48 protein-coding genes, 17 tRNA genes, 2 rRNA genes and 1 other annotated feature are annotated in these 56342 nt (G+C 39.5%); of the genes, 8 read left to right on the top strand and 59 right to left on the bottom strand.

Going from position 1 to position 56342, the window contains the following annotated elements; genetic code table 11:
- From ACE198_RS24395 to ACE198_RS24345, 11 genes are all read right to left on the bottom strand, one after another.
- Positions 1 to 82 (bottom strand): 16S ribosomal RNA (locus ACE198_RS24395); the annotation flags it as partial.
- Positions 83 to 194: 112 nt separating this feature from the next.
- Positions 195 to 268, bottom strand: a tRNA-Gly gene (locus ACE198_RS24390).
- Positions 269 to 281: 13 nt separating this feature from the next.
- Positions 282 to 358, bottom strand: a tRNA-Pro gene (locus tag ACE198_RS24385).
- 6 nt (positions 359 to 364) lie between these two features.
- Positions 365 to 441: transfer RNA gene (locus ACE198_RS24380), tRNA-Arg, on the bottom strand.
- 61 nt (positions 442 to 502) lie between these two features.
- Positions 503 to 588: transfer RNA gene (locus tag ACE198_RS24375), tRNA-Leu, on the bottom strand.
- Positions 589 to 649: 61 nt separating this feature from the next.
- A tRNA-Leu gene (locus ACE198_RS24370) sits at positions 650 to 734 on the bottom strand.
- A gap of 30 nt (positions 735 to 764) precedes the next feature.
- Positions 765 to 839: transfer RNA gene (locus ACE198_RS24365), tRNA-Gln, on the bottom strand.
- A 60-nt stretch (positions 840 to 899) separates the two neighbouring features.
- Positions 900 to 971, bottom strand: a tRNA-Glu gene (locus ACE198_RS24360).
- 11 nt (positions 972 to 982) lie between these two features.
- A tRNA-Ser gene (locus ACE198_RS24355) sits at positions 983 to 1073 on the bottom strand.
- A 3-nt stretch (positions 1074 to 1076) separates the two neighbouring features.
- A tRNA-Asn gene (locus ACE198_RS24350) sits at positions 1077 to 1151 on the bottom strand.
- Positions 1152 to 1257: 106 nt separating this feature from the next.
- Entirely contained in the window at positions 1258 to 1731 is a 474-nt protein-coding gene (locus tag ACE198_RS24345; RefSeq protein ID WP_098576633.1) for a SprT family protein, read from the bottom strand.
- A gap of 87 nt (positions 1732 to 1818) precedes the next feature.
- Between ACE198_RS24345 and cmpA the strand changes: the two genes are divergently transcribed.
- Complete coding sequence (gene cmpA / locus ACE198_RS24340) at positions 1819 to 1932, top strand: cortex morphogenetic protein CmpA (protein ID WP_088085061.1); 114 nt, start codon at positions 1819 to 1821, stop codon at positions 1930 to 1932.
- A gap of 212 nt (positions 1933 to 2144) precedes the next feature.
- On the opposite strand, the gene ACE198_RS24335 is transcribed toward cmpA, so the two are convergent.
- The 6 genes from ACE198_RS24335 to acpS form a co-directional block, all read right to left on the bottom strand.
- Positions 2145 to 4319, bottom strand: a complete 2175-nt coding sequence (locus ACE198_RS24335; RefSeq protein ID WP_375377353.1) for a Tex family protein — start codon at positions 4317 to 4319, stop codon at positions 2145 to 2147.
- A gap of 182 nt (positions 4320 to 4501) precedes the next feature.
- Positions 4502 to 4852, bottom strand: coding sequence for a type II toxin-antitoxin system endoribonuclease NdoA (gene ndoA / locus ACE198_RS24330; protein WP_007083556.1), 351 nt, complete (start codon positions 4850 to 4852; stop codon positions 4502 to 4504).
- A gap of 4 nt (positions 4853 to 4856) precedes the next feature.
- Complete coding sequence (locus ACE198_RS24325) at positions 4857 to 5138, bottom strand: CopG family ribbon-helix-helix protein (protein WP_007083557.1); 282 nt, start codon at positions 5136 to 5138, stop codon at positions 4857 to 4859.
- A gap of 272 nt (positions 5139 to 5410) precedes the next feature.
- Entirely contained in the window at positions 5411 to 6574 is a 1164-nt protein-coding gene (gene alr / locus ACE198_RS24320; protein WP_375377352.1) for an alanine racemase, read from the bottom strand.
- Positions 6575 to 6734: 160 nt separating this feature from the next.
- Positions 6735 to 7748 carry a LolA family protein gene (locus ACE198_RS24315; protein ID WP_098576636.1) on the bottom strand — a complete coding sequence of 338 codons (1014 nt, stop codon included), beginning with the start codon at positions 7746 to 7748 and terminating at the stop codon, positions 6735 to 6737.
- A 194-nt stretch (positions 7749 to 7942) separates the two neighbouring features.
- Positions 7943 to 8293 carry a holo-ACP synthase gene (gene acpS, locus ACE198_RS24310; RefSeq protein ID WP_375377351.1) on the bottom strand — a complete coding sequence of 117 codons (351 nt, stop codon included), beginning with the start codon at positions 8291 to 8293 and terminating at the stop codon, positions 7943 to 7945.
- Positions 8294 to 8392: 99 nt separating this feature from the next.
- Between acpS and ACE198_RS24305 the strand changes: the two genes are divergently transcribed.
- Positions 8393 to 9121 (top strand): rhomboid family intramembrane serine protease, encoded by a 729-nt coding sequence (locus ACE198_RS24305; RefSeq protein ID WP_375377350.1) that lies wholly within the window; start codon positions 8393 to 8395, stop codon positions 9119 to 9121.
- A 69-nt stretch (positions 9122 to 9190) separates the two neighbouring features.
- On the opposite strand, the gene uvsE is transcribed toward ACE198_RS24305, so the two are convergent.
- From uvsE to ACE198_RS24280, 5 genes are all read right to left on the bottom strand, one after another.
- Positions 9191 to 10156 (bottom strand): UV DNA damage repair endonuclease UvsE, encoded by a 966-nt coding sequence (gene uvsE / locus ACE198_RS24300; protein WP_375377349.1) that lies wholly within the window; start codon positions 10154 to 10156, stop codon positions 9191 to 9193.
- A gap of 91 nt (positions 10157 to 10247) precedes the next feature.
- Entirely contained in the window at positions 10248 to 11747 is a 1500-nt protein-coding gene (gene cshA, locus ACE198_RS24295; RefSeq protein WP_098576640.1) for a degradosome RNA helicase CshA, read from the bottom strand.
- Positions 11748 to 12325: 578 nt separating this feature from the next.
- Positions 12326 to 13705 (bottom strand): UDP-N-acetylmuramoyl-tripeptide--D-alanyl-D-alanine ligase, encoded by a 1380-nt coding sequence (locus ACE198_RS24290; RefSeq protein ID WP_375377348.1) that lies wholly within the window; start codon positions 13703 to 13705, stop codon positions 12326 to 12328.
- 14 nt (positions 13706 to 13719) lie between these two features.
- Positions 13720 to 13923, bottom strand: coding sequence for a hypothetical protein (locus tag ACE198_RS24285; protein ID WP_375377347.1), 204 nt, complete (start codon positions 13921 to 13923; stop codon positions 13720 to 13722).
- 52 nt (positions 13924 to 13975) lie between these two features.
- Entirely contained in the window at positions 13976 to 15049 is a 1074-nt protein-coding gene (locus ACE198_RS24280) for a D-alanine--D-alanine ligase (RefSeq protein ID WP_098576642.1), read from the bottom strand.
- Between the two features lie 216 nt (positions 15050 to 15265).
- Here ACE198_RS24280 and ACE198_RS24275 point away from each other — a divergent pair, with 216 nt between their 5' ends.
- Positions 15266 to 15928, top strand: coding sequence for a sulfite exporter TauE/SafE family protein (locus tag ACE198_RS24275; RefSeq protein WP_375377346.1), 663 nt, complete (start codon positions 15266 to 15268; stop codon positions 15926 to 15928).
- Between the two features lie 50 nt (positions 15929 to 15978).
- On the opposite strand, the gene ACE198_RS24270 is transcribed toward ACE198_RS24275, so the two are convergent.
- Positions 15979 to 16755, bottom strand: a complete 777-nt coding sequence (locus ACE198_RS24270; protein ID WP_375377345.1) for a hypothetical protein — start codon at positions 16753 to 16755, stop codon at positions 15979 to 15981.
- Between the two features lie 228 nt (positions 16756 to 16983).
- On the opposite strand from ACE198_RS24270, the gene mgtE reads away from it, so the two are divergent.
- Positions 16984 to 18342, top strand: a complete 1359-nt coding sequence (gene mgtE / locus ACE198_RS24265; protein ID WP_375377344.1) for a magnesium transporter — start codon at positions 16984 to 16986, stop codon at positions 18340 to 18342.
- Positions 18343 to 18475: 133 nt separating this feature from the next.
- A complete protein-coding gene (gene uptA, locus ACE198_RS24260; RefSeq protein ID WP_375377343.1) occupies positions 18476 to 19069 on the top strand; it encodes an undecaprenyl phosphate transporter UptA in 594 nt (197 codons plus the stop codon).
- Positions 19070 to 19090: 21 nt separating this feature from the next.
- On the opposite strand, the gene ACE198_RS24255 is transcribed toward uptA, so the two are convergent.
- The 4 genes from ACE198_RS24255 to argS form a co-directional block, all read right to left on the bottom strand.
- Entirely contained in the window at positions 19091 to 19300 is a 210-nt protein-coding gene (locus tag ACE198_RS24255; protein WP_375377342.1) for a hypothetical protein, read from the bottom strand.
- A 9-nt stretch (positions 19301 to 19309) separates the two neighbouring features.
- Positions 19310 to 21136 carry an APC family permease gene (locus ACE198_RS24250; protein WP_375377341.1) on the bottom strand — a complete coding sequence of 609 codons (1827 nt, stop codon included), beginning with the start codon at positions 21134 to 21136 and terminating at the stop codon, positions 19310 to 19312.
- Positions 21137 to 21361: 225 nt separating this feature from the next.
- Entirely contained in the window at positions 21362 to 21826 is a 465-nt protein-coding gene (locus ACE198_RS24245) for a DinB family protein (protein WP_375377340.1), read from the bottom strand.
- A 49-nt stretch (positions 21827 to 21875) separates the two neighbouring features.
- Positions 21876 to 23570: an arginine--tRNA ligase gene (gene argS / locus ACE198_RS24240; RefSeq protein ID WP_375377339.1), complete on the bottom strand. Its 1695-nt coding sequence runs from the start codon at positions 23568 to 23570 to the stop codon at positions 21876 to 21878.
- A gap of 52 nt (positions 23571 to 23622) precedes the next feature.
- Positions 23623 to 23838 (bottom strand) — a binding site (T-box leader).
- A 103-nt stretch (positions 23839 to 23941) separates the two neighbouring features.
- On the opposite strand from argS, the gene ACE198_RS24235 reads away from it, so the two are divergent.
- Positions 23942 to 24196 carry an alpha/beta-type small acid-soluble spore protein gene (locus ACE198_RS24235; RefSeq protein WP_098576651.1) on the top strand — a complete coding sequence of 85 codons (255 nt, stop codon included), beginning with the start codon at positions 23942 to 23944 and terminating at the stop codon, positions 24194 to 24196.
- A 145-nt stretch (positions 24197 to 24341) separates the two neighbouring features.
- On the top strand, positions 24342 to 24617 hold the full coding sequence (locus tag ACE198_RS24230) for a hypothetical protein (RefSeq protein WP_375377338.1): 276 nt from the start codon (positions 24342 to 24344) through the stop codon (positions 24615 to 24617).
- Positions 24618 to 24684: 67 nt separating this feature from the next.
- Here ACE198_RS24230 and ACE198_RS24225 read toward each other — a convergent pair whose 3' ends face one another.
- From ACE198_RS24225 to ACE198_RS24165, 13 genes are all read right to left on the bottom strand, one after another.
- Positions 24685 to 25257 (bottom strand): TetR/AcrR family transcriptional regulator, encoded by a 573-nt coding sequence (locus ACE198_RS24225; protein WP_375377355.1) that lies wholly within the window; start codon positions 25255 to 25257, stop codon positions 24685 to 24687.
- Between the two features lie 221 nt (positions 25258 to 25478).
- A complete protein-coding gene (locus ACE198_RS24220) occupies positions 25479 to 27383 on the bottom strand; it encodes an ABC transporter permease (protein WP_375377337.1) in 1905 nt (634 codons plus the stop codon).
- Positions 27358 to 28128 (bottom strand): ABC transporter ATP-binding protein, encoded by a 771-nt coding sequence (locus ACE198_RS24215; RefSeq protein WP_375377336.1) that lies wholly within the window; start codon positions 28126 to 28128, stop codon positions 27358 to 27360. The genes ACE198_RS24220 and ACE198_RS24215 overlap by 26 nt, the downstream gene beginning before the upstream one ends.
- A 256-nt stretch (positions 28129 to 28384) precedes the next feature.
- A complete protein-coding gene (locus ACE198_RS24210) occupies positions 28385 to 29356 on the bottom strand; it encodes an ATP-binding protein (RefSeq protein ID WP_375377335.1) in 972 nt (323 codons plus the stop codon).
- A complete protein-coding gene (locus ACE198_RS24205) occupies positions 29356 to 30054 on the bottom strand; it encodes a response regulator transcription factor (protein ID WP_375377334.1) in 699 nt (232 codons plus the stop codon). The genes ACE198_RS24210 and ACE198_RS24205 overlap by 1 nt, the downstream gene beginning before the upstream one ends.
- 114 nt (positions 30055 to 30168) lie before the next feature.
- Positions 30169 to 31086 (bottom strand): class I SAM-dependent methyltransferase, encoded by a 918-nt coding sequence (locus ACE198_RS24200; protein ID WP_375377333.1) that lies wholly within the window; start codon positions 31084 to 31086, stop codon positions 30169 to 30171.
- Between the two features lie 206 nt (positions 31087 to 31292).
- Entirely contained in the window at positions 31293 to 31778 is a 486-nt protein-coding gene (locus ACE198_RS24195) for a CBO0543 family protein (protein ID WP_251462712.1), read from the bottom strand.
- A 234-nt stretch (positions 31779 to 32012) separates the two neighbouring features.
- On the bottom strand, positions 32013 to 33284 hold the full coding sequence (locus tag ACE198_RS24190) for an SLC13 family permease (RefSeq protein ID WP_375377354.1): 1272 nt from the start codon (positions 33282 to 33284) through the stop codon (positions 32013 to 32015).
- A 100-nt stretch (positions 33285 to 33384) separates the two neighbouring features.
- A complete protein-coding gene (locus ACE198_RS24185) occupies positions 33385 to 34551 on the bottom strand; it encodes a sialidase family protein (protein ID WP_375377332.1) in 1167 nt (388 codons plus the stop codon).
- 29 nt (positions 34552 to 34580) lie between these two features.
- The gene (gene pdxA / locus ACE198_RS24180; protein ID WP_375377331.1) at positions 34581 to 35627 is read right to left on the bottom strand and encodes a 4-hydroxythreonine-4-phosphate dehydrogenase PdxA; all 1047 of its coding nucleotides are present in this window, start codon (positions 35625 to 35627) and stop codon (positions 34581 to 34583) included.
- Between the two features lie 13 nt (positions 35628 to 35640).
- Positions 35641 to 36540, bottom strand: a complete 900-nt coding sequence (gene dapA, locus ACE198_RS24175; protein WP_375377330.1) for a 4-hydroxy-tetrahydrodipicolinate synthase — start codon at positions 36538 to 36540, stop codon at positions 35641 to 35643.
- Between the two features lie 11 nt (positions 36541 to 36551).
- A complete protein-coding gene (locus ACE198_RS24170; RefSeq protein WP_375377329.1) occupies positions 36552 to 37709 on the bottom strand; it encodes an iron-containing alcohol dehydrogenase in 1158 nt (385 codons plus the stop codon).
- The gene (locus ACE198_RS24165) at positions 37699 to 38943 is read right to left on the bottom strand and encodes a four-carbon acid sugar kinase family protein (RefSeq protein ID WP_375377328.1); all 1245 of its coding nucleotides are present in this window, start codon (positions 38941 to 38943) and stop codon (positions 37699 to 37701) included. The genes ACE198_RS24170 and ACE198_RS24165 overlap by 11 nt, the downstream gene beginning before the upstream one ends.
- Before the next feature lie 167 nt (positions 38944 to 39110).
- On the opposite strand from ACE198_RS24165, the gene ACE198_RS24160 reads away from it, so the two are divergent.
- Positions 39111 to 40898: a PrpR N-terminal domain-containing protein gene (locus ACE198_RS24160; RefSeq protein ID WP_375377327.1), complete on the top strand. Its 1788-nt coding sequence runs from the start codon at positions 39111 to 39113 to the stop codon at positions 40896 to 40898.
- Positions 40899 to 41350: 452 nt separating this feature from the next.
- On the opposite strand, the gene ACE198_RS24155 is transcribed toward ACE198_RS24160, so the two are convergent.
- The 19 genes from ACE198_RS24155 to rrf all read right to left on the bottom strand — a co-directional run bounded on the left by ACE198_RS24155 (position 41351) and on the right by rrf (position 56338).
- Positions 41351 to 42487, bottom strand: a complete 1137-nt coding sequence (locus tag ACE198_RS24155; protein ID WP_375377326.1) for a mannitol-1-phosphate 5-dehydrogenase — start codon at positions 42485 to 42487, stop codon at positions 41351 to 41353.
- A 5-nt stretch (positions 42488 to 42492) separates the two neighbouring features.
- Positions 42493 to 44586 carry a PRD domain-containing protein gene (locus ACE198_RS24150; RefSeq protein ID WP_375377325.1) on the bottom strand — a complete coding sequence of 698 codons (2094 nt, stop codon included), beginning with the start codon at positions 44584 to 44586 and terminating at the stop codon, positions 42493 to 42495.
- 96 nt (positions 44587 to 44682) lie between these two features.
- Positions 44683 to 46587: a PTS mannitol transporter subunit IICBA gene (locus tag ACE198_RS24145; protein WP_375377324.1), complete on the bottom strand. Its 1905-nt coding sequence runs from the start codon at positions 46585 to 46587 to the stop codon at positions 44683 to 44685.
- 277 nt (positions 46588 to 46864) lie between these two features.
- Positions 46865 to 48667 (bottom strand): glutamine--fructose-6-phosphate transaminase (isomerizing), encoded by a 1803-nt coding sequence (glmS, locus tag ACE198_RS24140; protein WP_375377323.1) that lies wholly within the window; start codon positions 48665 to 48667, stop codon positions 46865 to 46867.
- 465 nt (positions 48668 to 49132) lie between these two features.
- Positions 49133 to 50485: a phosphoglucosamine mutase gene (gene glmM, locus ACE198_RS24135; protein ID WP_375377322.1), complete on the bottom strand. Its 1353-nt coding sequence runs from the start codon at positions 50483 to 50485 to the stop codon at positions 49133 to 49135.
- 38 nt (positions 50486 to 50523) lie between these two features.
- On the bottom strand, positions 50524 to 51753 hold the full coding sequence (locus ACE198_RS24130) for a CdaR family protein (protein ID WP_251462774.1): 1230 nt from the start codon (positions 51751 to 51753) through the stop codon (positions 50524 to 50526).
- On the bottom strand, positions 51746 to 52573 hold the full coding sequence (gene cdaA, locus ACE198_RS24125; RefSeq protein WP_375377321.1) for a diadenylate cyclase CdaA: 828 nt from the start codon (positions 52571 to 52573) through the stop codon (positions 51746 to 51748). Before cdaA ends, ACE198_RS24130 begins: the two co-directional genes overlap by 8 nt.
- A 129-nt stretch (positions 52574 to 52702) precedes the next feature.
- Positions 52703 to 53329, bottom strand: coding sequence for an anti-sigma factor family protein (locus tag ACE198_RS24120; protein ID WP_098576655.1), 627 nt, complete (start codon positions 53327 to 53329; stop codon positions 52703 to 52705).
- Between the two features lie 18 nt (positions 53330 to 53347).
- Positions 53348 to 53911, bottom strand: a complete 564-nt coding sequence (gene sigW, locus ACE198_RS24115) for an RNA polymerase sigma factor SigW (RefSeq protein ID WP_098576654.1) — start codon at positions 53909 to 53911, stop codon at positions 53348 to 53350.
- Positions 53912 to 54383: 472 nt separating this feature from the next.
- Positions 54384 to 55280: an arginase gene (gene rocF, locus ACE198_RS24110; RefSeq protein WP_251462782.1), complete on the bottom strand. Its 897-nt coding sequence runs from the start codon at positions 55278 to 55280 to the stop codon at positions 54384 to 54386.
- A gap of 142 nt (positions 55281 to 55422) precedes the next feature.
- Positions 55423 to 55495: transfer RNA gene (locus tag ACE198_RS24105), tRNA-Lys, on the bottom strand.
- A 2-nt stretch (positions 55496 to 55497) separates the two neighbouring features.
- Positions 55498 to 55572: transfer RNA gene (locus tag ACE198_RS24100), tRNA-Gln, on the bottom strand.
- Positions 55573 to 55620: 48 nt separating this feature from the next.
- Positions 55621 to 55705, bottom strand: a tRNA-Tyr gene (locus ACE198_RS24095).
- An 18-nt stretch (positions 55706 to 55723) separates the two neighbouring features.
- A tRNA-Thr gene (locus ACE198_RS24090) sits at positions 55724 to 55799 on the bottom strand.
- Between the two features lie 23 nt (positions 55800 to 55822).
- Positions 55823 to 55898 (bottom strand) — tRNA-Val (locus ACE198_RS24085).
- Positions 55899 to 55937: 39 nt separating this feature from the next.
- A tRNA-Glu gene (locus tag ACE198_RS24080) sits at positions 55938 to 56012 on the bottom strand.
- Positions 56013 to 56033: 21 nt separating this feature from the next.
- Positions 56034 to 56106, bottom strand: a tRNA-Thr gene (locus ACE198_RS24075).
- Between the two features lie 26 nt (positions 56107 to 56132).
- Positions 56133 to 56207 (bottom strand) — tRNA-Asn (locus ACE198_RS24070).
- A gap of 14 nt (positions 56208 to 56221) precedes the next feature.
- Positions 56222 to 56338, bottom strand: a 5S ribosomal RNA gene (gene rrf / locus ACE198_RS24065).
- Between the last annotated feature and the right edge of the window lie 4 nt (positions 56339 to 56342).

Genomic DNA, 56342 nt, shown 5'->3' with positions numbered 1-56342 from the left:
ACTCCGAAGAGTCTCGCTCGACTTGCATGTATTAGGCACGCCGCCAGCGTTCGTCCTGAGCCAGGATCAAACTCTCCAAGAAAGTTGATTAGCTCATTTGTTACGTTGGCTTAGCTTCTTAAAAGAAGCTAAAATTTATTGTTTGTTTGCACGATTTGTTTGTTTAGTTTTCAAAGAACAATTATTAGTAATTTTGGAGCGGGTGATGGGAATCGAACCCACTACATCAGCTTGGAAGGCTGAGGTTTTACCAGTAAACTACACCCGCATATTAATTTAAATGGTCGGGAAGACAGGATTCGAACCTGCGACCCCTTGGTCCCAAACCAAGTGCTCTACCAAGCTGAGCTACTTCCCGTATATATGGCGCGCCCGGAAGAAGTCGAATCCACAACCTTCTGATCCGTAGTCAGACGCTCTATCCAATTGAGCTACGGGCGCATTAATTAAAAGTCAACTTTTAAAGTATAACACACTCGGTATTGTCTGTCAAGAATTTATTTGGTGCGGCCGAGAGGACTTGAACCTCCACGGGGTTGCCCCCACTAGGCCCTCAACCTAGCGCGTCTGCCATTCCGCCACGACCGCATGATAATTAGCGACAAAATTAATCTTATCACATCAATTAATCAAATTCAAGCAAAACATTTGGTGCGGGTGAAGGGAGTCGAACCCCCACGCCTTGCGGCGCCAGATCCTAAGTCTGGTGCGTCTGCCAATTCCGCCACACCCGCATGGATATTTATTGATTTTTTAAAAAAAGATGGCTGGGCTAGCTGGATTTGAACCAACGCATGTCGCAGTCAAAGTGCGATGCCTTACCGCTTGGCTATAGCCCAATAATCATTTCATTAAGAATAAGAAACAGGAAATGAATCAAGGTCACTCCCCGTCCCAAATGACCCCTACGGGACTCGAACCCGTGTTACCTCCGTGAAAGGGAGGTGTCTTAACCGCTTGACCAAGGGGCCTAAAATTCCTATGGCGGAGAAGGAGGGATTTGAACCCTCGCGCCGGTCACCCGACCTACACCCTTAGCAGGGGCGCCTCTTCAGCCTCTTGAGTACTTCCCCATATGGCTCCGCAGGTAGGACTCGAACCTACGACCGATCGGTTAACAGCCGATAGCTCTACCACTGAGCTACTGCGGAATAACTTCTTTCAACAAGTCGATTACCTTATCGACTCTTTACATTATAATGACGATACAATAGAAAGTCAACAAAATTATGAAGAAATTTTTTTCGTATTTCTACTCTACCCTAAGGTTATTTCTTTTACTTTCATCAATTTCCCTTTGCACTTTCCACACACATATCTACTAGTATCAATGCTTCTTTTCCGTCTGTATAATTGCTGACATTTCGTACATTGATACAGAAGGATCTTATTAGATTTTCGTGTTACTTTCATATCTGGAAGTTGTGCACAAAATCGCGGTGCACCAACCATTTTTAATAATTGCTTAAAGTCTTGGTCCTTATGCTGATACCCCTTCCCCTCCAGGTGAAGGTGATAATGACAAAGTTCATGTTTAATAATCCCTACCAGTTCTTTTTCGCCAAGCTGGTCGTAGTACTTTCTATTGATTTCAATATTATGTGTGCTAAGAAGGTATCGGCCGCCCGTTGATCTTAGTCTTGGATTGAAGAATGCCTGATGCAAAAACAGCTTCCCAAATGACTCAACAGATATCTTTTCAACCAGTAATTGAAGTTGTTGTTGTTCCATTTTGGGTCCCTCTCTTTCTATGCGAACATGACAACCTATTATAGCATATATTGTATATAGCTTTAGTACTTTTCGGGAGGTTTTATTATGCCAACTTGGTTGCAAAACCAAATGAAAAGAGCTTTCTATGAGAAGGATCGCTATCAGATCAAGATGCTAAACCAGTGCTGGTTCTTTTACAGAAAAAAACACTTCTCTTAAGATATGTAGAAAGATTTAAAGTGCAGAGCAGCCTTTGGTTTTGCGCTTTTTTGTTTTTTGCTCTGTTAAAACTAAATGTTGATTTCACTGTGTTTGGAAAATAAAGAAAGCTTTTTCACCCTACTAAAATTAAAGACCAAATCGCTAGGCGAGATGGTCTTCTATCAGCCATGATATTCCTCTTTGGTCAGTAATAAACCTGGTACCTACTACTATTTCGATGGCGCCAGCATCGTTAACGCAACCCGGCCTTTTTTCATATCAACTGAATCTACCCATACGGTGACAACATCCCCTACTGATACAATGTCCAAAGGATGCTTTACAAAACGATTGCTAAGTTTAGAAATATGAACAAGCCCATCCTGCTTCACACCGATATCGACAAACGCACCGAAATCAACCACATTCCGAACTGTACCTTGCAATTCCATTCCAGCGCTAAGGTCCTCAAGTTTTAAAACATCTTTTTTCAATAGAGGGCGAGGTAATTCATCACGTGGGTCACGTTCCGGTCTTACCAAAGCATCTATAATGTCTTTTAGGGTCAACTGACCAATAGCAAGTTCCTCTGAAACAGATGTTAAATCGAGTCCATTTAGGGCTGTTTTCAGCTCTTCCGAACCAAGGTCATCGGTTGTAAATCCAAGACTCGCTAATAGTTTCTTTACTTCATCATAATTTTCCGGATGAATCCCTGTCCGATCAAGCGGCTGTTTTCCATCTAATACACGCAAGAAGCCAATCGCCTGCTCATAGGTTTTCGCCCCAAGACGCGGAACTTTCTTTAATTGAACCCTGCTCGTAAATTTCCCTTCCTCTTCTCGCTTTTTAACAATATTATTTGCGGCTGTTTTGTTCAGTCCAGCTACATATTGTAAAAGTGATGGAGAGGCGGTATTAACATTCACACCGACCTGGTTAACTGCCGTTTCCACAACAAAGTGTAACGATTCTGATAATCGTTTCTGGGAAACATCGTGCTGGTATTGACCAACGCCAACAGATTTCGGATCGATTTTCACTAATTCTGCTAATGGATCCTGCAAACGACGAGCAATGGATGCCGCACTTCTTTCTTCTACCTGCAGATTCGGAAACTCTTCTCTAGCTAGTTCAGATGCAGAGTATACACTTGCTCCCGCTTCATTGACAATTAAGTAGAAAATCTCCTCATCCATTTCTTTTAAAATATCGGCAACAAACTGTTCTGTTTCCCTTGAAGCCGTCCCATTTCCGATCGCAGCCATTTCTACTTTATAGTCACGGAGGATGTTAATAAATTTTTCTCGGGCTTCTTTTGTTTTTGAAACAGGTGGATGTGGATAGATCACATCAATTTTCAAAACTTTGCCTGTTTCATCCACCACTGCTAGTTTACAGCCCGTCCGATAAGCAGGATCAACCCCAATAACCACTTTACCTTTTAACGGCGGCTGCAATAGTAAGTTCCGAAGATTTTCAGAGAATATATGTATGGCTTGCTCTTCACCTTTATCCGTTAATTCATTCCTAATTTCGCGCTCAATCGAAGGTTGAATCAGTCGTTTGTAACTATCTTCCAGTGCCTCTAGTACAACAGGTGCTGCCGGTGAGTGCTGGGCACGAATCCACTTTCTCGACAAATATGTTAGAATTAAATCGGCATTCATCTTTAACGATACTCGCAAAATATCTTCCTTTTCCCCGCGGTTTAGGGCGAGAGTCCGGTGTGGGACAATTTTATTGATTGGTTCCTCATATTCATAGTACATTTCATAGACGTTTTTCTCGTCTTTTTCAGCATCTTTCACTACCGATACAACAGAACCAGACTTAAACGTTTCCTTACGAATCCATTTACGGCTTTCAGCATCATCCGAAACCCGTTCAGCAATAATATCTTTCGCTCCTGAAAGGGCATCCTCAAAAGTAGAAACCTCTTTTTCCTCTGATAAGAATTGTTTTGCTTTTTCCTCAATCGATTCTTTTGAGCATGTCAGCAGCCATTCAGCCAATGGTTCAAGCCCTTTTTCCTTTGCAATCGTTGCTTTAGTCCGTCTTTTTTGTTTATAAGGTCTGTATAAATCTTCAACCTCTTGAAGCTTCTCAGCCTTAGTGATGGCAGCGCTTAGTTCGTCAGTTAATTTTCCTTGCTCTGAAATAATGCGGATAACCTCTTCTTTTCTTTGCTCGAGGTTTTGGACATATTGCCAGCGATCTAAAATATTTCTAATTTGGACTTCATCAAGTGCTCCTGTCATTTCTTTACGATAGCGAGCTATAAAAGGAACTGTATTGCCTTCATCTAATAATGAAATAACACTCTTTACTTGTTTAAAAGATACCGCTAACTCAGCAGCAATTTTCTTTAACAACTGATCATCTTTTACGATTGTATCATTCACAAAACTTGCCCTCCATTCCTTTTATTCTATTGTAGCAGATTAAACTTTCCGTTTCATTAAACGGCCATCCGCACATTTTTTTCAAAAAAAATAGGCAAGCGTAATGCTTGCCTTAGCAAATTTAAGAATGAGGACAGGATATGTATGAAAAAACGCTCTTTCTAAAAAGAGCGTGCTTTAAATTAAAATTCGATGAGACCCAGGCTTACCTGCAAGGCTTCATCCACTTTCTCCATCATTTCGTCATCGAGATGGGTGATTTTATCGGTTAACCGCTGCTTATCAATTGTGCGAATTTGCTCTAACAGAATGACCGAATCTCGTTCAAATCCGTAGCGCTTCGCATCAATTTCTACATGAGTAGGAAGCTTGGCTTTTTGAATTTGAGCTGTAATCGCTGCAACAATCACTGTGGGACTAAACCGATTCCCGATGTCGTTTTGGATGACAAGTACAGGTCGGACGCCGCCTTGTTCAGAACCAACAACTGGGGATAGGTCCGCGAAATAAACGTCACCACGTTTGACTATCAAAGGATTATCCTCCGCTTACAAGACGTTCAACTGTGTGTTCTGCCTCATATTCTGCTAAAAATGCTTCTGATGCAATCCCTAGATTAATCTTCGCCATTTCCATGTATCCACGTCTCATCGACTCGCGAATTTGTCTCTTTTTACGTTCGCGTAAATACATTTTTGTTGCCTGGTAGATAAACTCGCTGCGGTTTACATTCTCTTGTTTCACAAAACCATCTAATTCAGTTAAAAGATGTTGCGGTAACTTCACTAAGATTTCCGTAGTTGCGCCGGATTCAGACACAAACATACACCTCCACCATCACTACACACCATTTTTATCTAACCAGAATTCCTTCTGATGCATAAACGCCACTACACATGATGAATCGCCTTTTTGGCCTGTTTCACACAGTGAGTTTCATTTATTATCTGTACCATATTTAATAATAACATTAATCGAACCTATTGCATAGACTAATTATAATACTACTGTATTATAATCCAATAAAAGACCCTTTTATGCACAAATCACCGCAATATCATAAATATGATGTAAAAACTTTATTTAGGCCTTTAATTTTCGAGAAGATAATTTTTTAAATCGACAACTTTCCCTCCCTTTTTATAAAGACGCGGAACCCGACTGGCAATGATGCAGGGGACCTCATAATTAATGGTTTCTAGTTTTTTAGCAATTTCATTGATTGAAATAAACTGGTTCTCCTGAGCGCCTATTAATGTGACAGGTGTCCCAATTGGAACATGATATGGCAGGCGGACCATACATTGATCCATACAAATTCTACCGACAATTGGTGTCCTTTTCCCTTCTACAAGCACTTCTTGCCCTTGCAGTTTGCGTATCCAGCCGTCCGCATACCCAATTGGGATTGTCCCAATCCACTCTTCATCATCAGTTTCATAGGTTGCCCCGTAACTCAATTTTTCACCCTTTGGCATTTTCTTAACATGAACAAGTCGAGTTCGAATGGAAAAGGCCTCCTTTAGCTGGAAGGGAATTTTATCTTCCATCTCCAATGAAGGGGTTAATCCATACATCGCAATCCCAACCCGGACTGCATTAAAATATGTCTTTGGAAAGCGCAAAGTTGCTGCACTATTGCTAGAATGAACATATTTTGGTTTTTGTTTGAGTGCGGAAACCATACTTTCGAATAAAGCTAATTGCTGGTACATATAAGTTTCATCTAGTTCATCCGCCGTCGCAAAATGAGTAAAAATCCCTTCTAGATGAAATGGGCTATGTTCAGAAATCATTTGTTCGACGGCAATTAATTCCGATACACTCCGCACGCCTATTCTCCCCATGCCTGTATCTACTTTGATATGAAATGAAATTCGATCTTCCGCCTTTACATATTTCAATGCCTTTTCTAGCCATTCCTTCTGAAAAACAGTAAGGGTGATATCAAATTTCGCTGCCACTTGGATATCTTCAGGACGAGATGCCCCCAAAACGAGGATAGGGGCTGTTATTCCTTTATTCCTTAGAGCGATTGCCTCATCCATAAATGCAACAGCAAGATAGGCAGCCCCTGCTTCTAGTGCTGTTTTTGCCACCTGAACATCACCATGCCCGTATGCATTAGCTTTCACAACTGCAATCACCTTTACTTGTTGAGGCAATTGTTTCTTAATGGAGGTAACATTGGCAGATATACAATCTAAATCTACTTCAGCCCATGTATCACGATAGAAAAAACCTTGTTCTTCCATGTTCCCACTTCCTAATAGCTTAATTAATTATTTCCTTATTATCACAAAATTATCATACTACTGTTGTGAAGTACAAACAAATAAGAAAGGCGCAAGCGCCCTGGCGCTGGAGCTAGACATCAAAAAAACAGGCCCAATAAAGGCCTGCTAGCTAAATGATTTATTTTACGGCTTCACCTTGGACAGATGCAGCCACCTCAATTAACTCTTCTTTCGTTAAGTTCTTTGAAGCAATCATGTAATCTACACCATTATGCGACCATGAGATCGAGTGGTCCGAAACAGCCCCAATCGTCATCCCTAAGTCGACTATATCTCCTTCAACATAGGTTGGATTGGCGGAAGCCGCTTTGGCTGTAACTTTTTCCTGAACAAGGGTAAATGACTTTTTACCATCGTAGGTAAGGACTACTCTTTTCCCATCTTCAAGCGATACATCTTTTTCCTCAATTAATTTCGTTCCTTTTAATTCCACGGTTGGATACATAACTGTAAAGGCATCATCGCCGCCGTCCGCCATGGCTGGCAAATTGAGCTGTGCACGTGTCATATTCTTCTTCATATCAAAATCGTCCTTGTCAAAGCTCGCATTAAATTTCACTTTAGAAAACTCTACCGTTACAAGGGCATTTCGATCCGGATCCATTACTTTTACCACCGCAGGAGATAAGTCACTTTTATTTAGTTTAATCTCTTGGAAAGGCAGCATTGTATTATTTTGATAACGGGTTTTCGTTTCAAATACATAATATTGTTTTGTGGTAGTGAATTTTGCGCTTTTATCGGCAACAATGTCCTTAATCAGTGATTCATACAAGTAGGCCTGGCTGCTGTTTTGCGGCCAATCGCTTTGGAAACGGAAGCTCTTATTCAGTGCAGGTGTCAGAACAAATACGCCTTGATTATTCCTTAGTATCATCTGACTTTGGTCCTTTTGGGCATTTTTCAAATTCACTCGATAAAAGGTAGGATCCTTGTGCCAAATTTCCACTTTATAAACTTGTGAATCTGAACCCATTTTCAATGTCATTTTTGCATTTACTTTGTAGCCACTTAAGTCATCCAGTTTCCCAGTTAGCTCTTTGACTACATCACCTTGTGATTTAGAGCCACAGGCAGCTAGTACAAAAATGACCATTAGCCCCGTAATTAGCAGCAACAACTTTTTCCTCATTCCTTCAACCCCTTCTTGTCTCATTTCATATGATTATGGAGAAGAGAAAGGCAGGGGTCAGGCACTGGAGTTTGCTTATCCAAAATGACCATGGCTGACCTTGTCTCTCCTGTTTCCCTATGAATATATGAGACAACCTTTGGGTTTATGATAAGGAAGTTGCCGAGCTATTTATTTTCACGAAAAATTAATTCCTACTCTTCTTCAATTGTTACTTGCGCTACGGCATATTCTTTACTATGTGAAATGGATAGATGGGCCAGGACTTCAGGCTTTGCAATATATGGTTTTCCTGAGCTGTCATTGTCAATTTCAATATCTTGAAAGGATAATTCCTCACCAATCCCCGTTCCGTTTGCTTTTGAAAAGGCTTCTTTTGCGGCAAATCGCCCTGCTAAAAATTCTACCTTCCTTACAGCCGATAACTCCTCAAATTTCTGCTTTTCTTTTGGGGTCAACACGCGGTCGACAAACTTCGTTTGCCGCATAAGGATGGTCTGAATCCTAGAAAGTTCAATTATATCGATTCCAATCCCTTTAATCATTCTTCATCTTCCTTCTATTTGTTATATGATTAGCATAAGTAATAGTGTACAAGAATGGAAATTCGTCAATAAATAGTATGAACTCAGGAGGTGTAAGTGATGTTTACGAGAACGGAGAGCTTTCGCGATTTTATCCGCCTTTACCCAATTGTTTCTATTATTGTTACCATTCATTTAGGATTATATCTGTTAACTAGTTTACCAATCTTCCCAAACAATTGGTTCTTTGAACATCTTTCTGGAGTAAATCTTTACATTATGGAAGGAGAATATTGGCGGCTGATTACACCGACCTTTATGCATAGCGGGTTCTCCCACACGCTTTTTAACAGCTTTTCACTCATACTCTTTGGACCAGCACTTGAGCGCATGCTTGGCAGCGGGCGATTTTTATTTATTTATCTTCTCTCAGGATTCATTGCCAATGCTGCTACATTACTGCTCGAGCCGCTCACTTACACACATGTTGGCTCAAGTGGAGCCATTTTTGGACTGTTTGGCTATTATCTCGCGATTATTATGTTCCGGAAACATATGCTTTCCAAACAGAATTCACAAATTATTCTTACCCTTTGTGTTGTTAGTTTGATAATGACCTTCCTGCAGCCGAACATTAATATTACCGCCCACCTATTTGGCTTACTTGGCGGCTTCTTACTAGGAGCCATTCCCTATTTTAATAAAAAGGAGCTTTCAAATTCGATTAAAGGTACCGCAAACTGGGCCAGCAACAGGAAGAAAAGCATTTCTTACCAATCTCCTTGGAAGGTTCTCATCTGGGCCGCCATTATTATCATTGCCATTATTGGTTTACTTGCGCAAAAATAACAGGGATTTGCAGTCGAATGATCTTTCACTGCGATCCCTTTTTCTTTGCCCAACTTCCCTGCCGACCCTTTATTCGATCATAAAACTCGATTGATCAATCCACATAATTCCGTCTCTCCCTTGTAAATCCTCTGCAAGTTGGAAAAGCGCCGCATCTTTTTGCTTCGCCTCAATCATACAGTGAATTTCAGGAACTGTCCCTTTAATTTGCCGTAAAAACCTCAGAAACATTTGGGAGTCAATTGTATCCGCATGTGCTCGAAAATCCTTTTCGGAGCGCGGACTGGAAATATGCATCTTGATTGGCAGCGGAGACTGGGTCCAGGTTGCAACAATCCTTCCCCAGTCCGCCGCCCATTCTTCTTCCTCATGGTGTGCAAGGTGATGATGGTAATCAAACACCATTGGAATGCCTAACTTTTCACATAGATAAAGGGTGTCTCTCACCGTAAACGTCGTGTCATCGTTTTCGAGCATAATCATCTGCTGGATGGATGGGGAAATATAGGCCCAATTATGAATAAACTGCTCGAGAGCTTTCTCCTTATCGTTATAACCACCACCAACATGAAGTACACACCGATGTTCGGGATCAATCTCCATTCCTTTTAGCAAGGCTTTATGCACGGCGAGCGTTTTTAAGGAATTTTTTAATATATCCTTATCCGGTGTATTAAGAACGACGAAATGGTCCGGATGGAAATCAATGCGAGCTGGGTGTTCCTTTATATAAACGGCTAGCTTCTTGAGTGTATCCTTTAAAGGACTGATATAGTCCCAATCCAGTAATCCCTCATGATTAGCAAGCGGAATGAGTCGTGAGCTGAACCTAAAAAAGTGAATTTGATTGCCTGCATTATGTTTTAAAAGACGCAGACAATTTTCTAAGTTTGAAATCGCAATTCTCTCTAATTTACGAATTGCTGCGTCCCGGTCTTTTATTTTTTCAAATTGAGCAAATGTCATCGTTTGCGAAGGGGAAGCATTCTGAAGCTCCACACTCATTGCCACATAACCGAGTCGTACCAACGTCATCATCATCACTCCAGCGGATTGTGTTTATGCTTACTATTCCCTTTTAAGCATAGAAAAAAGCATGAACGAAATCGTTCATGCTTCACGTTTTTTAGTGATTAAATGTTCTTGGCTTTGATGATGGTTTACCGCCGCCGCCAGTTCTTTTTTCACCACTGCGTGGTCTTGCAGGCGCTTTTTTGCGATTATTATCGCCACGGTATGAACCTGAACCTCTAGAATCATCTCTTCTTCTACGGTCACGGTCGTTATACGGCTTTCTTTCTCTTCTTTGTGGAAGCTGTTCTTCTGTTAACTTAATTGGTGTTGTATCCGGCTCTTTCGTTAACATTTTCAATACAGCTGCGATAACGGTTGATGCATCATTTTCTTCCAGCAATTCTTGCGCTGCCGCTTTATAATAATGTAAATTGTTTGATTCAATCGTTTGGACGATCTTTTCTACAACCGCTTTTTGTTGGCCTTCTAACGCCTCATCAAGGGTAGGAGCCTTCATTTTATCCATTTTGCGTTTTGTAGTTTTTTCCACAACCGCAAGATAGGATTTTTCACGTGGTGTAATAAAAGTCATCGCTACACCTGTTTTACCAGCACGGCCCGTACGTCCGATACGGTGAACATAGCTTTCTGGATCCTGTGGAATATCAAAGTTGTATACATGGGTAACTCCAGAAATATCTAGACCCCTTGCAGCCACGTCAGTAGCAACAAGAACATCAATCGTACCTTCTTTAAATTTGCGAAGGACAGAAATCCGTTTTGCCTGACTTAAATCTCCATGAATACCTTCCGCTGTATAACCTCTTAAAGTTAAAGCTTCTGATAGTTCATCGACACGGCGCTTTGTCCGGCCAAACACAATCGCAAGTTCTGGTGATTGGATATCTAAAAGTCTTGTTAACACATCAAATTTATTTCTTTCTTGAACCTCAAGGTAATATTGTTCAATGGATGGTACAGTCATTTCTTTTGTTTTCACACGAACAATTTGCGGTTCCTTCATGAACTTTTCAGCCATTCTTTGAATTGGCCCAGGCATGGTTGCTGAGAAAAGTAAAGTTTGGCGTTCTTCTGGTGTTGCAGCAAGGATGGATTCAATGTCTTCAATGAATCCCATGTTTAACATTTCATCCGCTTCATCAAGGATGACGGTGTTAACTGTATCAAGACGCATGGTTTTTCTGTTGATATGATCCAATACACGACCTGGAGTACCAACAATGATATGTGGTGCTTTCTTTAATGAGCGGATCTGGCGGCTGATATCTTGCCCGCCATAAATTGGCAGTACACGCACCCGTTTGCCCGAACCAAGTTTATAAAGTTCTTCAGATACTTGAATCGCAAGTTCACGAGTCGGTGCAATAATAATCCCTTGAATCGCATCTGCTTTAGTATCAATTTTTTCAACCAATGGAATTCCAAATGCAGCTGTTTTCCCTGTTCCTGTTTGAGCTTGCCCGATCAAATCAATTCCTTTTAGCCCCAACGGAATAGTTTCCGATTGAATTGGTGTTGCTTCCTCAAAACCCATTTTAAGGACAGCTTGTAAAGTAGCCTGACTTAGGCCTAATTCTTCAAACTTTGTCAATGTTTTCATTCTCCTTCATCTATGTGAAAATATTTTTGAGAGCTGAATATTTTCGCCTGATACTCAGAAAAGCGGTAGCGCCTGCTCGGATTGAGGCGAAAAGCGCTGGAGGGCCTTAAGGTGAAGTCCGTTTTGGATTCATCAAGAATGGATTCCTTGATGAAATAGGATATATATCATCTTGGATGAAATAGATTTTTATTTCATCCACAAGGATGGAAGTGGATAGTTATTCTTCATCTTAGGCAGGACCGAAACGACTCGGTCCCCTTGGCGCTTGAGCTGACACGCATCAAAATGCCGTAAATAGGTAACATCTTTATTTTACCAAAAAAAAACATCCTCCCTCAAGGAGTATGCCCTTTAATCATCGTTCTTTAGACACGTTGATGAACATCATACCACTGTTGCTAGTATTTTGCAATCAAGACAAGTTTGTTACATTGCCAAACCTATCTTATTACCTCATCAAAAAGTCTAATGCAAAAATGAAAGGCTCCTTCTCTCACAAGAGGGGTCTCTGTTATTTTTCTTTTCTCATCCTGAAATCATTCATGATAACATCAGATTTAATTTCCTTAACTTACCTGTAACGCGGTGACGATTTCTTCTAATTTCATTCCTCTTGATGCTTTGATAAGAACTAACGTCTGATGGTCTACATGTTGCCTTAATTCCTGAATGAGTGCTTCTTTTTCTGTAAAAGCAAAGACTCTTTCTTGCCCTAAAACCATTCTAGCCTTATTTGCAATATGCATCCCTAAATTCCCATAAGTGAACAGGAGATCAACCTTTTCATTGTTTAAGGCTTCTCCTATTTGCTGATGATATTGTTCTTCTTGTGGACCAAGTTCTAGCATATCCCCTAGGACAAGGATTTTCCGTGCGTAGCCTTGAAGATTTGACACTAATTCAATAGCAGCCATCATTGAGGTCGGGCTGGCATTATACGCATCGTTAATTATCTTTTCGCCCTGCTTCCCTTCTACTAACTCCATCCTCATATTGGTCAGCTGAATACTCGCTAGCCCCTCATTCATTTTTTCAAAAGGAATCGAAAAATAATTAGCGATTAGCATCGAAGCAAGTGCATTTAAAATATTATGTGTTCCGAGTACTGGAAGTTCAAACGCAGTCTCTGACATATTAATTCTAAAACTATTTCCATTCTCTAGCTGCTTAATTTCAGTGGGATATAAATCATTTGTAACGTTTCTCCCAAAAGTCTTCAACTGGATATTTCCTTTGTGCTCTTGAATTCTTTCCATAAGCAGCGGCTCATCACCATGGAGTACGGCTAGTCCCCCATCTTTTAGCCCCTGTAGAATTTCAAGCTTTGCTTCTGCAATTCCTTCTCTAGAACCTAGGTCAAGTAGATGCGATTCGCCAATATTGGTAATTACGACAGCATCCGGACAGGCAAGATTTGTTAGAAACTCAATTTCTCCCCTGCCGCTCATGCCCATTTCGAGGACGGCAATTTCAGTGTCCTCGTTTAATCCTAAAACAGTTAACGGAAGACCAATATGATTATTATAATTGCCTTCTGTCTTTAGAACCTTGTATTGTGTTGATAGAATACCCGCTGTCATGTCCTTAGTTGTTGTTTTCCCGTTGCTTCCTGTAATGCCGACTACTTTTACCGCTAATTGTTTCCGGTAGCTTCTTGCTAATTCCTGTAAGGCAACAAGGCAATTTTCTACGATCACTATCGGCAAGTGTAATGGAGGATTGGGCACATCCTTTTGCCAAAGAGCCGCTGCTGCTCCTTTACGGATCGACTCTTCGACATATTTATGTCCATCGGCATGTTCTCCCTTAAAAGGGATAAATAAGTTCCCTTTTTCAATTTTACGTGAATCAATACATACACCCGAGATTATTGTGTCAGCAAACGAAATGATAACGTCCTTGGCAGGAATCATCTCAGCAATCTGTTTTAACGATCGTTTTATCATGGATATCCTCCTTTTTATACCTTTACGTTTCTTTTTTTGGCTGTGTTAAACTTGTCTGTTGATTTCCGTTCCAGGCACTTCGCTTTCCGCGGGCGTGCCGGGGAGCCTCCTCGTCGCTTTGCTCCTGCGGGGTCTCCCCTGCCCCGTACTCCCGCAGGAGTCTTCGTGCCTTCCACTCCAATCAACAGAGTGTCAAAATCAACAATAACCTTTAACACAACCTTTTTTTAAATACAAACGGACACGGCACTACAGCCGTGTCTCTGTTTTTTAGAAGGTAAACTTAATCTGTTGCTTCTCAGCATGTCTTTCTTTAGCAAGTTGAACTAGCCGCTCGATCAATTGCGGGTATTCTAACCCCGTGTGCTTCCATAAGAGCGGGAACATACTAAACGGCGTGAAGCCAGGCATTGTGTTTACTTCATTAATCAATGCTTTCCCATCTTTAGTCAAAAAGAAATCCGCACGAACTAAACCAGAACAATCTAAAGATTTAAAGGCTTTAATCGCCATTTCTTTTAGCTGCGCGTATTCCTCGTCAGTAATGTCAGCTGGAATGATTAGTGCGGTATCTCCGCTTTCATATTTTGCTTTGTAATCGTAGAAGTCCTTCTTCGGAACAATTTCACCGGCTACTGAACATTCAGGTTCATCATTTCCAAGAACCGCCACCTCAATTTCACGGGCAACAACGCCTTCTTCAATAATGACTTTGCGGTCAAATTGAAAAGCTTCAGCAAAGGCTGCTTCTAATTCAGCGCGATTGGTACATTTGCTGATACCGACACTTGAACCTAGGTTCGCCGGCTTCACAAAGCAAGGGTAGCCAAGTTCTGTTTCGACCTTGCTATAAGCCTCAGCTTTAGCTTTCTCCCACTCACTCTTAATAAATGCTACATAGTTCACTTGGGCAAGCCCTGCTTGCGCAAACACATTTTTCATCATGACTTTATCCATACCCGCAGCCGAAGCAAGCACTCCATTGCCAACGTATGGAAGGTTTAGCAATTCCAATAAGCCTTGGACGGTTCCATCTTCCCCATTCGGACCATGTAACAACGGGAATATCACATCTAATGTTTCCTGCTTTTCCGCTTGGAAAAGTGTTGGGGCTAATGATAAAGGTGATAACTGATTCCCCTCTGAGAATTCGAGTGCCTTTACGTTTTCTACCGGCTCACTTAATTGCGGTCCTTTAATCCAATTTCCTTGGGTATTTATGTAAATAGGATGAATGTCAAATTTCTCATGATCTAACGCCCGAATGACAGCTAATGCCGTTTGCAGAGAAACTTGATGTTCTGCTGATTTTCCTCCATATAATAAACCTAATTTTGTTTTCATACGAAACCTCCATTTTCTCATTCACGGTTATATTTTAACACTTATTTTAAAAAGAAAGGAAATGTAGTCATTCGAGTTTTTAAGTTTTTTCCTACCAAAATATTTTATGATTGCTACAGCTTGCTTAAAAACTCGTGCTGGCAAATTTGGCAATTTTCTATACTTATTTTATTTATCCTGTATAATTGTGTTGAAACTTTTTTTGGAGGCGAGCTGATGACGGGAACACTTTTATCGATATTATTATTAGGCTTTTTGCTAGGAATTAAGCATGCGATCGAGCCTGACCATGTTATTGCAGTATCCACGATAGTTAGCGAATCAAAAAATATAAAGCGCTCCGTCTTTGCAGGTGTCTATTGGGGGATTGGACACACTGCTACACTCTTCCTTTTCGGAATGATATTGATTGTCGCCAAAAATACAATCACAGATACCGTCGCCTTGAGCCTGGAATTTATCGTAGGGATCATGCTCGTTAGTCTCGGCCTAAATAGTCTTTTATCTTTTATGAAACATCGTCATCCACATCCCCATCATACCCCAGACAAAGAAACAAAAGGCCGTACCCATCTTAAATCCTTTTTCATCGGTCTCATTCATGGGCTTGCAGGCAGTGCAGCTATGGTTTTATTAACAATGAGTACCGTTTCGACTGCATGGCAAGGTGCATTATACATCCTTATCTTTGGTTGTGGCACGATTGTTGGAATGCTTGCCTTTTCAACGGTTATCGGAATCCCATTTGTGTTAACATCAGGGAAGCAAGTGAATAGATATTTGAACAGCCTCGCAGGCATTGTCAGCATATTATTCGGAATTTATTATATGTATAACTTAGGTGTGAACGAAGGATTATTTAGCATGTGGTTCTCATAACAAACAGTCCCACCCAAATGGAGTGGGACTTATTTTTAAAGCCTAAAGATTTAGACAACGTTTAACTTCCATTCTTTTGTTTTTTTATCAAAAATGATTTTTGCATGACATGGTTTCGATGAAACTTGCTCATATTCCTCCACCATATCATCCATATTGGCGAAATCGCCAATCACCCAAATAGGAATTTCAATACGCGTCCGTTGATGGTCGGAATCTCGTAACGAAATACAAATCCCTTCCTTAATGAACGGAGTTAGGGACAGAAGGATTTCTTTATTTACTTGTGGATAGGTCTTTTTCTTTCGAAAGCCAAGAATGGACTTTTCAACTTTAAGATCCCCTAGTTTCCCTGCAATCACTTCACTTAAAACATGGAAGAAATCCTTGAAGCTTCGGTAATAGGTTTTGTTAAACCAGCCATCATCTTGGGCCAAATAAACAAAACGGTTACCTAGTTTATTATAAAAAGGTAATTTCAAATGGTGCTTTAGATGACCTAAGTATAATAGTTCAGCTATTTCCTGACCTGTCAGTTCATTCAACACATCTTCCTCAATAAAGTCAATCCAACAGAAATTTCCGTAACTATAGACATCTTCCCCTGCCAATTTATTAATTCTATCATCTGGACAATATTCAAGTTGGGTATGCATATTAAAATCAGCATCATCAAAGCGGTGCGCAAGTAATAGCAAGGGATTTAATGAACCTGAAAAAGCAGCAGCGAATTCAGCAAATTCGATGCCGGAAGACATTACATACTGGTCTGTTTGGTTTAAATGGACATAGATGAGATCCTGTATGTCTTGATGATGCTTTTTCAAAGCAAAACTCCTCCGTTCAACACATGAAATGATTTAGTCAATACTTCCTTATTTTATCAAATAATAGTCCAAATAGCTCATTTCAATTCTTTTACAAATAATAAGATTGATTGACACATACTAGATTTATGATTATTGGATTATTATTTGTTAACTTTCCTTTTTCAACTATATTTCTTTTGTAAATTAGAATTTATGCATTAGCAAGATAAGGAGCTGGTTTCATCCATGATTAAGGATATGACTCAAGATGAATTAAGTCTTTATATCATAAAAACATTAAAGGAAAACAGAAAAACGGAATTTGAAAATATACTTGATGAACTCCAGCCCTATGATGTAGCCAAGATTTATGAGGATTTACCCGAAAAGCATAAAGCGCGATTTCTCCTATTTTTAAAATTTGATGTTCTTGCTGATTTAATGGAAGAACTTGAGAAGGAAGATCAGCTTGGCTTATTAAATCTTTTAGGAATTGAAAAGTCTAGTAAGGTCCTTGATTTAATGGATAATGATGACCTAGCGTCATTACTGAATGAATTATCGCCAGAGAAAAAAGATTCCCTTCTTTCAGGAATGAAGGTCGAGGAGTCTAACGCTGTTCAAGATATTATGAAATATCCACCAGAAACGGCCGGCAGAATCATGACGAATCGGTTTGTTTGGATTCGCAGCTCTTATACGGTTAGGGAAGCGGTTGACAAGTTTAAGGTGTTCGCTGAATTTGCCGAATCCATTAACTATCTATACGTTATTGATGAAGACCGGAAATTGGTTGGCGTCGTTTCTTATCGTGATTTACTCTTAGCAGAGATAGATGAAAAAATAAGGAACATTATGTATGAACGGATCATTTCTGTTACAGTCGTGACAGACCAAGAGGTTGTAGCGCAAATCGTGGAGCGCTATGATTTCCTAGCCATCCCCGTCGTCGATGAGAATAATGTCCTCGTCGGGATTGTCACTGTTGATGACATTATTGACATCGTAATAAAGGAAGCCAATGAAGATATTGAAAAATTATCGGCATCTGGAAAATCCATTGACTTTGAAACAAAGACTTTAGTTGCAGCCGCAAGAAGGCTTCCATGGCTCATCTTGCTTTTATTTATCGGTGTGGTTTCAGGAAGAATTATCAGCAGTTTTGAAGATACGCTAAAGCAAGTAGTCGCGCTGGCCTTTTTTATGCCGATGATTGCTGGCATGACTGGAAACACAGGGACACAATCGCTGGCAGTTGTAGTAAGAGGATTGATTTCGTACGATATTGATAAAGGTGTGATTGCACGATTAATTGCAAGGGAATTGGGTGTTGGGATTACCATTGGTATGACTTGCTCTATTTTGATTGCAGTGATTGCATATATTTGGCAGGGAAGTCTCATTTTAGGGGCAGTAGTCGGCAGTTCTCTATTTTTCACGCTCATCATTGGAACACTTGCAGGGACAGTTATTCCGCTTATTCTCTTTCGTTTAAAAATTGATCCTGCTGTTGCCTCAGGGCCCCTAATTACCACTTTGAATGATATATTTTCACTGCTTACCTACTTCGGGATTGCCACCATGTTTTTAAAATATCTCATGTAGAAAAAAATCAGTGAATTGTTTTTTGATTTTTTAGGAATGTCCCAAAGAAAGGGACCATATTTATTTCTTAAATAGACAATCTGGTTTACACTAGGAAAGGAGATACTAACATATAGTTAAGCGAAGGTGAATTATGACAGATTTTATTAGTTCGATCTTGGAGTTTTTATCACAATTGGGCTATTTCGGCATTGCTATAGGATTAATGATAGAGATTATCCCGAGTGAAATTGTTTTAGGCTATGGCGGTTATATGATTTCGCAGGGACATCTTAATTTTATTGGATCCGTCATTGCCGGGACCATAGGCGGAACAATTGCACAGTTATTTTTATATTGGGCCGGTTATTACGGCGGCAGACCTTTTTTAGAAAAGTACGGAAAATATGTGCTAATTAAAAAGCATCATATCGATATAGCTGAACAATGGTTTGAAAAATATGGAGCCGGTGTTATTTTTTCAGCACGCTTCATTCCTGTTGTCCGGCATGCGATTTCCATCCCAGCAGGTATTGCTAAAATGTCAGCAGCCAAATTTACGCTATTCACGGTGGCAGCTATTATTCCGTGGACGATTCTATTCCTCTACTTAGGTAAGGTCTTAGGCAGTAACTGGGCACATATTAAAGAGTACGCACAACCCTACGTAATGCCAGCCGTTATCGGGGCAGTTGTTCTAGGAGCTATTTATTTTTTAGTCAAGAAGACAAAGAAAACCACCGACTAAATACCGGTGGTTTTGCTTTGCTTAAAATTTTCTTTGCGCCCATGTATGGGCTTTTTTCCTTATTTTTTGCTCATTAAACTTGTCTGTTGATTTCCGTTCCAGGCACTTCGCTTTCCGCGGGCGTGCCGGGGAGCCTCCTCTTCGCTTTGCTCCTGCGGGGTCTCCCCTGCCCCGTACTCCCGCAGGAGTCTTCGTGCCTTCCACTACAATCAACAGAGTGCTAAAAATCAACAACACAGCCTATTTTTTAAAATGAAATGGGAGTGTTGACACAATAACCCTCTTTTTAAAAATAAGATAGGTACGAATCAATAAACTTGATTGGTTGTGCAAAATATTGTGCCAGTTTTTCTTTGTTATAAATTGCGGAATCAATACGGTCACCCGATATTGGTTTTCACTTGCTTTATGTTCTACCGTATCGATAAATTTCGATAGAGGAATCAGTACACTTCGGTAATGTGACTGTAGCGTAACGAGCCTTACATCCGGCTGCCATTGCTTCCATTTTTCTTCGAAACGCTTTTCGTCCTCACGATCAAACGACACATACACCGCAAAGATTTGATCCGTTAACGATTTGGCATAATTGATTGAGTTTTCAACAACCTTAGTAATCCCGGCGACAGGGACAATAATAACATTTCCCTCAATCGGCGGCGCAGGATCACCTGGATGGATTCTTAATTGTTCGCCAACGGCTTCATAATGATGATTTATCCGTTTGAAGGCAAACACGATGATGGGTAAAAAGATAACTACAAACCATACTTGGCTAAATTTAGTTAAAAAGAAAATGATTAATACAGCTAAGGTAATTAGTGCACCGATTAGATTGGCAGCGAGTTTTGCCACCCATCCAGCCGGCTTTTCTCGTAACCACTTTATGATCATCCCCGTTTGCGACAAAGTGAAGGGGATAAATACACCCACCGCATAAAGTGGAATTAAGTGCTCTGTTTGACCATTGGAAAAAATAATCAACAAGATGGAGGCTACTCCTAAGGAAACAATCCCGTTAGAATACCCCAGTCTGTCTCCCCTAATGGTAAACATCCTTGGCATATATTTATCCTTGGCAAGCGCATAGGCTAATAACGGAAACGCGGAGTAACCAGTATTGGCCGCCAAAACTAATATAAGTGCAGTTGTCCCCTGGACAAAGAAATAAAGGTAATTACGGCCAAAAGTCTCTTTGGCAATTTGTGAGACGACCGTTTCGTCATGCTTTGGTGAAATTCCGTAATAATAAGCCAGGAAAGTAATACCCGTAAATAACAAGGCGAGCAATGCCCCCATTAAAATTAATGTTCTGGCCGCATTCTTTGGTGCTGGGTCTTTAAAACTTGGAATGGCATTCGAAATGGCTTCCACCCCTGTTAATGCTGAGCATCCCGACGCAAAAGCGCGAAGCAGCAAGAACAGCGTTATTCCTTGAACCGGCGTCCCGATGGCTGCATGTTCAACAGTTGGTGAGACATCTCCTGTCATAATTTTAAAAAGACCCACACCAATTAAAATAAACAGCGCTACAACAAACAAATAGACAGGATAAGCTAAGATGGATGCTGACTCCGTTATTCCACGCAGATTGAGAATGGTAATAAAGACTACCAGCACGCAAGCGATTCCAACGGTATGCTGGTGTAAAATTGGGAAAGCCGACGTGATCGCATCCGTACCAGCAGATATACTTACCGCTACCGTTAATATGTAATCAACTAAAAGGGATCCCCCTGCAATCAATCCTGCTTTCTCACCAATATTCTCTTTCGAAACAATATAGGCCCCACCGCCCTGGGGATAGGAATAAATAATTTGTCGGTAGGAAAGGATTAACGCAGCTAATAGAAATAATACTCCAACAGCAATCGGAACTGAGTACCAGTAAGCAATGACACTAACCGTTGCTAACACAATCAGAATTTGTTCAGTCCCGTATGCCACAGATGATAGGGCATCGGAGGATAGTATCGCTAAAGCCTTTAGGACATTTAATTTTTGTTCGCCTAGTTCCGTTGATTTTAACGGCCGGCCAATTAAGAATCTCTTAAAAGAAGAGAGCACTGGATTCACCCACCACATTTGAAGTAAAATTACCGATTGATTTTAACACAACACCATTTTTATATGAAGTGTTTTATTTTTGACAGGTATCCGAATTTCTCAATGTGTCACTACATAGTCTTTTCCTAATCAGTCCGATTAATGAAGAAAATTATCCTGTAAAGGTAAAAAAAAGCATGGAGCCCTTATTAGGACCCCATGCCTTCACACTAATATTTATTCAAACTAATTTACGTTCGCTTTAATAATTCGCTTCATTACCTGCATTTGTCCTAAATGAATCCCCTCATGGAAAAGTGCAAAATTGGCTAATTCACCAAAGGTTTCTTGACCAAGGAATGGGGTTTTTAGTCTTTGGTTAAAGCTCTCCACTGGAATTTCTTTGATTCGTGCTAATTGGTCTTGCAACTGAATGATTAATTCCTGAACGGAGGGAACATCCCCTTCCCAGGCAGCCGGACTCGTTCCTGTGGCAAATAACTGCATATAGCTGGCTGGCAGCTGAGTTGTTTTTTTCGGAAAGCCAAACATAAATTGCTCAGCAACTGTGAGAACATGACCCACATGCCAATGGAGCGTATTATTAAATCCATTGGGCTGAATGCCGGCGATCCCTTCTTCTAGATCCCCTACAAAGTTAACAAATTTTCCTCGTGTAAGCTCAAAATGCTTAAATAATAATTCACTCATCTTTTTTGCCTCCCTTTCAATTGCTTAGCTGAAGTTCAAATTGATTATCCTACATTTCATCAGGGGCTTCCAATCCTAATAACCGTAACCCCTCTTTTAAAACTTCGGTTACCGCAAATACTAGCGCTAACCGGCCCTGCTGCTCTGCGCTGTCCTCGAGGATTTTTACTTCCGCATAATATTTATTGAACGCTTGTGCCAGGTCAATAATGTATTTTGCCACTTGGGACGGATCGAAGTTGGTACAGGCTCTTTGAACCGCAGGAGCGAATTCCATTAAGAGGCTGGTTACCTTCCATTCCTTCTCCCATGAGTTGGTGTAGGTTGCAGCCTTATACTCAGTCTTCCCAGTGGCTTTTCGTAAAATGGAGCATGCCCGTGCATAAGTATATTGGACATAAGGACCTGTTTCACCTTCAAAGCGAAGCATCTCTTCTAACGAAAATTCAATATCGTTCATTCGGTTATTCTTTAAGTCATGGAAAATAACCGCGCCAACTCCCACTTGTTTAGCTACCTTATCTTTGTTAGCAAGATTAGGATTTTTCTCTTCAATATTATGTCGAGCCATTGCAATCGATTCATTTAAAACTTCTTCTAATAAAACAACCTTCCCTTTTCTCGTCGACATTTTCTTTCCGTCTTTTAGCATCATACCAAAGGGAATATGGTGCATTTGTTTCGACCAATCATAACCCATCTTGGATAACACTGCGATTAACTGTTTAAAATGAAGACTTTGTTCATGGCCTACGACATATAAGGATTGAACAAATTGATACTCCTCCTGTCGATAAAGAGCCGCAGCTAAATCACGGGTCGCATACAAGGTGGCCCCATCCGATTTCTTAATAAGGCATGGCGGAAGTTGTTCTTCATTTAGTTCGACCACTTGTGCCTGCTCGGACTCAACGAGTAAATGCTTTTCCTCTAGAAGTTGAACGACGCGATCCATTTTGTCGTTATAAAAGGCCTCACCTGCATATGAATCAAATTCAACGTTCATTAGCTCATATATTCTGGAAAACTCTTTTAATGACTCATCGCGGAACCATTTCCAAAGCTCTAATGCTTGCGCGTCTCCGTCTTCCAGTTTCTTAAACCAACTCCGTCCTTGATCTTCAAGAGAAGGGTTGCTCTCGGCTTCTTCATGAAATTTAATATAAAGGGACAATAATTCCTTAATCGGATTTGCTTTAACCTTGGCGGCATCTCCCCATAATTGATAGGCCGTGATTAACTTCCCGAACTGCGTGCCCCAGTCACCCAGATGATTAATTTTTAGGGGTTTATAACCGCATTTCTCTACAATTAAAGCGAGTGAATTGCCGATTACAGTTGAACGCAAGTGCCCCATTGAGAAGGGTTTTGCAATATTAGGAGAGGACATGTCAATCGTGACAGCCCCGCCGTTCCCAAACGTCAGCGCACCATACTTCCCCTTTTGTGTGAGGATATCTTTTACAACTTTTTCGGAAGCCGTCTTTTTGTTTAAAAAGAAATTAAGATATGCCCCAACCACAGTCACTTTTTCAAAAATGGGGGATTGAATTTTTTCACATAATTCTTCGGCAATCAGATTGGGGGATTTTCTTTTTAGCTTCGCTAACGTAAAGCAAGGAAAAGCTAAATCCCCGTGCTCCTGGTTTTTGGGCTTTTCGATCATCAGTTCCAAGTCTTTCAGTGTCATCTCTTGGCCAAGCAAATCATATAAGATCGATGCCAGCTCTTGTTTAAAGTTCATTCGATTCAACCTCCTATTTTCTTTATAAAAACAAAAAACTCCCGTCTCTATTAAAAGAGACGAGAGTTAAACTTCCCGCGGTACCACTCTAATTGTTCACATAATGAACCAGCTTTCTTTTGTAACGGAGGATCCTCCGGCATACCCTACTTTACCTTCAGGCATGCATCTCAAAAGTGCGCTTCATTATCTATCCTGTTTCAGGCTCACACCACCCCTGAATCGCTGGACCATCATAGATAACTACTCTCTTTTTCATTGATTTTTTCCGAATTTATTATCAGTTATTATACTGGATTAATATGGGTTTTTCCAGTGATTATTGATTATTTTTTACATTCGGGTAATCCTAACGTAAAGGAGGGATTTTAATGGCGAGAAGAAGAAATAAAATCCTTGTTCCAGAGGCGCGAACTGGCTTAGATGCGTTGAAGGCAAAAGTCGCAAATACCGGTAACCCGGAGGATGCGAAATTTGAAGCAGCACAAGAGGTGGGGGTTCCATTGAAAAAAGGTTATAACGGCCAACTCACCTCAGAGCAGGCAGGGAAAGTAGGCGGCCGGCTTGGCGGCAGCATGGTTCGCGAATTGGTAAAGATGGCACAAGAAAACCTAGCAAAGAAATAATGCCCGGGGCCAAATTTACTTGGCCCCGTTTCCAATCTGAGTGTCTAATTCAGAAGTCAATACACAAAATTCAAAAAATAAAATTTTCAAAAAGAGTTTGACAATTCTGTGACAATTGATAGAATATTCTTACAGGGAGTTGATGATGATGCAGGAAAAACACTTAAAGAGTATTTTTACATTTAAGAAAACAGCTATCTTCGGAAGCAGTTTAGGAATCATTCTCATTTTGTTCGGTCAATTTGTAAACGGTTACAATACTGCGTATTTTTTAACCGCACTTGGATTTGGAATCCTCGCTGGTTCCGTAGTCAATTACCTTTTCGGAACTTTTTTAAGTTTAATGGAAGAATTCACTGGCAACCGTAAGAATGCACCAAAAATGGCCGCTGCTTCAAAGAATCTTTATCTTATAAAATAAGTATACGGAGCGCCACACTAGTGACGCCCCATAGCTAAAGACTTGTATGGATACAGACAAGTCTTTTTTATGTGGACAGACCTTTTACTAAAAACACCTTCATAATTTCCGCAATTTGTTCAGAGCTTAACGGCTGATGATGCTTCTCCCAGTCTGAAACTAAGGCAATATACATTTTTAACAACAGAAAGCTAGTGATTTCAGTATTGGCTGCCGGGATGGCCCCTTTCGTGATGGCCGCATCGATTTTCAGCTTTAAGTAAGCAATAATTTCATCCTCCACATGCTGCAGCATTTCTGATACCGCTAAAGTCCCCATTTCGGTTTCCTCTTGCACCATCTTGATCATCAATTGGTGCTGGGAGCGAAATTCTAATAAACGATAAAGCGCCCGATGCACGTTTTCAGTAAAGGGTAAATCTGGTTGGATAACTGATTCTGCTTCCGCAATCATTTCCTTTACCAAAGTGGAAATAATCTCTTCGAATAATTCTTCTTTATTTTTAAAAAAGGTGTAAATCGTCCCTTTCCCTACATTGGCCAACTTTGCGACTTGATCCATTGTTGTTGCTTTATAGCCAAACAAGGAGAAGGATTTCGTTGCTGCTTCTACAATCAGCTTTCTTCGATCGGTTGCCATGTCAACCTCCACTGACCATTTTAGTTTTTCGGTCATTTTCTTCAAATATACCATAAGTTCCATTCTACTTCAATCTCTCCATTAACATGCAGACAGACTCCTAAATCAGGAAATTGCGGATCGATTAAATATAGAAAATTTCCGTTATTCATTATAGAATAAATAGATCGAATTATATTTAACAAAACCCATCTAATTTATAGAATCAGATGGGTTTTGTTCTAAATTAATGATTTTTTCAGGTTCCGTAAATATCGGTAGCGAATCAAAAAGAAATAAATGAATTGTGCCAGTAAGAAACCAGCTAGAACGATAATCATGTCTTTTGCGATCGATAATTTATAAAAGCTTTGTAATGCCATAAAGGCGAACCCACTATGAACAAAGGCTACTACAATTGGCACGAAAAAAAGCAAGGCCAGCTGCTGAGTAACAATTTTATTTAGTTCACGATCGGTTAATCCTACCTTTGTAATGGTCAGATATTGGCGCCTGTCGTAATCCAAATCTGCATAAAGCCTGAAATATAGAAAGCTTCCTGCCGCGATAAAGAATACTGCACCAATTAATAAAGCAACGAATAACATCATCTTATACATACCCATTTGTAGTTCGTATAAAGTTCCGCTGACCGTGATCGAGTAAGGAACATGTTCTAACGACATAGAGGTACCGTTCCTGACTAGATTTTCTGCCATCCCTGTTGTTTTTTTTAGTTCCTTTGTGTAAAAGCCCGTAAAGGTTTCGGTATTCACGGGTGTAAGCCTGTCAAACAACCCATCACCGACCACGATCCCCTGACCATGAAGCAACTGGTTGGGAAAAACGATGTGTTTAGTGGGCTGGTCATGAGTAAGTCTTATCTGATCCTGTTTTAAGGTATGGGTTACTTCTTCCAAGTTACTAAAAATCGATGTACGCATTTCTAGCGTTTCATTTCCGACAAGCCGCTTTTCATCAAATTCGTAACCAGCTGCTGCTGCAATTTTTTTATAATCCGAGAAAGAAACGACCGGGATTTTTTCTCGTGCATATTTATCTGTTGAAGAAGCAACAGCTACGTATTTAATCAGGATCTGATTCGTTGTGTAATTGATGTTCTTTTCCTTTAATTCCGCTTCAATTTGCTGTAAATTTTGCTGGTGAACTGGTTGATCATCTTTTGCAAGATAACTAATTTCAGCGGGAAATTCTACGTCGAGTTGTTTAATCATTACATTCATCGAGGCAAGCGTCCCTACCGCACAAAATGCCACCGTTGAAACAATCGTTACCATGAAAAACATCCGTGCATTATCCTTCAAACGATAGGCCAGACTGGAGAACGTCACTAAATTCGTTTTTTTCCAATACAAGAAACGATTTTTTTGAAGTAGTTTTGTAACCCATACCGATAGCTGAGTATAGAAAAAGTAGGTGCCAACAATTGTCATTCCAATTACAGGCAGAACTCTGAAAATTAATGTCAGCATGGTTGCTGTTGCGGCTAAATAATAACTGACTATGAGCAAAATTGCTGAGAAAATTGATAAGAAGACCGATACCTTGGGTTCTTTTTTCGGCTTTTCCCCTGCCTGAAATAAATCAATTAATTTATTTACTCTGACAAGAATGGTTGTAAATAACGATATACAAAGGAAAAGGATTAAAAAGGCGCCGACAGTGAGCAAGAGTGCTTTTTCAGAAAAATAAAATGACAAGGGGGGAATTCCAATCATTTTGGAGCCAATCATAAGAAAGAGTTTCCCCGTAATCATTCCAGCCCCAATTCCTATAATAATCGCTCCAACCCCAATTATCATATTCTCTAAAAACACCATAAGATTTAACTGGCCCTTTGTCATGCCATGCATCATTAAAATTCCAAATTCACGTTTCCGTGATTTTAGAAACGTGCTGACAGAGTATAGTACAAACAGGAAGGAAAACACGTACATAATTACTTCAGCAGCCGTCATTAATTCAACAGCAAGCGCCGAAGTTACACCCTTTTTAATATCTGGATGAAAGATATATAGGGCGTAAATAAAAAAGATCATGACCGAAAAAGCACTGCTTAAGAAGTAGGCGGCGTAGGTCCGTTTATTACGGACCACATTTCTATAAACGAACTGTGGAAAGGTCACGGCTGTCCCCTCCTAACAACGCAAGCATATCAATAATCTTTTGGAAGAATGCCTGGCGGTTATCACCGCGGTAGATTTCGTTATATAGTTGTCCATCCTTAATAAAAATGACACGGTGACAATAGCTTGCGGCGACAGCATCGTGTGTGACCATTAATGTGGTAGCGCCATCTTCCTTATTGATTGCAGTCAGTGTCTCCATGACATCCTTTGCTGATTTTGAATCCAGGTTCCCTGTTGGTTCATCCGCCAAAATAAGCGCTGGCTGATGAATGATGGCACGGGCGATGGCCGTCCGCTGCATTTGACCGCCTGAAATTTCATAGGTGCGTTTTTTCAGGATTGGGTCAATCCCTAATTTCTTTGCTACCTGATTGAGTTTTTGGTCCATTTCCTTCACACTTTCACCATCAAGTGTGAGCGGTAGAACGATATTTTCCTCTACAGTTAACGTATCTAGTAAATTAAAATGCTGAAAAACAAACCCTAGCTCATGGCGTCTAAATAGCGCAGTTTCCTTTCGATTGAGCACATGGGGGTTTTTCCCATTAATAAAAATGTCCCCCGCAGTTGGCCGGTCGATTGTAGCAATAAGATTCAAGAGTGTGGTTTTCCCACTGCCAGACGGCCCCATGATTCCAACAAATTCACCTTTATCGACCGTAAAATTTATATTTTCAATGGCTTTATGCGCCACTTTCCCCTCATAAATCTTTTCTAAATGTCTCACATCTAAAATCGACATCCAATTTCACTCCCTGTTTTATTCGTACCCTCATTTTACCTAGATATCAGCCCCCGCTTCCATGTCGTAAACTTACAACTATCTTACACAATTGTAAGGTTGAAAAAATTGTGCAGTAAGATAGATAACCATCAATCCGAGCGTCCGCCCCAAAAGGACAAAACAGGAAAGTGTCCACAGACGGTGCCTGACACCATAAATGACACCATAAATTGAATCATAAATTGATACCATTAATGGCATCAAAAAAACGCCATTAGAAAATAATGCGCACGGTGGTTCCTTGGTTTATGGTGGATTCGATTTCGATACGATGACCGAGTTTTTCGCAGATTTGCTTGGTGAGATGGAGGCCCATTCCGGTGGATTCTTGAAAGTTGCGGCCATTTTCACCTGTAAAGTAGGGATCAAAGACACGGGGTAAGTCGCTTTGGGGAATCCCGACTCCTTCATCACGGATTTCTAAAACGGTATTTATTCCACGCTTATAGCCATGAAAGTATATTTTACGATTCTCCTCAACGGTATAGCGCAGGGCATTGGTCATCAACTGGGTAATGGCAAAGGACAACCATTTCTCATCTGATGCCACTTGAAGACCCCCATCGATTTCTATCACTGGGAACACTCGCTTCCGAATAAATAAGCGTTTCTGGCTGGATGTCACAGAACGGGCAACGGTTTGCAAATTTAGGGTCTCCACATAAAAGTCGCGTTCAAAAGTATCTAAACGTGCTGTGTATAAAACCATATCCAATCCTTTTTTAAGACGATCCAACTCATCCCTAATTGCGCTGGAACGGGAATCATCCTCATCCTGGACAATTAAATGAATAACAGACAAAGGGGTCTTCATTTGATGCACCCATTGATTGATAAACTGAATATGCCCCTCCAGTTTGTATTTATAATTATGAATGTCTGTTTTATAGTGACGGAATTGGATTTTCAAAAGCTGTTGTAAGCCCTCCGCCAGTGGGCTTTGCTGTACATTGCTTGTAAAATCCTCCATGGAGGTCAGCTGTTTTTCCATCCGCTGGTAGAACGAGCGATTCGTGATGTATCGAAAAAAGAGATAACCAATTAGGAGGCATGTACTTAGGAATGCCGCATAAAGACTTATCGATAAATGACGATAGCCGTCAAGCCAATAAATGCCCGTTATCACGACTAATTGAAGAAAATAAAAGAGAATCAATGCCAGCTGTTCCCGAAAAAAAAGCCTCATCACATATGCCTCCAGTTCGGAGCGAGCCGATACCCTTGACCGCGGATCGTTTGAAGGGCATCATCAATAGACAATGCTGCTAATTTTTTCCGAACACGTGTTACGTACACATTCAAAGTATTATCATCCACAAAAGCTTGATCGTCCCAAATCTTCTCTAAAAGCCTGTCACGGCTGACGACACGTTCTACTTTTTTCATTAGTTCATCTAAAATTTTTGCTTCCGTATGGCTCAGGTCAATTTCCTGTTCATTTAAAGTTAGCCGCAGCCGTTCCACATCCAAGATTAATCCTTCCACTGAGGTCGTCCGCTCATTATTCCCACTAGCATAAGTTCCATAAGCTCTTCGGAGGTGACTATTTATTTTCGCCGTAACAATTTCATAATCAAAAGGTTTCGTGATATAATCATCCGCTCCATTTTCTAGTGCCATCACTTGGTCCATCTTTCCTTCTCGAGCAGAAATAAAGAGAATCGGACAAGTTGAAACACTGCGAATTTGCCGGCACCAATAGTAACCATCATATTTCGGCAAATTCACATCCAATAAAACGAGGTGTGGTTCAAATTTCTCAAATTCCCCACGGACCGCATCAAACTTTTCAACGGACTTTGTATCATACCCGAATTTATGTAAATGCTCTTTCAGCAAGTTCACCAATTGTTTGTCATCTTCAATTATAAAAATTTTAAACATGATAATACTCCTTCCCTATACTCCTCCTTGATTGTATCAAATGGCCGCAAAAAAATGGAAATAATAGCAAAAAACACCGCTAGGGAGCTCAGAGCGGTGCTTGGCAAATCATAACTATTTACTCACAACGAGATGAGCAAAATGAAAATGCTCAAAGGCATGTAATCCATCTTCTCTTCCCTTAAAATACATCTCCTCAATATTAGCTGGAGAGAGATTTTCATAGAGTAACATCTGGCAGTCCTGGAGCTCCAAGTCCAGTTCAAACGGATCGTAGCCAGTAATCATCGGTTCACCCGTTTGGGCGGTAATTTGTCTCATTTGGGTTAGTTTCTTAGAGGCTAGTCTTTCATTAAAAGCAGTATCATCGAGGTAGTCAAAGATAAATGAACTCCCGTCTGCGGACATTTCCGCCACAGAAGATAGTAATTGGTAGAACTCCTTTTTAGCTAGGTACATGACCACGCCCAGCAGGCTAAAATAAGTATATTGTTGTTCATCAAAGCCGCTTTTCTTCAGTTCTGCACGAAGAGAATCACTTTTAAAATCTACGGGTACGAATCTAACATTTTTGGGAATATCAATACCGATTTCCTGGAGACGATTTATCTTAAAAGCTTGGGTTGCAGGATGGTCAACCTCATAAATAATAAAATCCTCTGGAAGCTTTTCTTGTCTTAAAGCAAAGGTATCGAAACCCGCACCGAGAATGACATACTGTTTAAACCCACGTTCGATTGCAGACCTAAGTCCATCTTCTGCATATCTTGCCCGGCTGACTAATTGGGGAATGGTCTGGTTGTTCATCACCCACATTAGCTTTTCATCAAAGGTTTCCAATGTTTCGCTTTTTTCTTGATCAAAGAAGGCAATTGCGTTAGCCCAGTTGGTGGCGATTAACTGTTTTTCTTCTTCATTTAAGAGTGAATGAGCAATAAAGTCATTAAAAATCGGATCTATACTGGTAGATGCATGATAACCCCTGGCAAAGCAACTAACTATTGCGGTCAAGCTTTCCTTCCTAGTTTGCAAACAGGTTCCCCCTTCATAATCCCTTATTAACGCAGAAAAACTCCTAACAGAGCTCTGCTAGGAGTTTATTTTATGATAGAAACATACCTATTGTCAATAAATTAATATTATATCATAAATCAATTGATTCGTCAACTAAAACTTAACCTGAATAATAAAAAACACCCGGTCCGCAACTTTTCATTCGACCACCGTGATTACACCTATTATTCAATTACCTTTTGATTCCCCTTTAATTTATCCAATATTTTCAGTAATCCAACAAAACCTCTAATTGTAAATAATGTAAAATTTACACTGCCAAAAGTATGGAAGACTGTCCATTTTCTCCATTTAAATAGCTTTGTATTCCTTTCCATATACCATTGACCAATACTCATAGGAACACTAAAAATCAAACTTTTCAATAGTATTTTCCAAAATTTATCTTTGTAAGAAATCTTGACCCAGATCACACTTAAAATCGGGAAAAATAGTATGTCATAAATAATGTTCGTTTTAAAAATCTTCGGAAATGGACGAACTGGATATGCAACTCTTTTTGTTCCAACTACATACGCATCAATAAGAGTAGCTAATACTCCTTTTGAGAAAAAAATGACGAGAGTTTCTCTCATTTTTGATCCTTTAAATAGAAATGGCAAGGAAATAAAGCATAAAGATGTAAGTAAATTTAAGAGTTTTTTCTCCATATTAAGCATCCTTCCAAAGAAATTATGATTGACTATATTAAAATATCCTATTTTGATTAATATTATCCTTTGAAAAAATTTAAATAATTACCTGTAAGTAATTATGACTTATTGGGCAGCATTTTTTTATCTTAATTTTGTCTGTAATATCATAAAAAAAGACTCAATCCCGTTAAGTTCTCTGGATTGAGTCTCGGATTTAAAATTATTAATGCTGTTCCTTCTAGCACTTCATCAGTTTACAGGGAATATAAGCATTGCACCTGCACACAGTACAATAATACGGATTAGGTACATAGGTACGGAGAACAACCAGAACTGCGGAAGTTTATATTTACCCATGCCTAAAATCATCGCGGGCATACCATCGATTGGCATGTATCCGCCGTTCCATCCAGATACGACAACGGCAACTGCGGCAGCAACAGGATTAAGTCCCAAACTTAGGCTGGTTGCAATAGCGATTGGCGCAAAGATGAAGACAGAACCCATATTTGAACCAGTAAATGTAGCACAGGTACTGGTAAGAAGTGCGAAAATTAAGATAAGAATGAATGGACTGATATTAGTACCTAATGAATCTGCCACAACCTTTCCGATCATAGCTGTAAATCCAGAGTTAGCCAGAGCGTCCGCAACGCCGATCACACCAGCCATCATTAGGATTACAGGTGCACCCATATTGTCGCGAGCTTCCTTGAAGTCAAGTACATTCATAAATAGTAAGATTGCTCCAGCAAGACCAGGGATTACAAACGAAGCATTACCTAATTGGTTCATTAGCATCATACCAATAACACTAAGGACAAATAGCACGATGGTAGTGTATTCTTTCCATGCAGGCAAAGCCGCAAACTCAGCCGTAGCAGCTACCTCATCCATGACGGAATCTTCGGAAATTGGATGATCTGGCAGAAGACGATAAGCAATCAAACTCCATGCCAAGAAACCAAGAGCCAGGATGAAATTCACTACAGCAAATTTTGTCATTGAAAGCCCATCGTGATAACCTGCCGTTTCCAGTACGCTGACAGTAACACCATAGAAAAGTGCTACATTGAAAGGAATCAAAGGGTGGTTAGTCGCAAACCCCAAAGGCATCATCAGTTTAGACGTAGGCATTTTTTTATTGTAAGGGATCGTAGATATTAAGGATAAAATGAGTACATAGTAACCAGTAGCACCGGCACCTGGTAAACTGGCACCAAGCATAACGACCACAAGCAATAGAGCATAGCTCTTATAACCGCCCTTATTTACCAAAGCAAGCATAGAGGCCTGAACCTTGCCAATCAGGCTAGTCTTCATTAGTGCCGCCATAACAACCATAAATCCGGCAATCATGATAACACTTGGGTTCACGAAGCCTGCGAAAGCCTCTTGGACAGTAGACAAACCGGTGACTACTAGCAGAAGGCAGGCTAGGATTGGTGGTGCACCGAAGGCCATCTTGTCTGACATAATCAATCCAATCATCAGGATCAAGATACCAAGGGCAAGAATCATGTGCAATGTCATATCTTATTTCTCCTCTCTTAATTACCAAGTAAACTGATATTTTGTTAAATTGGTTTTATCCCCAAGCGTTCCGGTGGTAACTTACGATCTAGCTGATTTCTCCAGATGTAGGATTGTAAACCCCTTCATTTTCACGTTTTTCACCATAGATATCTTCAACTGAAAAACTATTATATTTTACACATATTCTATTCTTATATGCGTACACTAAATGCAATCTTCTTTCCTCATCTTGATAAATAGTAGGATATTCAAATTGTGAATTATTCGTCTTATTCTCTGCACCAATGAAACCTTCTGCGTGTTCAATAATCCGGCCGACTGGCCAAGTATGTCCGCCATCTTCTGAAACTGAAACCACTACCGGATTTCTCAATCCAGGCCATGCTACTTTCCCTTTTTCAGGATTATTTGCAGCGTTTGCATTGTAGGCAATGGCAATGGCACCGTTATCCAATTTGATTGCACTTATACTAGCATTATTATTTGGTAAGGTTGTTGGTTCAGGCGCTGTCCATGAGTCTCCATTATCTGTTGACTCACTTCTATAGATATAATCCGCAAATCTACTTCTCATAAATGCTACTAAATGACCATCCTCTAATTCGACCACATTGGCATGTACTCGTCCGTTACTATCAGGCATGCGAACTTCTTTCCATGTCAGTCCTTCATCATCAGATACTTGAAATACGGTAGGATCGTTTGTCAGACCTAATTCTGAATCTTCACAGATCCATGTGCTAAAGATCCATCTGCCATTACTTAATACTTGAATCGCTTGTCGAACAAATGTACCAGGCTGGCTAAATAATACTTCCGGTTCTGTCCAAGTTTCACCACTGTCGTATGTTTTCTGATATTTAATAATAGACGTAAACTGCATATTATCTTTACCTGGTTGTCTACCTTCCTGAGAAGTATAGATTAACCAAATGGATTTATCAGGAGCTTGGAAGAATGATGGGTTTTGCTCACTGCGCGTATCATCCTGCGAGACAATTTTCGGTTCATTCCACTCTCCCGTTTCATGGTTAAATTTCGATAAGACAATAGAAATATCGGGACTGCCTTCAAATGAACCTGCAAACCATGCACATAATAAATCTCCGTCGTCTAACTTAATAATCGTTGGTGCATGTGCGGTTGAAAAAGGACCAGATGGAATTAATGAAAAATCAATATTTGTATAATCATCATGAACTAATTTACCGTTTGGAATCGACCTGTTAATGACTAATGTATTGTTACCCATACGAATCACCCTATCTTTCTATTAAATTTCTATCTAATTGCCGCTTCTTTATTTACATTATTTGCTAGCTGGACCGCGTAATCAATAGCATTTTCAAGACTAAGTTCACTCGCCGTCATCTTCCCTGCTTGGTCGAATGCTGTTCCGTGATCCACTGAGGTTCGGATAATTGGCAATCCTAATGTAATATTTACTCCAGAAACCTCTTTCCATTTATTTTCTTCTTTATCAAATACAAACCCTAAAAGTTTCAATGGGATATGGCCTTGGTCATGGTACATGGTCACAACGATATCATACATTCCACCACGAGCTTTTGAGAATACGGTATCTGCTGGTAAAGGTCCGAATACATTAATCCCTTCACTTTCAGCTGCTTCAATCGCGGGGATGATCTCGTCAATTTCTTCTGTACCGAACAATCCATTTTCTCCACAATGTGGATTTAATCCCGCCACAGCAATCCTTGGGTTTTCAATCCCCAAGTTTACACAAGCATGATGAGCAATGTTTATTACATCTAACACTCTTTCTTTTTTAACTAAATCGCAGGCTTGTCTCAAAGAAACATGCGTTGAAACGTGAACCACTCTTAAATCACCATCAGCTAACATCATAGAAAATTTATTCGTATTTGTAAGCTGTCCATAAATTTCAGTATGACCGGCAAAGTGATGTCCCGCTAAGTTTAACGCTTCTTTATTTAATGGATTCGTAACGGTCGCATCTACTTTCCCTTCAAGGGCTAATTCAATGACTTTTTCCACATAGAGATAGGCTGCATTTCCGGCCTCTTTAGACACTTCACCAACCTGTAATTCATTTGCATCGACAGAAGCTAAGTCAATGACATCGATTGTTCCCCATTCATACAATCCATCTTCCGGTGTAGTTATAGCATTTACTTTCAACTGAATCTCCGGGAACTTCTCTAAATAGCTCTCGACAATACTTTTATCTCCAACTAGTAAGGGGTTACATTTTTCATATAAGCCTTTCTTTTGAAAAGCTTTGATTGAAATTTCAGGTCCGATACCTGCAGGATCACCCATTGTTATTCCGATAATTTTTTTCATAATGCCCTCCTAACTACTTCATTCCCAATTCAATATTTTCATTTAATACGGATTTTAATGCTGTAATTCCTTCATCAGACACTTGATTGAATGGCGCACGGCACTTCCCAACCGGATAGCCTAACAGGTCAACAGCCGTTTTAACCACAGTATTGGGATTTGCAAATTTAAAACAATCTCTGAAACTTCTGATTGAATCTTGAAATTTACGTGCTTCTTCCACATTACCATTTACAAACTGTTCGTATATTTGTGCCATAGTAAACGGATATACATTCGAACATCCTGCAATACCGCCAGTTCCTCCAGCAAGTAACGTCCATAATATTAATGAATCATTACCTGATAGCACAGAGAAATCTTCTCGATGTCTAGTTCTTTCAATATATTGAAGAATATTATCAAAGTTTCCGCTGCTATCTTTGACACCAACAATATTGTCGATGTGACTTAGTTTTTCAACAGTCGCAGGTTGAATTGTATTACCCGTTCTAGCTGGAATATTGTATAAAACAATAGGCATATCAACCGCTTCAGCAACTGTTTTAAAATGATGATAGATCTCTTCTTGAGTGGCTGTTGCAAAATAGGGTGTAATGATGGATAAGTAGTCTACACCAACACGCTTAGCTTCTAGCGACAAGCGAATGGTATCTTGTGTTCCAACTAATCCTGTGGATGCATAGACTGGAACCCTTCCCGCAACAGTTTTAACTACTGTTTCCATGACTTTCACTTTTTCTTCTTCACTTAAAATATACCCTTCACCATTCGTGCCAAAGGTAAAAATACCATGAACGCCATTCTCAATGACTCTATTCACCTGATTTACGAGCTCTTCATAGTTAACTTCTTCATTGTCATACATGGGTGTCACAATGGGTGAAATAATTCCTTGTAATTTGTTTTTCACATGAATCACTCCTACATAATTTCTAGATAAATTTTACGGGCATCTTCTGGTGTTACTTCTCTCCTATTATTCACAAGCAATCGTTGAACTTCCATTCCAGCCTCGACTAATCCTTCAAGATCTTCCTCCGGTACATTGAAAGCTTTTAAGCTAGTTGGGATTTCAAGTGTTTTCACGATGTTTTCGATGGAATCAATGATATATTTTGACTTTTCATTTACCGTCAACTCTTCATTTTTTTCCTTTACCACTCGATCATAAGCTTTCGCTAAGAGGTCAATAATAACCGGCTCATTAAACTTCATAACTGGTGTTAGTAGAATGGCGTTAGAAACACCATGGGCAATGTGATATTTTCCACCTAAAGGATAGGACAAGGCATGAACCGCAGTAGTCCCTGAAGATGTAATCGCTACCCCAGCATAAAATGAACCTAATAACATATTCCGCTTCGCTTCAAGTGCATCTGGGTTTGTGCAAGCATCAATAATGTTATTCATAATTAAATCTAATGCCTCTAATGCAAAGGTATCACTGATTGGGTTTGCCTTTTTTGAAGTAAAGCATTCGATTGCATGTGCTAGAGCATCAATGCCTGTTGCAGCAGCAATCGGTTTAGGTAAATTTTTTATCATGTTGCTATCTAAAATAACGTGATCAGCAATTAATTCACCATTCACAATACCAACTTTTAAATTCTTTTCAGGTACACCTACAATGCTATTAGGCGTTGCTTCAGACCCTGTACCAGCTGTGGTAGGAATCATTAATGATGTCACTTGTTTTTTAGCTGCTAACGGATCCTCTAGTAAATCTTTTACAGTATAATCATCAGTAGATAAAACGGATGCTAATTTAGCGATATCCATCACACTTCCGCCGCCAACTCCAATGATAAAATCAGCGTTCAATGCTTTAAAATGCTCAACAACCTCTTGGGCTTCTGTGTAAGTTGGCTCTGTTGGTATATCAGATAAGATTTCGTACTCGATATGATTCTTTTCGATAATACTGATGACTTCGTCTAGCAATCCAACTTTAAGGATGCCTTTATCTGTAAAGATCGCGATTTTTGTCACGCCGTCTTTGATAAGGGTATGGAGGTTTTGCATGGCATCTGAACCTGCAAACACATTTGTTGGCATTTTTAAATTATAATTATTTAACATAATACACATCTCCTTTTTCACTAATCAATTCATGTAATTTAACAAATAGATCTTCATCACCAAACCCGCCAGATTTAGTAATGACATAATGTTTTTCATCCTTAAAATCAATACTTCCAAAAACAATTCCAGGGAATAATTCTTTCAGAGGTTTAATTTCGGTAATCCCGAATACCCTCATCGATTGATATAATGTATCTCCGCCTGTAAATAAGATTGTTCTTTTCATACCATTTGACATAAGCTTCTTTACTAAGTATCCGAGTGACTGTCCAATCCGAAATCTTAGTTCATTTCCTTGATCAGGTAGTTGATTGATTTCATCTGTTGATACCTTCCCAAATGTTTCAAACATGAGAGGTTGTTCCATGTTTAAATATTGAAGGATATTTTCTTGTCCTTTTCCTGTATCCCAATAGTGTTTATCCCAAAGCTGCTCTAGCGTTAACGATATTCGTTCGAATCCATTCACTTCCGCAAATGCAATTTGCTTTTTGGTTACTGGATTCACACTTCCACTGACAATCAATAATGGAAGTTCCATATCGTTTTGTGTGGTGTCCCTATTTTTATAGATGATCTTGGCTAATGCTTTAGCAAACCCGGCACACCCCACCGTGATCTTTAATGCATCATTTAGTAACAGCTCATGCCCTTGAGATAACATCTCCTCATCAGAGTGACTTTCTATTAACAAAATTCTTTCCTTTTTTGGAGGAATGTCATATTTTATTGTAGTATACGTTTTTAAATCTGCTTCTTTCAGTAGAAGAGTCGGGATATGGCTTTCCGTTACTGGTTCGTACGGATCTTGTCCAAAAACGCTTTCATTTACTGGAATGGAATCAATCAGTAATACCCCTTCACAACTAATGCGATTTTGTTCTGGATACGCCGGAAGAAAAGGAATGGAAACATCCTCGAAAACATCACTCAACGCTCTTAACTCGGAAGCCACATTTCCTCTTAAGGCGGAATCAACTTTTTTAAATATATATGGAATCTTTTCTTCTTTGGCTTTTAAGCTGATCTTCTTGATCACTTCATATGCTTCAAATTTATTCAAATATCTTGTTTCAGTATTGAATACAAGTACTTCTAACGGATCTGTAGTTTCGCCAAATTCAAACTCTAAATCAGAGGTCACTACAGTTTTCACACCATAATTAGAGAACTGAACTCCAGTATCAAGTGCCCCCGTAAAATCGTCAGCCATTATTAGTACCCTAATCATATGTTCACCACCTACGTTATAATTGAATTATAGGGTTATAATCTTTCTAAAAAAATATGATAATAATAAATATTGTTACATTTTGAAACTTTTATATTGAAAACGTTACCAGTTTTCAAAGATCCGTGATAAACTGTTTAAAAATGAAACATACAAGGGGAATATAAATGAAAAATATAACAAAAATCCTTGGTATCGCACCTTACGAAGAGTTAAGAAAATCAATGGAGAATGTAGGATCCACTTTCTCTAATATTTTGCTAAATACGTATACTGGTGATTTACAAGAAGGAAAAAATCTTGCCCTGGAGGTCATTCATAACGATTACGACGTTGTCATATCAAGAGGAGGAACAGCGGAGTTAATTAGGAAGAATATATCTATACCGGTTATAGATGTTTCAATTTCTGTATATGACATTCTAGGTGCGATCAAACTAGCAAATAACTACACTTCTAAATTTGCGATTGTCGGTTATTCAAGTATCACCGAAAATGCACATTTAATTTGTGACATATTAGACTACTCTGTGGAAATATACACGATAGATGATTCAAGTGATAAATTAGGTCTGCTAAAATCACTGGGGAAAAAGGGGATTAAATTAGTTCTTTGTGATGCCATAACGAATAAACTAGCACTAGAAATTTCTTTAAATACGATCCTTATTACATCAGGAAGTGAAAGTATTAGACGTACATTCGAACAAGCAATAGAGTTAAATATGCATCTTCAAAAATTAAAATTAAAAAATAACTTACTCAGAGAAGCTATTGAAAATTTTAAAACGGACTGTTTAATTTTATCCAGTCAGTTTGAGTTGATTTATTCCAGTTTAAATACAGAAATTAATGAATCCATCTATAATTATTTGCTTTATAAAAAAGAGACTGCTCCATTTAATGAATCACAAACCTTTTATCATTCAGTAAACAACACTCTATATAACTTAAAAGTAAATAGTTCAAATAAGGCAAATGATATTTTTTATATTGTCACTGTCCAAAAATCTGTAACACCTGTCATGAATGCTAAATTCGGTGTCACCTATGAAGATAAGTCAGAAGTGGAACAACAATTAAATAATAACTTATATAAAAATCCTATTATCACCGATGAGATTAAAGATAAAATTAAACAAATGGATGCAAATAATTCGCCCATTATATTACTAGGAGAAAGAGGCACAGGAAAATATATTGTCTCTCAGAGCCTATTCACCAGTCAAAATAATAACAATCATACAATGGTAACGATTAATTCTAACTTACTAAATGATACAATGTGGAAACATCTTTTAAACACTAGTAACGGCCCTTTCCTTGAAGTCGGCAATACCATCCAGTTTAATCACTTTGATAAAATTTCAAATGAAAACTTTGAAAAGCTAATGACTATTCTTGAATCTACTAACTTACACATAAATAATCGACTGATCTTTATTTGCGAAAAAACATCAGAAGGTATAACATCAGAATCCTATAAAGAATTAATGAATCGAATGAATTCGATAAGTTTCCTTCTACCTACCTTACGAGAAAGAAAAAATGAAATATCAGCTATATTGACGATGTTTTTAAATAAGGTAAATATTGAAAACAATACGGATATTATCGGGTACGAACCCAGTGCTCTGGTTACTCTTTCGCAATACAATTGGCCAGGTAATTTCATACAATTAAAACATGTTCTAACCGAATTAGTTTACTTATCTAAATCGCTATATATAACTAGTAATAACGTCAACAGTGTTTTGGGCAAACAAAAAATAGTGGAAACAATTTCTTATTCAGAGGATGGAATGAATATTCCACTTAACAGCAGCAAAACATTACATGAATTTAGTTTGGATATAATCCAGCAAGTACTTGACCAGCATAATGGCAACCAAACTTTAACAGCTGAGCAGCTTGGTATCAGTCGAACAACTTTATGGAGATACTTAAATAAATAAAAAAGCCTCTTACGATTGGATGAACCATGCTAGCAAAACCAGCATGGTTTATTCTAATATCCTTCGGCCATTGAACTATCCTCACCCATTTTTCAGCAAATTTCTATGTCAACCAAACGTTTGATTAAAACAGCCTTATCCCATGATACATTTGCCTCTATCCCGCATAGGCCAAAAATAATTTGTAGAAAAATAACAAAAAATAAGTCGTATCTTAGCGAAAAGTCAAGATGCGACATCCTTTCGACGAAATAACAAAAAGGCTATACTAATCAAACGTTTGATTAGTATAGCCTTAAGAACTGATATATTAGAATTATTCCTACAAAGTGACCGCAAAGATTGTCGATAGGAATGAATTAATTCCGCAGGAAATAATCTACTTTTCTACAAGATTTGATGAGATTTCCGAAAACCTACAAGGGTTCTAGTCATCCTCCGCTTTTTCAGCACTACATTAAATTGTACTGGTTAATTATCTCAATAAAGATTTCACTATTTTCATCCAACCCGCATACTTCATTCAGAACAGTCGGTAGTCCTTTGTCCTGAATCATCGCTTGCAGTTTCACCGCTTCTTGATCTTCCTTATAGTCGAAATGTAAAGCAGAAGCAATCACCGTTGCAAGATTTTTGAAAGAAAGGCCTGCTTTCGCGGCTTCCACAGCCGGTTTAACTAAACGATCATTTGGTCCCAGTTTACGGAGAGGCCCACGCGCTACCCTTGTCACGGCATCATTTAAATGCGCATTTTTAAAGCGATGAATGATCTTATCAATATATTGCTGATGTTCATTAGGATTTAAACCATATTGTTTAATTAAATAAGCGCCTGTCTCTCCAAGAGTAGCTCGAACTTGATTCAGAATGTCTTCATCTGCTAATGCTTGATCAATTGTTTCTTTATTTCCTAGATAGCCAAGATAGGCAATGGTGGCATGGCCCGTATTCACGGTAAAAAGCTTTCTTTCAATAAATGGAGCAAGATCAGCGACAATTTTCATCCCTTCAACAGGTGGAATACTCTCACTTGTTTCCACAACCCATTCATAATAGGTTTCAACCAGTACATCGAGTGAGCCCTGATTGTTCTGAATCGGTACAATCCGATCAACGGCTGAATTAAAGAAATAGACTTTTCCAGCTAAATTTTCCTTTGTTTCTTCATCTAAATGATCAAATATATAGCCCTTTAACAAGTCGGTCGCTGAAATTTGATTTTCACAAGCAATCACATATAACTTTTCATTATTTGATTTAACTCGTTTGGCTATTCCTTTCGCCATTAAAGGGGCAATATGCGGCAAAATATTCGGCCCAATCGCTGTCGTGAGATAAGTAGCCTTGCTAATTGCATCCACTACCTCTTCTTCCTGTGTCAAATTATTCAATCCGGAAACATTTTCAACCATCATACTTTCTTGTTGATCGGTTGCCAATTTTACTTGATATTGCTTTTCTTCGTTTAACTGGTTAATGATTTGGTCGGCGATATCAACAAAGGTAACATGATAGCCGGACTGTGAAAAAAGTGCGCCAATAAATCCTCTTCCAATATTTCCTGCTCCAAAATGGACTGCTAATTTCATTTTTATCATTCCTTAATAATATTTGTATGAAGATAGTCCAAAAAGACCGCTTCTAATCTCTCCCGGATCATCTCTTCATTCGCTGATGAAAATATCTGGATTGCTTCATTATTTTCAATTAAACTGGTACTTATCAAACTTACAATTTCCTGCTCTCTAACCGCTAATTCCTCAGGGGCAAGCATTAGCAGCAAATTTTTAATAAACATCTCCTTACCATCCATTCCCCTTACAAGCAATGGATGCTCCAAATGCGCAATCTGAAAAATAAGCTCCTGAACATGTTTATTCCTGCAGTGGAACAGGGCCATTCCTGTTTCCGGTATTCCGAGTCCGCCTTTACTTTCTCGCTCTTTTAATGAGGTCAGTACATCTTCTCCATTTGTTAACAGTTTTTCCTTCTCAGCCTCATGTACCATTCTTTCAATAATCTTTTCATGGTCATTTACTTCAGGCATCTGATTGACACGAAAATTAGTTAAGACAGCCTCAATGCTTTTTTGGACATCTTTTAACTGTTGCAAGACTTCGGTAATGTCTGCCTTTTTTCCTCGGTCAGCTGAAAAGGATTCCTTTGGTGAAGATCCTAGATATCGTTTTTTCTCCGTTAGTACATCAATATTTTGGCGCAAGAATTCCCGAATCGTCTCTATATTTTCCTCAGTTAAAAGGGGAGAAACTAAAATATAATCTATGTCAATAAACGGTAGGTTCACAGTTGAAATAATCAAATCATAGTCTTCTAATTGATTTTTTTGCTGGATTTCTTTGATGGATTTGATTTCTATCTGTTCAATCCTGGGAATCTCCTTTTTCACTCTGCTTGCGAGCATTTTAGAAGTTCCGATACCAGTCGGACATACCACCAATGCATGGATTGGTAATTTTTCCTCCCTTAACACAAGCGCCGATCCGAAATGCATGACAATAAAGGCGATTTCATCATCAGGAAAGGAATCAATCTTTCTTAATTGCTTTTCTACACTATTTTTTACCGCGAGAAACAATAACGGATACTTCCGCATTATTTCCTCTTTTAAAGGGTTAAATAAACCCATTTGTTGTTTGATTCGATAAAGAGAAGGTTCCATATGAGCCAGCAGTCCTTGATACAATGAAAAGTCATTCGTTAAATCAACATGCAGTTGGGAGGAGACATCCTGTATAAGGGCTCTAACCAATTTGCTAAGACCGATACTGTCATAGGGAGCCTCATCCGCTGCTTGAAGTTTGGACCCCTTTAGGATTACGGCTAAATAGATGAAATCCTCTTTAGAGAACTTGACCGAGAAGATCGCTTCAAGTTCCTTACATATTTCCACTATTAGCCGATACTCATTTGTTAAATCATCGGAAAATTCTACATCCTCCTTTAATAAAAAGAAGTCTTCCGTCCTTTGCATGGTAATACATATATGTACGATAAGCCCAATATAATCACTATCGGCAAGACGCAACTGCGAATTACTAAAAGTAGTATTTACTAACCGCTCTATCGCAAGAAGGTAGTCCGGAAGAAAGTAATGTAAAATATTTCTATGATCATACTTACCATTTTCCAACAAAAATAATCTCTCTATCAGTTCTTCATGAAAATGAAGCAGAATATAACTTGCTAGGGCTTTTCGCTTAGATGACTCCGAGCCGATCATATCGACCCCCACACCTCGTTTTCTTGTTAATTGCACATTAAAACGACCAAGCCAATCCTTCAATTCATCTAAATAAGTTGTCAAAGTTGCAATACTAACACCAATGTTACTTGATAAGACTTGAATCTTATAGGATTCCTCTTGAACCAAAGTTATTAATAACTGTAGTTTTTTTTCTTGCGGGGGTTGATCGATTGAATGATTCCCCATTAAAAATTGGAATAGGCGAAAAATTTGTTCGTTCTTCCCTTCAATCGCAAGTCCCTTCTCCATATTACGTATTAATCGGAGATCAAATGAATCAATAATTTTCTCTACCGCTTTTAAATCCCGGTGGATTGTTCTCCCGCTCACATTTAAGTATGCTGCAATCGACGTAACGGTATGTTTACCTGATGTTTTAACGATTAATTCAATGATTGCTTTTTCCCTAGAAGTTATATACATGCAATCAACTCGTTTCTGATAAAAAGTATACGAGGAAAAAGTGAATAGAAAAGCGGCAATATGCTGCTTTTCTATTCGTTAATTGAGAACTATTTATTATTTATCATTTAAAATATCCATGATTTCTGTTGCTGATTTGGCTTCAACCAGTCTTTCTATATTGGCCATATCTGAACAAGTAACAGCAATTCCAGATAAAATTTCAAGGTGTGTACCATCTTTCCCGGCAATGCCGAAAATCAGTCTTACCTTTTGCCCATCAAAATCCACACCATTTGGTACCTGTAATACCGTAAACCCAGAATTTAGAACATCTTTTTTCGCTTCTTCGGTACCGTGTGGAATCGCAACATCATTACCCATATACGTAGAAGTCATTTCGTCACGGGCAATCATGGCATCAATATAGCTTTCCTTCACATATCCCGCCTTAACTAGTGCCCGACCCGCAAAACGAATCGCCTCTTCCTTTGACGCAAATTCCTGATTGAGAAAGATATTTTCTTCACGCAGCAAAGCGTCATCTGTATGTGGGTCACCACTTGGAACAACGGCTTCAGCGTCCTCGACGATTTCCTGCAGCTCAGCTGTTTCAGGATTTTTTAAACGATTAATTAATTTATCATATTCTGGGCTTGATAAGAAATTATCAACTGAAATATGATAAGCATGCGGTACTTGTTTCTGAGCTCTAGGTGTCAGTTCCTCCTGCGTTATAACAATTTGGGCATCAGAAGGCAGGTTACTAATCGCCATATTAGTCACTGAAATATTCATATCAGCTTCCTTAACCTTTTTCCGAAGAAGTGAAGCGCCCATTGCACTTGATCCCATTCCAGCATCACAAGCGAAGATAATTCTGGTTACATTTTCCGGAAGTTCTCCGTCATTAACAGCAAAAGCATTGGCAACGGAGCTCTTCTTGCCTTTCATTTCTTGCATTTTTCTTGCTGCTTCTTCAAGATCCGCATCTTGCTGCTTACCTGTCTTTAAAATAAATGATGAACAAACAAAGGATACGACTCCAGCTACGAGGACTCCAGCAATGTTTGCTAAATAAGTACTTGCATGCGGCGGAGTAACGGCCATAATGGCAAGAATACTACCTGGCGATGCCGGAGCTGATAATCCCCCGCCTAACAGCCTTAAGGTAAATACACCGCTCATTCCACCCAAGATGACGGCAAAGAACAACATCGGACGCATTAAAATGTATGGGAAGTAAATTTCATGAATCCCACCAAAAAACTGAATGATGGCAGCCCCTGGTGCTGACCTTTTTGCATTCCCTTTTCCAAAGATACAATAGGCCAAGAGAACACCAATCCCCGGACCAGGGTTTGCTTCAAGCAGAAACAGTATGGATTTTCCTGTTGTTTTTGCCTGTTCCAAACCGATTGGTGAAAGTACACCATGATTGATCGCATTATTTAAAAACAATACTTTTGCCGGTTCGATAATGATACTTGTCAATGGCAAAAGTCCTGTTGCTAACAGCCAATCTACACCCGTAACAAGCCAGCCGGTAAACGTGGTAACAGCCGGACCAACAGCTAAAAAGGCTAAGATAGCTAAGAATCCACCCAATATCCCTGCTGAGAAATTATTTACTAACATTTCAAAACCAGCTTTGACTTTACCCTCAATCAGCTGATCGAATTTCTTAATGACATAACCGCCGAGCGGCCCCATGATCATAGCTCCAAGGAACATTGGGATATCTGCGCCCACAATGACACCCATTGTCACAATCGCCCCAACGACCCCCCCGCGTTGATCGTGTACAAGTTTCCCGCCTGTATAACCAATTAATAGCGGAAGCAAGTAGGTAACCATTGGTCCTACTAATTTGGAAAGGTTTTCATTTGGAAAAAACCCTGTAGGAATAAATAGTGCAGTAATTAAACCCCAAGCTATGAATGCCGATATATTCGGCATAACCATCGAGCTTAAGAAGTTACCGAACTTCTGAACAGCTACTTTTATATTAGATTGAGCCATATGCCCTCATCCCTTCATTATGATGTTACCTTATTCATGGTAAAGGACAAACCGACTGCATTCAATAAAGAGGAAAACTAACTTTGTCATTATATAAGTGACAAAGTTAGTTTTTCTCAAAGGACAAATAGTTATGCCGCTTGGAAACCCATAAAACATGCATGGTAAGTCCTTGTTCTTCAAGGAATCCTTATTGCAAAATAAAAGACTCAATCCATTTCGGATTGAGTCTTACTAGAACAGATTTTTCATTCAACAGTTTCTTAGGACAGACTTATTACTCTACCGTTACTGATTTCGCAAGGTTACGCGGTTTATCCACGTCACAATCACGGTGCAGAGCGGCGTAGTAAGCAATTAACTGCATTGGTATAACAGAGATAAGTGGTGTTAATAATTCATGGACTTCTGGGATGACGAAGCTATCTTCGTCCATATTTAAGCCCTTCATTGAAATGATACAAGTGCTTGCTCCACGTGCAGCAACCTCTTTCACATTTCCACGGATGCTTAAGTTTACACTTTCTTGGGTGGCAAGAGCGATTACTGGTGTGCCCTCTTCGATTAAGGCAATCGTTCCGTGCTTTAATTCTCCACCTGCAAAGCCCTCAGCTTGGATATACGAAATTTCCTTCAGCTTCAAGGCACCTTCTAAACCAACATAATAGTCAACACCGCGGCCGATGAAGAAAGCATTCCTTGTTACTGATAAGAATTCTCTTGAAATGTGCTCAATCAACTCTTTAGAGTCACATAGCACTTCCATTGCATTTGCGATAATTCCTAGTTCATGGACTAAATCCATCTCAACATCGATGTTTTGGCTCTTAGCTGTTACCTCAGCCAAAATGGCAAGTACAGCAAGTTGTGCAGTATATGCTTTCGAAGAAGCAACAGCAATTTCAGGACCTGCATGAAGCAAAAGTGTATAATCCGCTTCACGAGAAAGTGTTGAGCCTGGGACATTTGTAATTGTTAAAGTTGGGTAACCTAATTCTTTTACTTTAACAAGCACTGCACGGCTGTCGGCCGTTTCTCCACTTTGTGAAATAAAAATAAACAAAGGCTTTTCTGTAAGAAGCGGCATATTGTAAACAAATTCACTAGCAATATGCACTTCGACAGGAATTTTGGCAATGTTTTCAATGAACTGCTTACCGACAAGTCCTGCATGGTAAGAGGTTCCTGCTGCTACAATATAAATCCGGTCTGATTTATTCACGGCCGCAATGATCTTATCATCAATGGTTAATTTACCTTGAGTATTTTGGTACGTTTGAATAATCTTACGCATCACAAGCGGCTGCTCATCAATCTCTTTTAACATATAGTGCGGGTACGTACCCTTTTCGATGTCACTTGCATCCAGTTCCGCTGTATATGGCTTTCGGCTGATAATTTCACCATTAAGATTTTGAATGGTCACTTCATCCTTCGAAACAAGGACAACTTCTTTGTCCATTAATTCCAGGTATTGATTCGTAACTTGAATCATTGCCATTGCGTCGCTGGCAATCACATTAAAGTCTTTTCCTAATCCGACAAGAAGGGGACTTTTGTTTTTTGCCACATAAATGGTTTCGGCGTCTTGTGCATCTAATAATGCGAGCGCATATGAACCGTGTAACAGCTCTAGTGTTTTACAGAATGACTCTAAAACCTCTGATCCTTGGCTGACAAATAATTCAATCAGCTGAACAATAACTTCTGTATCTGTTTCACTTGTGAACGAGACATCTGCTAAATATTCACGCTTTAAAAGGTCGTAGTTCTCAATTACCCCGTTATGAACTAAGGTAAACCGACCTGAAGCACTTTGATGTGGATGAGAATTCACCTTACTAGGAACACCATGTGTTGCCCAACGGGTATGACCAATTCCCACATTTGCCGCAATATTTTCATCAACGATTTGACGTAGATCAGCTATACGACCTTTTTCCTTAAAAACATGAACTCCATTATTGTTCATAACTGCTATGCCTGCTGAATCATAACCTCTATACTCAAGCTTTTCTAAGCCTTTTAATAAAATTTCTTTTGTATCATTATTTCCGATATATCCTACGATTCCACACATTTTCTAGTTCCTCCCTGATATAGGGGGCAAGAATGCTTTGGAGGCTAATGCTTGCCCCCTTATCTCTGTTTTTAAGGTATCTGTCTATACCCTTTTAGCATTACTGTTAGTATGCGCATTTTCTTCTCTTTGTGCACAAAGTTGCCTCTGTGTTTTAAAGAAGAAATTTTCGGTTGTGCGTCTTCAACCGGGAGGTATCCGCCGAACATTCGATACTCCTCCTCCTCGTCAACTAACCCACCACATTAGGTTAGTCCAGGCGCTTTTTTTTTAATAGTAACTCTTAAGTTCTCACTTCCCACCTTTCGTTGAAATTATGCAGTATTTTGCTTAGGAAACAAAGCAAATTAATACTACTATGATTACGTGTCCCCGTCAACCAAAAACAGGAATTCGTCATCATTCATACATAATAAAATATGCATAAAGGAAGGAGACCGTTCCCTTATGCATATTATATGGGTTCTATTCTTCTTTTAATTCCATTTCTTCCTTGACTACTGCTACAATTCGGTTTACATAGGATTCACATAATTCCTCTGTTGGTGCTTCTGCCATAACACGGACAAGTGGTTCTGTTCCAGATGGCCGCACGAGAATTCTACCGTCTCCGGCCATTTCAGCTTCAACCTGCTCAATAACCGCTTTTACTTGTGCATTATCGGTTACATGGTGTTTGTCGGTTACTCTCACATTGACAAGCTTCTGAGGGAATTTCTTCATTTCACCAGCCAGTTCAGATAACTTCTTCCCCGTAGCCTTCATAATGTTGACTAACTGCAATCCTGATAATAAGCCATCCCCAGTGGTGTTATAGTCTAGGAAGATAATATGGCCGGATTGTTCTCCGCCAAGATTAAATCCATTTTTCTTCATTTCTTCGACAACATAACGGTCACCCACAGCTGTCGGTACACTATGGATTCCATTGGCTTCTAGTGCTTTATAGAAGCCGAGATTGCTCATAACAGTTGAAACAATGGTTCCATGTTTTAGTCGACCTTGTTCTTTTAGATATTTACCACAAATATACATGATTTGGTCGCCATCCACGATTGATCCATTTTCATCAATGGCAATTAAACGGTCACCATCACCGTCAAAAGAAAGACCAACATCTGCACCTTTTTCTTTTACTAAAGCGGCTAATGCTTCAGGGTGTGTGGAACCGACACCCGCATTGATATTTAACCCATTCGGAGAAGCTCCCATGGTGGAGAGATCTGCATCCAAATCAGCAAATAAATGTGCAGCTAACGAAGATGTTGCCCCATGCGCACAATCTAAAGCAATATGAATCCCTGAAAAATCTTCATCGACACTATTTTTCAAGTATTGCAGGTATTTTTGACCGCCTTCGAAATAATCCATGACTTGCCCAAGTTCTGAACCGACTGGTCGAGGCAGCTGATCCTCTGGCATATCAATAAGTTCTTCAATTTCTAACTCCTGCTCATCAGAAAGTTTAAAGCCATCCGGACCAAAAAATTTAATTCCATTATCGGCGACTGGATTATGGGAAGCAGAAATCATAACACCTGCTTGTGCACCTAAGGCTTTTGTTAAATATGAAACACCTGGAGTAGAAATAACCCCCAAACGCATAACTTCCGCTCCAATAGATAGTAACCCCGCTACCAGTGCTCCTTCTAACATATGCCCAGATATACGAGTATCACGTCCGATGAGGACTTTAGGACGATCCTTGTCCTTTGTTAAAACATATCCGCCAAATCGTCCTAATTTAAAAGCAAGTTCCGGTGTTAATTCACTATTTGCTACTCCACGTACCCCATCGGTACCGAAATATTTTCCCATTTTAAAAATCTCTCCTTCAACATGTGTATTGCTGGATTTTATGCATTAATTTTATGGATCGTAATTTTCGCTGATGATTTAGCTGGTTTCCATTCTACTGCAGAAGGACCGTCAACATGAATGTCTACTTCATGATCCCCTTCTTCAAGGTTAGACACATCGATAAAGACATTAAAGTCTTCAGCCTTAACGCGAGTAACTTTTGAAGCGGGGCCGTTAACTAGTATATCAATCAACTGATTTTCAGGATCATTTATGGTAGCCTCATATTCATCGGATAATCCTTTAATGGTTACAGGTACATCCGAAAGGGTTTTTTCTTCTTCCTTTTTGACTACAACCGTTGCTTTTACCAATTGCGGTGTCACCTTGGTAATCCCATTTGAAATGATGACAGGCAATGTCAATGTGGTATTATCGGTAATTTTGCTAAGATCTACTTCCACGCGGACTCTTTCAGTATTATTTAGAACACTCTCACTCCCGTAGACGGTTGCTTCTTTTTTATCGATTTCAATCGACTCAATTGTCACTCCCTCTGGGGCGGTTCCATTTCTAACAATATTGATTGGGACAGTCTTTGTGTTGCTTTTCACTGGAATTGTAATTTTAACCGTATTAGGTTCCACTTGAACATTTAACTTATTTAGATCTTTATCAAGTACCTGGATGTCAGCTTCATCAGTAATCGTATCTTTTAGTTTATTTCTTGTTTCTAGAGTTGCCTTAACATAGCTAATCCGGTCAACGATATTTTTTGCGCCTGTAATCTTTACCTTATTAGGTTCAACCACAGGGATACCTGCTGAATACCCCTCATCAATTTGATTCTTATTAAATTCTGCCTCTACCTTAAATTCCTTGGTAATCTTCTCTTGGACAGAAACAGTCACACTACTTGGTTTCACCGTTGCCGTCAATTTATCTGATAGATTTCTAACCTTTACTTTCACCTTCTGTTTTCCAACTTTGGCCTTTGTTAAATCTACATACACTTCAAAGTTTTTTAAGGCCTTTGCCGTCTGGATGTGCGTCAGTGGACCCTTTAAGGTGATTTCAACATTGCTTGGAATCCCAGACACGACTAAATTTTCAGTATCATAATAAACATTAACAGGAATATTAGTGATCGTGGCCGTGGATTGTTCTCCTGGAACATTGACGTCTGTTATCTTTTTTCCTGTATGTGGGACAGAGGAATAGAGAAGAACAGCTAATAGCAACGCTAGGATTTTTATAAACCAGGGATTATCCATCCATTTATCCATTATTTTTTCCCCTCCAGTTCCAACGAGCTGAAGAAGCTTGTTTCGGTTTGATGTTAATTAACAATTCACTCGTAAGTAATTCCTTTAATTCATCAAGATTGATTGAACGGTGAAGTTCCCCATTCTTTGTAAGCGAAATATTACCGGTCTCTTCCGATACAACGACAGTTAAACTATCTGTGACTTCGCTGATACCTAATGCTGCACGGTGCCTCGTTCCAAGCTCCTTCGATATAAATGGGCTTTCGGATAAAGGAAGATAGCAGGCGGCTGCAGCGACATTATTTTTCTGAATAATAACCGCACCATCATGAAGCGGTGTATTCGGGATAAAGATATTAATGAGCAATTCTGAGGAAATATTTGAATTTAACTGGATACCAGTTTCTATGTAATCGCCCATTCCTGTTTCTCTTTCAATAGAGATTAACGCTCCAATACGGCGCTTTGCCATATAATCGGTTGCCTTGACAATCGCTTCAACTGCCTTTTCTGGACCTTCATCATCCAAAGTACTGCTTCTCGAGAAGAACTTCCCCCTGCCTAATTGCTCAAGGGCTCTCCTGAGTTCAGGTTGAAAAATGATAATAATCGCAAGAAACCCGTATGTTATCGCCTGTTCCATCATCCAGCTCAACGTTTGGAAGCCTAGAAACTCGCTGACAACTCTGCCTAAAAGAATAACGAGAATGCCCTTTAGTAATTGAACAGCCTTCGTTCCTCTAATCACATTGATCAACTTGTAAATGACATACCAAACGAGGACAATATCAACAATACTAGCTAAATACTTCCATATTTCGAAATCAGCAAACGGCATTGTTCTTCCTCCGTAATTTTCTTTATCACATATAAAATACAATCTATTTATTATATCATAAATACCACTTGTACCTATTATATGTATCTTCGTAAAAAAACAAATCACTCAACCAGAGTGATTTGTTTTTTATTTAGTTTCTGGTTGGTTCTCAAAAATTTGAACAACATCATGTGTAGTCTTTTTAATATGGTACCAAATCCAATCAAACACTTCATTAACTTCATCAATTTGCCCCGTTACATGTCCTGCCGAAGCCAAATACTTTTCACCATTTATGACGGTTACATCCCCTTGGACTTCGCCTTCAATTTTCAATTTGCCATTCCGGACGATGACATCGCCTTTGACTGTTTCACCTTTAGGAACGATGACCGTATTATTTTGAACGACTAAATTTTTTTGCTTTGTAACCGAAAATTCACGATCTTCATTCCATGTCGAAAAGAGACTGCCCATCATTAATACGAGAAATAATGAGGCAGCTGCAAGCATGGGATGGTTTTTTATCCAGCGCTGCATTCCAATCTTTCTCTTCTCTTTTGGTAAACGCGCCAATACATTAGCGGTAAAATTATCAGGCGCTTGCATATATGAGACGCTTTTTACAAAAGCAATCGTCTTTTTTAATTCATTAAATACTGCTTCACAATCTTTACAACTTTGGAGGTGTTCTCTTAGGGTTCGTTCATGTTCGGGTGTAATTTCCTCATCTAAGTATTCATGCATTAGCTCGATGATTTGCTCTGGACACATTGACAGTTTCACCTCTCATCATACATATCTTAATTGTTGTCTAAGTGCTTCCCGGCCCCGGTGAATTCTTGTTTTAACCGTCCCCAGGGGTAATTCAAGAATTTCACTAATTTCATTTAAGGAGAGCTCTTCCATATATTTCAAAACAATGGCTGACCGATATTTGTCAGGCAGTTTTAAGATCTCATTTTGGACGGTTTCTTGCAGTTCTAAACTTTCTAACTCCGTCTCAGGCAGCGGTGTGTTGGAAGGGATCTGTGAGTACATGGTTAAGCCATCTGTCCCTGCAACTTCAGCATCTAGATAATGATCGGGTTTCTTTTTACGCATTCGGTCAATACACAGATTGGTAGCTATCCGGAACAGCCAGGTTGAAAATTTCAAATCTTGATTAAAGGATTTAATATTAACAAAGGCACGGATAAAAGCTTCCTGTGCAATATCCTCTGCTTCATGGCGATTACCAAGCATGCGGAAACAAAGTTGATAAATACTGTTTTTATATAATTCAACAATTTCACCAAAGGCATCCTGGTCTCCCTTGATTACTTGCTTTATTCTCTTTTTTACTATTGCATCCATTAAGTTACCTCAGCTCCATTGCTGCTAACCGATAATACGTATCGATAACAGAAAAGTTTCGTTTAAAAACGAAAAAAATTTACAACACCTTTAATATTAACAAAAATATCCTAAAAGTTTTAATAATAAGCTAAAAATAAAAAAACAGCCGCATAGATGATGTGCAGCTGTCCGATTTCGGGTGCTTTCTTAAATTACGGGGTGCACTTTTCGGTTGGGGGATTAGTTAAAGCGGGCGAGCTGATAAATAGACGGAAAAATTCCGCCTAATTTGAAATGAGTATAAAAAAATGAGTAAATAGCCGGAGAAGTTCCCTCTATTTACTCAAAAAATGCAAAAATGGGGATTTTGCTTTGCTTAAACGGAAAAACTCCGCTTATTTACCACGAAGTGAGCTCCATTCTGCATTTAACCGGAAAAACTCCGCTTATTTTACTTTTGCCGTTAACTACTCGACTATGCTGTTTTTATTTATAATAATTTTTCCCCGAATAATGAGCCCATTAGCTCAACAGCAACTTTAGCTGTTTTATTTTTTTCATCTAAAATAGGGTTTACTTCAACAAATTCTGCAGAGGTAATAATTTTTGCCTCTTCTAACATCTCCATGGCAAGATGACTTTCACGGTAACTGATTCCACCAATAACTGGTGTACCAACGCCTGGAGCATCATTAGGATCTAAACCATCTAGATCAAGTGATAAATGAACACCATCTGTTTTATCTTTAAGGTAGGCAATTGTTTCCTCCATTACTGCAGCCATCCCCATCCGGTCTATTTCATGCATAGTATAAACCTTGATACCTATTTCTTTAATTAATTCTTTTTCTCCATCATCCAGCGCCCTTGCACCAATAATGACTACATTCTCAGGTTTTACTTTTGGACCATAACCGCCTATATCGGTTAACTTGCTGTGACCTAACCCGATACTGACGGCTAGAGGCATTCCGTGGATATTACCTGTGGGACTTGTTTCAGCTGTATTTAAATCACCATGGGCATCATACCAAATTACTCCAAGGTTTTTATAATGTTTAGATACACCTGCTAAAGTACCAATTGCGATACTATGATCACCGCCAAGTACGAGTGGAAATGCACCAGACTCCACAGCAGCATCTACCTTTTCAGCAAGTAAAGCACTTTTTTCCGCAACTAAATCTAAATTTCGTAAATTGGATTCTTTATCAACTACTACTTCAGGTCTTCCAATTGGAATATCCCCTAAATCATGTATTTCATCAAATAGTGGCTTTAGGCGTTCAACTACCCCCGCATAACGGATCGCACTTGGCCCCATGTCCACCCCACGTCTCATTTGTCCTAAATCCATCGGCATTCCAATAATCGAAAGCTTGTTCATAATAATTCCTCCTACCCCAATATAATTCTATTTTAACCGCTTTCATACCGATGACTCAACTCGACAAAATAATGTATGAATATACGTAAGAAAAGCAAAAAAAACTTTGGAATTTTATCCAAAGTTTTTTGCTTTTCCTATATGAGCCATGAAGGACTCGAACCTTCGACCCTCTGATTAAAAGTCAGATGCTCTACCAACTGAGCTAATGGCTCTCTGGCTGGGCTAGCTGGATTTGAACCAACGCATGTCGCAGTCAAAGTGCGATGCCTTACCGCTTGGCTATAGCCCAATAATGATGTGATAATATCTAGTATGACCAACTTTTTTAAAAATATAATGGTGGAGGGGGACGGATTCGAACCGCCGAACCCGGAGGGAGCGGATTTACAGTCCGCCGCGTTTAGCCACTTCGCTACCCCTCCATATTAAATTTAAAAAAATGGTGCCGGCGAGAGGACTTGAACCCCCAACCTACTGATTACAAGTCAGTTGCTCTACCAATTGAGCTACCCCGGCATATAGTTTACATAATAAAATTATGGTGGAGGATGACGGGATCGAACCGCCGACCCTCTGCTTGTAAGGCAGATGCTCTCCCAGCTGAGCTAATCCTCCAAATAAATGAAAGTTATTTTCACTAGCGTGAAAAAATTATGGTGACCCCTACGGGACTCGAACCCGTGTTACCTCCGTGAAAGGGAGGTGTCTTAACCGCTTGACCAAGGGGCCATACTATTATTAAAATAGGTAAGCTTCCAAGCGGGCTCGAACCGCTGACCTCTTCCTTACCATGGAAGTGCTCTACCTACTGAGCTATGGAAGCACAGCTAAACTTAGTTTACATAAAAATGGCTCCGCAGGTAGGACTCGAACCTACGACCGATCGGTTAACAGCCGATAGCTCTACCACTGAGCTACTGCGGAACAATAATATTACAGCCTGGCAACGTCCTACTCTCACAGGGACGCGTGTCCCAACTACCATCGGCGCTGAGAAGCTTAACTTCCGTGTTCGGTATGGGAACGGGTGTGACCTTCTCGCCATAATTGCCAGACCAT

The organism is Neobacillus sp. KR4-4 (genome assembly GCF_042136325.1).
In the GTDB taxonomy this organism is placed as follows: Bacteria; Bacillota; Bacilli; order Bacillales; family Cytobacillaceae; genus Neobacillus.
The sequence above is the reverse complement of the archived record's forward strand: the minus strand, read 5'-3'. Positions and strand labels throughout refer to the sequence as shown.

Coding starts and splice junctions, on each gene's coding strand:
- ACE198_RS24120 (WP_098576655.1), bottom strand. CDS start 53,329: ATGTGTCCAGAGCAAATCATCGAGCTAATGCATGAATACTTAGATGAG.
- ACE198_RS24130 (WP_251462774.1), bottom strand. CDS start 51,753: ATGGATAAATGGATGGATAATCCCTGGTTTATAAAAATCCTAGCGTTG.
- ACE198_RS24230 (WP_375377338.1), top strand. CDS start 24,342: ATGATGCAGGAAAAACACTTAAAGAGTATTTTTACATTTAAGAAAACA.
- pdxA (WP_375377331.1), bottom strand. CDS start 35,627: ATGAAAAAAATTATCGGAATAACAATGGGTGATCCTGCAGGTATCGGA.
- ACE198_RS24235 (WP_098576651.1), top strand. CDS start 23,942: ATGGCGAGAAGAAGAAATAAAATCCTTGTTCCAGAGGCGCGAACTGGC.
- ACE198_RS24210 (WP_375377335.1), bottom strand. CDS start 29,356: ATGAGGCTTTTTTTTCGGGAACAGCTGGCATTGATTCTCTTTTATTTT.
- ACE198_RS24190 (WP_375377354.1), bottom strand. CDS start 33,284: ATGATTCTTGCCCTTGGTATCTTGATCCTGATGATTGGATTGATTATG.
- ACE198_RS24225 (WP_375377355.1), bottom strand. CDS start 25,257: ATGGCAACCGATCGAAGAAAGCTGATTGTAGAAGCAGCAACGAAATCC.
- uvsE (WP_375377349.1), bottom strand. CDS start 10,156: ATGACGTTGGTACGACTCGGTTATGTGGCAATGAGTGTGGAGCTTCAG.
- glmM (WP_375377322.1), bottom strand. CDS start 50,485: ATGGGAAAATATTTCGGTACCGATGGGGTACGTGGAGTAGCAAATAGT.
- ACE198_RS24205 (WP_375377334.1), bottom strand. CDS start 30,054: ATGTTTAAAATTTTTATAATTGAAGATGACAAACAATTGGTGAACTTG.
- rocF (WP_251462782.1), bottom strand. CDS start 55,280: ATGAACAAGCTTTCGATTATTGGAATGCCGATGGATTTAGGACAAATG.
- ACE198_RS24145 (WP_375377324.1), bottom strand. CDS start 46,587: ATGGCTCAATCTAATATAAAAGTAGCTGTTCAGAAGTTCGGTAACTTC.
- ACE198_RS24155 (WP_375377326.1), bottom strand. CDS start 42,487: ATGAAATTAGCAGTCCATTTTGGAGCAGGAAATATTGGAAGAGGATTT.
- ACE198_RS24215 (WP_375377336.1), bottom strand. CDS start 28,128: ATGTCGATTTTAGATGTGAGACATTTAGAAAAGATTTATGAGGGGAAA.
- mgtE (WP_375377344.1), top strand. CDS start 16,984: ATGATTAAGGATATGACTCAAGATGAATTAAGTCTTTATATCATAAAA.
- glmS (WP_375377323.1), bottom strand. CDS start 48,667: ATGTGTGGAATCGTAGGATATATCGGAAATAATGATACAAAAGAAATT.
- uptA (WP_375377343.1), top strand. CDS start 18,476: ATGACAGATTTTATTAGTTCGATCTTGGAGTTTTTATCACAATTGGGC.
- ACE198_RS24195 (WP_251462712.1), bottom strand. CDS start 31,778: ATGGAGAAAAAACTCTTAAATTTACTTACATCTTTATGCTTTATTTCC.
- ACE198_RS24150 (WP_375377325.1), bottom strand. CDS start 44,586: ATGTATATAACTTCTAGGGAAAAAGCAATCATTGAATTAATCGTTAAA.
- ACE198_RS24160 (WP_375377327.1), top strand. CDS start 39,111: ATGAAAAATATAACAAAAATCCTTGGTATCGCACCTTACGAAGAGTTA.
- cmpA (WP_088085061.1), top strand. CDS start 1,819: ATGCCAACTTGGTTGCAAAACCAAATGAAAAGAGCTTTCTATGAGAAG.
- ACE198_RS24275 (WP_375377346.1), top strand. CDS start 15,266: ATGACGGGAACACTTTTATCGATATTATTATTAGGCTTTTTGCTAGGA.
- sigW (WP_098576654.1), bottom strand. CDS start 53,911: ATGGATGCAATAGTAAAAAAGAGAATAAAGCAAGTAATCAAGGGAGAC.
- ACE198_RS24315 (WP_098576636.1), bottom strand. CDS start 7,748: ATGAGGAAAAAGTTGTTGCTGCTAATTACGGGGCTAATGGTCATTTTT.
- ACE198_RS24280 (WP_098576642.1), bottom strand. CDS start 15,049: ATGAAAACAAAATTAGGTTTATTATATGGAGGAAAATCAGCAGAACAT.
- ACE198_RS24170 (WP_375377329.1), bottom strand. CDS start 37,709: ATGTTAAATAATTATAATTTAAAAATGCCAACAAATGTGTTTGCAGGT.
- acpS (WP_375377351.1), bottom strand. CDS start 8,293: ATGATTAAAGGGATTGGAATCGATATAATTGAACTTTCTAGGATTCAG.
- ACE198_RS24290 (WP_375377348.1), bottom strand. CDS start 13,705: ATGATAAAACGATCGTTAAAACAGATTGCTGAGATGATTCCTGCCAAG.
- argS (WP_375377339.1), bottom strand. CDS start 23,570: ATGAACTTTAAACAAGAGCTGGCATCGATCTTATATGATTTGCTTGGC.
- ACE198_RS24345 (WP_098576633.1), bottom strand. CDS start 1,731: ATGGAACAACAACAACTTCAATTACTGGTTGAAAAGATATCTGTTGAG.
- ACE198_RS24305 (WP_375377350.1), top strand. CDS start 8,393: ATGTTTACGAGAACGGAGAGCTTTCGCGATTTTATCCGCCTTTACCCA.
- ACE198_RS24165 (WP_375377328.1), bottom strand. CDS start 38,943: ATGATTAGGGTACTAATAATGGCTGACGATTTTACGGGGGCACTTGAT.
- cdaA (WP_375377321.1), bottom strand. CDS start 52,573: ATGCCGTTTGCTGATTTCGAAATATGGAAGTATTTAGCTAGTATTGTT.
- ACE198_RS24185 (WP_375377332.1), bottom strand. CDS start 34,551: ATGGGTAACAATACATTAGTCATTAACAGGTCGATTCCAAACGGTAAA.
- alr (WP_375377352.1), bottom strand. CDS start 6,574: ATGGAAGAACAAGGTTTTTTCTATCGTGATACATGGGCTGAAGTAGAT.
- ACE198_RS24245 (WP_375377340.1), bottom strand. CDS start 21,826: ATGAGTGAATTATTATTTAAGCATTTTGAGCTTACACGAGGAAAATTT.